This is a genomic window from Bartonella sp. OT172YNZD, assembly GCF_042193725.1.
Lineage (GTDB): Bacteria > Pseudomonadota > Alphaproteobacteria > Rhizobiales > Rhizobiaceae > Bartonella > Bartonella grahamii_A.
Map to the genome: position 1 here is coordinate 1 of NZ_JBHILZ010000007.1, position 57,671 is coordinate 57,671.

Below are 57,671 nucleotides of genomic sequence, written 5' to 3' on the forward strand. Positions count from 1 at the left end.
GATTAAGGACAATAAGTTTTTGTTTTTAAGCGGGGATAACTTACCAGCATTAGCAATCCATAAGCACGACTGTTCCAACTGGGAATTCAGGTTAGAGCCGCGCACGCAATATGGCACGATTGAGGCTTCTTATTTTGATCGCTCAAAAGGGCAGCAATGCCAAGTCAAGCATCATACAGGGTTTAGTGGTCCCGTGCGCCGTCTGCGGACTTGTTACACTTGTGAGGAAGAAGCACGAGCTGCTGCAGCATCAGAATCAGACCGACTTTGCCGTGCTGTGGGCAGTGGTTCTTTAACTCTAGAAGGACGCCCCGAAATCATGGCGGATCAACCTCTTTTATTGCAAGGGTTTCGCGGCGAAATCAATGGTCCATGGAAAGCCGCGACCGTCACCCACTGCTATGAAAAACAAAGCGGATACACCACAGAAATCACCTTTGAGGCACCAAACAACGGAAAGGAAACAGGAGAGAATAGAGGCTGGGCTGGTAGTCCAGCCAACGGGGATAGTTTAGCGACCAACCCGTCCGATGTAAGAGAACTCAACATCGCAGTCACTTCTTATCACTTAAAGCAATGAGAAGATGGCTAATATAGATGAAAGAGTGTTAAAAAATGATGGATACACTTTGTAAAGAAACATTAAAATCTGTTGATCCTATAGAACCAGCTGCCGCTTATGTTGGTGGCAAAATCAAGTTGGCAAAGACCATTATCAAAATCATTGAAGCCATTCCCCATCGCACTTATGCTGAACCTTTTGTTGGAATGGGGGGAATATTCTTCAGGCGGAAATTGATTCCCTTATATGAAGTCATCAATGATCGTTCAGGCAATGTGGTGAATTTTTTTCGGGTTTTGCAACGTCATTATCACCCTTTTATGGATCTGTTGGAGTTTCAGATAAGCAGCTGTGAGGCGTTTCAGCGTTTCGCTTTACAAGATCCAAAGGACGCTTACGGATTTAGAGCGGGCTTTGCGGTTTTTATATCTGAAGCGGTTGAGTTTTGGTGGGCTGTAGGACAGCTCAATGTCGCACCGCTTGAGGGAGCCGTGCATAATCGCCTAGATATGATCAATGATTTATCGGATGAAGGATTGGGATACTTTGATAAAATACGCGAAATCACAAATGTCAAAGAGCACCCAGTGGGTGAGGTTTTGCATGATGAAAATGGCAATGTCCTCTATGCAACAGATAAAAATGGACAGTATATCAAAGACAGCGATGGAGAATATATTACTCTGTATCACTTTTTAAATGCTGAAGATGAGCAGCATTTACAAGCAGGCTCCGATGGCAACAGGCGTATGTTCTATAATGGTATTTTTAACACACCAGATGAAGCAGCCGGTAATGCTGTCCACTTAGCTGATAATGAACATGAACCCCTTTATTTTACATACCACCCACAAGCTGAAGACAGGCTCGTAGAGCTCGGGGTAGCGATTTATGAGTATTTTGGGGGATGGAGTAATTCGACAAAGAAGTTCCAAGATTTTATCTATCGTTATGGCAATGACAAGGCTCGTGTTAGTGCGCATAGCCGGGGTAGTCTGACAGTAGGCAATGGAATGCGTGACTTTGAACAGCATGGCATTTACGGTATAGCAGAAAAAACAGATATCTATCTTTTTGGACCAGCTGATAACTCTCAATCAATAGCGAATGCACTCTATTATGTGAGTGATGGTAAAAAAGATCATATTTACTTACAAAACCATCTACTTGACCCCATTGGTACAGGAATTGGTTACAATCCACCTACTTTTTATAAGGTACCTTTGAAGTTTCCCTATGTATTATTTCCACCAACAATTCCAATAAGAGAGCAAGTGGGAGCGCTACGCGGCTTTAAGCCTAGCACCCATAATTGTTATGGTAATGCGGGGAAAAAATGTCAAGATGCTTATGGAACACCTCATCATGCAACAATTTATGCACCTCATGCAATTTTAGATAATTTAGGTTTAGGTTATTTATGGAGAAAAAAATGAATACACTGTTTAAATTATACTGTTTAAATTATTAAGTGTGATAGTTTTATTAAGTATAGCTGGATGTGACATATCAAATATCGACAAACCTCCTCCAGGATACGTGAATATGTGGGAGAAACCTGGTGCAGATTCTACTGAGGTAGGAAAAGCCTTATTAGAATGTGGAATGCCGAGTCTTATCGATCCTGATTCAGAAAATAGAAAGGTAAGCAATAATGGATGGGCAACAATTCATGCTTGCATGCTCCAAGCGAGATTTCACTATAAATATGATATGGGAGGCTGGTGTGGAAATCATTTTGGTTTCTGATGGAAAACAGTCTCATAAACCTGTTTTATCAGAAAACTCTACGTATCCAAGGGATTATACAGTAACTAATTCGCAAAAGATAGGAGGCTTTCATACACTCTGTGCGGATGTTGGTACGATTTCCGGTCATCCCTTATCCGGTTATCAAGCAGGAGATATATTGCCGAACTCTGTTTTGTGTTTGAATCACCGCCCGCATAGTTCTACCCGAAGGGATGGTCTATGCCCCTTCGTAAGACCTTTGGGTTGATATTTATCTTCAGTCAGGCTCAGGTGAAAATACCCGCTCGGCGTATAATATTCCTATTACGACGAACCGTCTACAAACAGATCACATATCCGATATGCTGCGTGTTAAGAAGGCTTTGCTAAATAATACAGAATTTAACTCTGCAGTGTATGGAAGCAATGAAGGTGGTGGGGTTCAAGGCAAAAAAGCACCTTTACCGAAACATTCTGGAGGTCATAAGAATACGGCAAATATACGGATTATTTCGCATATCGGTTGTGAAGATGGTTGTGGTTATGTTTGGCAATTTGTGAGAGATGTGTGTTTCATGCAAACAGTAACTGGAACCTCACCAAATGTACAGTTTAAAAAAGATATGTATGCATTTGTTGGCTGGTGGAGACTGATCAGATACTACGAATATCACTCCACATCTGCGTGCAATCATTATACGGAATGCCATTTATGAATCGGCTAGCGCCCGTGGCTGTAGTCATCCACAGCATTTTGTTGAGGAGGGGTAGATGATAGATCATCCAGAGCATTTAAATAGCAAGGAAGATTATCTGAATATGCTTGCCTTTGATAAGGCTGAAACAGTAAGAAAGCTAGAGCATCTTTTAGCAATGCCGTTTTATTGGGTTTTTGTTAAAGAGCTTGGAGAGGGAGAAGAGGGGATTGAAGATGACACGCATAAGGTTTGTATAACAACAACTATGCCGTTTGATTCAAATGGTGATTTTGTAGAAAAGCGTTCTCAGTATGAATTACAGGAAAGCGAATATACGCCGCTCTTTCAACTTGGCTTTCGTGTTGAAGAAGTCGAGCAACTGATCAAAGAACATAGTCAATAGAGATCATAAGAAAACATTTTTATCCAGCCTCACTTTTGTAGGGCTTTTTTATGGAGCTTTAGATGAGAAAGATATCGAAAGAAGGATTAGAACTTATCAAACAATGAGAAGGATTGCGTTTAGAGGCTTATAGAGACACGGCATGTGTTTGGACGATTGGTTATGGTCACACCAGTAATGCGGGTCATCCCCTTATCAAAAAAGGCATGTGTATTAGCCAAAAGCAAGTAGAAGAAATCCTTTGTGAAGACTTAAAGCAATTCGAGCAGATGGTAGAGGAATCGGTCACGGTTTCGTTAACGGATTGCCAATTCGCAGCATTGGTCTCGTTTTGCTATAATGTAGGAAAAGCTGCTTTTTGCAAGTCAACATTGTTGAAGAAGCTTAATCAAGGCGATTATGAAACCGTACCTGTTGAATTACAGAAATGGAATAAGGTCGGTGGGAAGCTTCTCGCTGGTTTAGCCAACCGTCGAGCAGCAGAAGCGGGTTTATGGGCAAAAGGGTCTTATGTTTCTTCAAATTATCAAAGGGTAGAAACGAAAACGGCAACAGGTCTTTTCAAGGTAGAAGCACTTGCCCCGATTATAGGGTCTTGTTCTGGTTTTGGAGGCTTGTTAGCAGGCAATGGACCAATCCAATGGGCATTAGTAGGCATAATGGTTTTAGCGGCTGTAACGGGCATAGTGATTGTTGTCAAGCGGTTTCGGGAGCAACGCTTATGATTTTCTGGCTAAAGAAATATTCTCTTATGTTTACAGCGGCTTTAGCCGTTTTTTTTATGGCTTTAGCCAAGGCGTTTCACCTTGGCAAACAAAGCGAACGGCAAAAGCAAACAGAGAAAGCTTTAAAGACAGCAACAACACGGCTTGAGGTTAAAATGAAGTTAATCGAAAAAGTGATGCTGGTGTGCGCACTGAACTTTCTCGTTGGGTGCGCGGCAAATAGGTCTGTTTCTTGTGGTGGCTGGTTGCCCATTTATGTGGTTGGAAAGATGGTCAAGAAACGAAGCACCAAAGATAAAGGTCTTACAGAAACAGAACAACAACTCTTTCTCGAGATGATAGAGACCTATCAAGGCTTAAAAATGATGTCACGCATCATGAAATTGATTGCCTTCATTCTCTTTATGTTTGTAATAGATTTTTCCCGTTTCGTGGACGCTCTAGAGAATAGCTTCTCACACCTCAAAAAGTGGATAACAAAAAGTTAGTGTACGTTTAGTTTTTCATATAATTATTCTTTGAAAAGGTCGGAGTGAGTTCCTGTACGAATAAGATATAATTTATCTCCTTCTATTCTATAAATAAGCAACCAATCTGGTTCTATCATGACACTCCGCCCAATCACCCTTTAGTGGATGATCACAGTAATGTCTAGGTAATGGTTTTTCTTCAATTAGTAGACTCAATAATATACGCAGCTTATTCATATTTTTACCGCGTTTTTCAGCTTTGCGCACGTCACGCTTAAATTGTCCTGAGCGAACAGGTATCAGCATATTAAATGCCTAAGTCCTTAAAAAGGGCATCAGCGTTTTTAAATGTCTCACCTTTACCTTCATCTAATTCCTTTATAGCTTTACGTGTGGCGTTATTGGGTACTTTGATATCGAAAGGTAAGCGGCCTTCTTCAGCTACACGCAAAAATGTCATACGGATGAGATCTGAAGCACTTAAACCCATACGCTCTAGGGTGATCATTGCTTGTTTTTTCATTTCAGTGGGGATACGGGCGCGAACGATAGAGTCAGCTTTCATGGTAAATTTTCCATTCATTAACCTTTATTATAAAGTAGCTACATTGTAGCTCTAAGTCAACTTTTTATAAGTGAGAACACTTTGGATCTCTGGTTTTGCTAAAAAATACCTCGAAAAGAACTCTTGATTCGCAATAATTGAGGAAAATCTTAAAAAGATTTGTTAGAATCAGAAGAAAATATTTCTTCTCTAATAGGACTTTTTATATGGTTACATCCTTTGGTAAAATTTTACGGAAACTTCGTCTTGATCACTCAGAACGCCTTTTAGATATGGCTAAAAAATTAGATATATCTGTAGCATTTTTATCATCTGTAGAAATTGGCAAAAAATCTGTTCCTGTAGGACTGGAGGAAAAGATAATTGAACTCTATGCTTTAGATCAAGAGAAGGCTTTACTCTTAAGAAAAGCAGCTTATGCTTGTCGCAAAAGTTTTACAATCAAGACTTCTGATCCGTTGAGGCGTGAAGCTGTTGGTGAGTTTGTTAGAAATTTAGAGAATTTTTCACAACAAACCTTAGCAGAATTAAAAGACCTTCTTGAGAAAGTTTGTAAAAAAGAGGCGTCCTATAGAGATAGGTTGAAAAATCCTATTCCCTAACTTTTATCTACATATCCCTCACTTAAAAAAACATATGAATTATCAACAGCTTAATAGGAATATAAAGCTATATGGTGGGCGATGAGAGACTCGAACTCCCGACATCCTCGGTGTAAACGAGGCGCTCTACCAACTGAGCTAATCGCCCAATGCAATGATTAGCAATTGAATGGGAACTCTTTAAGGAAAAATTTTTCTAAACGCAAGAATAAAGATGGTATTTGATAATTTTTTTTAAAAACGCATAATCCTTCTTGACATAAACGCATGAACCCCTTACACGACCGCTTGTACCAAATTAAATTGGTTTGAAAAAAATGCGCGGGTGTAGCTCAGTTGGTTAGAGTGCTGGCCTGTCACGCCGGAGGTCGCGGGTTCGAGCCCCGTCACTCGCGCCATTTCATGATTCCTTATGAAATTTCCTTTTTAAAATATCCGTACTATTGAGTAAGGTGGTGGAGTATTTGATTGAGGGATAAATATGTTTTTTCTTTTTATATGGTTTATAAGAATAGGACTTGCGTCTTTCTTTGCTCTGCGTTACCTATGCCGATAAGAAAAGTATCGCTCTGTATGCCTTTGAAGCAGTATAAATAGAGTTAGTAGAGCAATTATTAAATTTGTCTGTTTGGTCTCGCAATATTGAATCATTGTGTTAAACTCAGGCATTTCGTTACGATGGAAGAGGGTTATGGCTTATTTATTGAGCTCTTATTTACCGGTCTTGGTTTTTATTATTGTGTCAGCAATTATTGCTGGAGTTTTGTTAATTACACCTTACATTGTAGCATATCGTTCCCCCGATCCTGAAAAGTTATCGGCTTATGAATGTGGGTTTAATTCATTTAGTGATGCACGCATGAAGTTTGATATTCGTTTCTATTTGGTATCAATTTTATTTATTATTTTTGATCTTGAAGTTGCTTTTCTTTTTCCTTGGGCTGTTTCATTCGAATCAATAGGTATATTTGGCTTTTGGTCGATGATTGTGTTTTTAGCGATTTTGACTATTGGATTTATATATGAATGGAAAAAAGGAGCCCTTGAATGGAATTAAGATCTAATAATTCAACAATAGCTGCTCCAAAAACAAAAGGAATCATTGATCCCAATACTGGTGAGCTGATAGGATCTGACGATAAGTTTTTTCGTGATATTAATGCTGAATTATCAGATAAGGGATTTTTAGTTACCTCGGCAGATGCTTTGATTACTTGGGCACGTACAGGTTCTTTAATGTGGATGAGCTTTGGTTTGGCTTGTTGTGCTATCGAAATGATGCAATGTTCAATGCCTCATTATGATAATGAGCGTTTTGGATATGCACCACGAGCTTCACCCCGTCAATCAGATGTGATGGTGGTAGCAGGTACTCTAACAAATAAGATGGCTCCTGCTTTAAGAAAAGTGTACGATCAGATGCCAGAGCCACGTTATGTGATTTCTATGGGGTCATGTGCAAACGGTGGGGGATATTACCATTATTCCTATTCAGTAGTGCGTGGATGTGATCGTATCGTGCCTGTCGATATATATGTTCCAGGGTGTCCACCTACAGCAGAGGCATTATTATACGGCATATTGTTGCTACAGAAAAAAATCCGTCGTATCGGATCCATAGAGCGATAAAGAGTTTTCTTGTCATGATGGATGAAACTTTGATTGAACTTGCTGCTTATTTGGAAAATAAGTTAAAAAATAAGCTTGAAGAGACTGTCCTTGCTTTTGGTGAATTGACTATTGTGGCACGTCTTGATGCAATTATCGATGTCTTAATGTTTGTTCGTGATGATTCGCGCTGTCAATTTATTAATCTTACAGACATTAGTGGTGTGGATTATCCTTTTCGCGATAAGCGTTTTGATATTTCTTACCAATTGTTATCTCCTCGTGAGAATTTACGCTTACGTGTAAAAGTTCGTACGGATGAAAATACTCCTGTTGCTTCAGCTTGTACGGTTTATCCTGGCGCAGAGTGGTATGAACGTGAAACATATGATATGTATGGGGTTTTATTTTCAGGACATCCGGATTTAAGACGGATTTTAACAGATTATGGATTTGAAGGATATCCTTTACGCAAAGATTTTCCTGTGACAGGATTTGTTGAATGCCGTTATGATAATGAAGCAAAGAGGGTAATTTATGAGCCTGTTGTTTTGCGCCAAGAGATGCGTAATTTTGATTTTCTTTCTCCTTGGGAAGGAGGACAGTATACTTTGCCATGTGATGAAAAAATAGGTGGTGAAAAATAATATTAATTTTGATAAGGCGTTACAGTAGAGTAGTGTATTTTTTTAATAATTAAATATTTTTTAGTATGATAGATTTTTTTGATATTTGATATGAAGTTTTTTTTAAAGCAAGGGGTTGATGGTGGCTGAGGTCAATGTTCGAAACTTTAATATCAATTTTGGTCCGCAGCATCCTGCCGCGCATGGGGTTTTGCGCATGGTTCTGGAGTTGGACGGTGAAGTTGTTGAGCGTGTAGATCCACATATTGGGTTATTGCATCGCGGTACCGAAAAATTAATGGAAACAAAAACTTATCTTCAAGCGGGTCCTTATCTAGATCGTTTGGATTATGTTGCCCCTATGAATCAGGAACATGCTTTTGTTCTTGCTATTGAAAAGTTATTGGATATTAAAGTTCCTAAAAGAGGGCAATTAATACGTGTTTTGTTTTCTGAAATTGGGCGTATTCTTAATCATTTGCTTAATGTAACGACACAGGCAATGGATGTTGGTGCTTTAACACCACCGCTTTGGGGGTTTGAGCAACGTGAAAGATTGATGATTTTTTATGAGCGTGCCTGTGGCGCTCGTCTTCATGCAAATTATTTTCGTCCTGGTGGCGTGCATCAAGATTTACCAGAATCTTTAGTTGAAGATATTGGTGATTTTATTGATCCATTTCTTATTTCTCTCGGGAAACTTGATGCGCTTGTGACCCCAAATCGGATTTTTAAGCAGCGTAATGTGGATATTGGTGTTGTAAGTATTGATGAAGCTTGGGCACGTGGTTTTTCTGGGGTTATGATTCGTGGAGCTGGTGTTCCATGGGATTTGCGTAAAAGTCAGCCTTATGAATGTTACGATGAAATGGAATTCGATATTCCTATAGGTAAAAATAGCGATTGTTATGATCGCTATCTTATTCGTATGGAGGAAATGCGTCAATCAGCGAAAATTATGCGCCAATGTGTGGAGCGTTTACTGAGTACTGAAAAAAATGGGCCGGTTTCGAGCTTGGATCGCAAAATTGTACCACCGAAGCGAAGTGAAATGAAAAGTTCGATGGAAGCACTGATTCACCATTTCAAGCTTTATACGGAAGGTTTTCATACGCCTCCTGGAGAAGTATATGTTGCTGTGGAAGCTCCGAAGGGTGAGTTTGGTGTTTATCTTGTTTCTGATGGAACCAATAAGCCTTATCGTGTCAAGTTGCGTGCTCCTGGGTTTGCTCATCTCCAAGCTATGGATTTTTTAACCAGAGGACATATGCTGGCGGATGCTACAGCTATTTTGGGTTCGATTGATATTGTTTTTGGGGAGGTTGATCGCTAATGTCCGTACGCCGTCTTGCAGATGATGTTTATCAGCCCGCTGAGTTTTCTTTTACAAAAGAAAATCAGATATGGGTAAAAAATACTATAGAGAAATATCCTGTAGGGCGTGAGCAGTCTGCTGTAATTCCATTATTAATGCGTGCTCAAGAGCAAGATGGTTGGGTGACACGTGCTGCGATTGAGCATATTGCTCAGATTCTTTCCATGGCTTATATTCGTGTTTTGGAAGTTGCAACTTTTTACACTCAGTTTCAACTCAAACCCGTGGGAACAAAGGCACATATTCAAGTTTGTGGCACGACCCCTTGTATGTTGCGTGGATCTGGTGAATTAATTAAAGTTTGTCAGAAAAAAATTCATCATGAACCTTTTGCTACCAATCAGGATGGAACCTTATCATGGGAAGAGGTAGAATGTCTTGGTGCTTGTGTGAATGCCCCGATGGTTATGATTTTTAAAGATACCTATGAAGATCTTACAGCTGAGCGTCTTAAAGAAATTATTGATGCATTTGAAGCAGGAAAAGGTTCTGAGATAGCAGTTGGTCCGCAAAGTAGTCGTAAATCGTCGGAACCGATTAGTGGTTTAACTTCTCTTATTGATGATGAGAAAGAAAAAAAGATCTCTTAAGTCTTCACCAAAAAAGGATAAGGAAAGAATGGGAACATAATGAAGTATTTTTCTTGAAAAAATATTTTATTATTCTACCCATGATGGCAACATTTAACGAAAAGTAAGAAGTCTTGAAAAGATATTTAAAAATTGCATTTGAGGAAAAGCGGAAAATGCTATGGGTAATAGAAAAAAAGGTGGGGTATGCTAGCTGATAAAGATCGTATCTTCACCAATCTTTATGGTTTAAAAGACAAATCATTAAGGGCTGCGATGTTGCGTGGGCATTGGAATGGCCTGAAAGAGATGATTGACAAAGGCCGTGATTGGATCATTGATGAGGTAAAAGCATCGGGTTTACGCGGTCGTGGTGGTGCTGGTTTTCCTACCGGAATGAAGTGGTCTTTTATGCCAAAGCAGAATGATGGGCGTCCTCATTATTTGGTTGTCAATGCAGATGAATCTGAACCTGGAACTTGTAAAGACCGTGATATTTTACGTCATGACCCTCATACTTTGATTGAAGGATGTGCAATCGCTACTTTTGCTATGGGAGCGAATGTTGCTTTTATTTATATTCGTGGTGAATATATTCGTGAACGAGAAGCGCTTCAAGCTGCCGTTGATGAATGCTATGATGCAGGTTTACTTGGCAAAAAAACGAAATATGGGCATGCTTGTGATATTGTTATTCATCATGGAGCTGGTGCTTATATTTGTGGTGAAGAAACGGCTCTTCTTGAAAGTCTTGAGGGAAAAAAGGGACAACCTCGGCTTAAACCACCATTCCCTGCCAATATGGGGATTTATGGCTGTCCAACAACAGTAAATAATGTAGAGTCCATTGCCGTTGTTCCAACGATTTTGCGGCGGGGTGCTTCGTGGTTTTCATCAATCGGACGAGCAAATAATGTTGGAACGAAATTATTTATGGTTTCAGGACATGTTAATACACCTTGTACATTTGAAGATGCTCTTGGTGTTTCATTCCGTGAATTAATTGAAAAACACACGGGTGGTGTTCGTGGTGGATGGAATAATCTTTTAGCAGTTATTCCAGGGGGAGCTTCTTGTCCAGTCGTCCGCGGTGAGGATATGATCGATGCGATCATGGATTTTGATGGGATACGAGATGTCGGGTCTTCTTTTGGCACAGGGGGAATGATTGTTATGGATAAATCAACCGATATTATCAAGGCAATTTGGCGTATAGCTGCTTTTTTCAAGCACGAGAGTTGTGGTCAGTGTACACCGTGTCGTGAGGGGACGGGTTGGATGATGCGTCTTTTAGGGCGTATGATTGAAGGAAGAGCGCAAAAACGCGAGATTGATCTTTTGTTTGAAGTGTCTAAGCAGGTTGAAGGACACACTATTTGTGCGCTTGGAGATGCTGCCGCATGGCCTGTACAGGGGTTGATACGTAATTTTCGTCCGGAAATCGAGCGTAGAATTGATGAATACACGCGAAATGTAGTCCAAAGAAAAAATATTGCTTTGGAAGCAGTAGGATAGAAGATTTTTAAAAGAGCAACCGAATGCAAATTTTAAGTGGGTTATCCGCAGGTTGGATGGGTGATGATAAATATCAAAGTTGATGGCAAAGAGATTGAAGTTCCTGATTACTACACGTTGCTTCAAGCTGCTGAGGCGGCTGGGGCAGAAATTCCACGTTTTTGTTTTCATGAATCTTTGTCAATTGCTGGAAATTGTCGTATGTGTTTGGTTGAGGTTAAGGGTGGTCCTCCAAAGCCTCAGGCTTCTTGTGCTATGGGGGTTCGTGATTTACGATTAGGGCCTAATGGTGAAGCACCTGAGATTTTTACCAATACGGCGATGGTAAAAAAAGCACGTGAAGGTGTTATGGAATTTCTTCTCATTAATCATCCTTTGGATTGTCCAGTGTGTGATCAAGGGGGAGAATGCGATCTTCAAGATCAAGCAATGCTTTATGGACGAGATTGTTCTCGTTATACAGAAAATAAACGTGCTGTAGAAGATAAATATATTGGACCTCTTGTCAAAACTGTTATGACACGGTGTATTCATTGTACACGGTGTGTTCGTTTTACAACGGAAGTCGCAGGTATTTCTGAGCTTGGTTTGATCGGTCGTGGTGAAGATGCTGAAATTACGACGTATCTTGAAAAAGCTATGACATCTGAATTACAGGGAAATGTTATTGATCTTTGTCCGGTGGGAGCTTTAACTTCAAAACCTTATGCGTTTCATGCCCGTCCGTGGGAATTGGTAAAAACGGAATCGATTGATGTGATGGATGCGCTTGGTAGTGCTATCCGTATTGATAGCCGCGGCCGTGAAGTTATGCGGATTATGCCGCGTACGAATGAAGATGTAAATGAGGAATGGATCTCTGATAAAACGCGTTTTATTTGGGATGGATTACGGACTCAGCGGCTTGATAAACCATATGTACGCAAAGATGGAAAGCTTCAACCTGTCAGTTGGACAGAAGCTTTTACAAAAATTAAAATGGTGATCTCTAAAATTTTTCCAGAAAAAATTGGAGCCATTGCTGGAGATCTTGCTTCTGTTGAAGAAATGTATGCCCTTAAAGCATTATTGAGCTCTTTGGGATCAACGCTTTTTGATTGTCGTCAAAGAGGGGGGGCTTTATCGCCTGAGTTTGGTCGTTCGAGTTATATTTTTAATCCTACAATTGTGGGTATTGAACAGGCTGATGCACTGCTTATTGTGGGATCTAATCCACGTCATGAAGCGGCTGTTTTAAATGCGCGTATTTTAAAGCGCCAACGGATGGGAAATTTTCCTATTGCATTAATTGGAGAGAAAGTCGATTTACGTTATCCTTATTCTTATCTTGGATCTGGGAGTGATACATTAACGAAACTTATTCGTGGAGAGGATGTTTTTTTTAATGTCTTAAAAGAAGCGAAGAGGCCCCTTATTCTTTTCGGAGAGGGAGCTGTTTTAGGAAATGAGGGTTTATCTGTTTTAAAAAGTCTTGCTAAATTAGCTGATAATATTGGTGCTCTTAGTGAGACATGGAATGGGTTTGGGGTTCTTCATAATGCAGCATCAATTGTTGGAGGGTTGGATATAGGCTTTACTTCTAAGCTTGGGGTTGCAAATATACTTAAAACCTGTGAAGTTTTATTTTTGCTTGGTGCTGATGAAGTAGAATTAGCCAATACAAAAGCTTTTACAGTTTATATTGGTAGCCATGGTGATAATGGTGCACATGCTGCTGATGTTATTTTGCCTGCATCTGCTTACACTGAAAAATCAGGACTTTATGTGAATACAGAAGGACGTGTTCAAATGACAAATCGGGCTGGTTTTGCTCCAGGTGAAGCAAAAGAAGATTGGGCTATTTTGCGTGCTTTATCGGACATTTTAGGACAAAGGCTCCCTTTTGATTCTCTTTCTCAATTAAGACAATGCTTGTTTAATGATTATCCACACCTTTGTGCTGTTAATGATATAGTGCCTTCTGATATAAATGGTCTTAAGGTGCTTGGTTCACAAATGGTTTCTCTAGAGAGTCAAACATTTACTTCTACGGTTAAAGACTTTTATTTAACAAATCCGATAGCACGTGCTTCTGCTGTTATGGCTGAATGTTCATCTCTTGCAAAAAACCGTGCTACGCAAACTGTAAAGTAAGGGCAAAGGAAAAGGAATAATGATGTATGATTTCTTTATGACTTGGCTGTTGCCATTACTCATTATAATCGGAAAAACACTTCTTCTTTTGGTCGTGCTTTTGGTCTTAGTTGCTTATCTTCTTTACGCAGATAGAAAAATTTGGGCAGCGGTACAATTGCGGCGTGGTCCGAATGTTGTTGGTCCGTGGGGATTGTTACAGTCTTTTGCAGATTTAATTAAGTTTGTTGTTAAGGAACCTATTATCCCTGCAGCTGCGAATAAGGGTGTTTTTCTTTTGGCTCCTTTTGTTTCAGCGACACTTGCTTTATCAACTTGGGCTGTTATTCCTGTCAATGAGGGCTGGGAGGTTGCGAAGATTAATGTTGGCTTGCTTTATATCTTAGCCATTTCATCTCTTGAAGTTTATGGTGTTATTATGGGGGGATGGGCATCAAATTCAAAATATCCTTTCTTAGGAGCTCTTCGTTCGGCAGCACAAATGGTTTCTTATGAAGTTTCAATTGGTTTTGTGCTTGTAACTGTCATTTTAATAAGTGGTTCGTTGGATCTCACAACAATTGTTTTTAAACAAACGCACGGGCTTGGTACAACTCTTGGTCTTCCTTTTAATAGCTTTCTCGATTGGAATTGGTTGGTCCTTTTTCCAATGTTTATTATATTTTTTATTTCTGCGCTCGCAGAGACAAACCGTCCTCCATTCGATTTGGTGGAAGCAGAATCTGAACTTGTAGCTGGTCATATGGTAGAATATTCTTCAACGCCTTACATGCTTTTCTTTCTTGGTGAATATGTTGCGATTGTTTTAATGTGCGCATTAACAACCATTCTATTTTTAGGCGGTTGGCTGCCTCCCTTAGATGTTTGGTGGCTTAATTGGGTTCCTGGTATCATTTGGTTTGTTTTAAAAGTCTGTTTTGTATTTTTTTGGTTTGCTATGGTTAAAGCATTTGTTCCACGCTATCGCTATGATCAGCTCATGCGACTTGGTTGGAAGGTTTTTCTTCCTCTCTCACTAGCAATGGTTGTGATAACTGCTGCTTTTTTAAAGTTTACAGATTTCGTTTAAAAGGAGATTTTACGATGTCAGGTTTTATTCAGGCGGCAAAGTCACTTCTTTTATTGGAATTTGTGAGTGCTTTTTTCTTAGCCATGCGTCAATTTTTTTCACCAAAGCCCACGATTAATTATCCTTATGAAAAAGGTTTTGTGTCTCAGCGTTTTCGCGGTGAGCATGCATTGCGTCGCTATCCAAATGGGGAAGAACGGTGTATTGCTTGTAAATTATGTGAAGCAATTTGCCCTGCGCAAGCGATTACAATTGAGGCTGGACCGCGACGTAATGATGGTACGCGTAGAACTGTTCGTTATGATATCGATATGGTTAAGTGTATCTACTGCGGTTTTTGTCAAGAAGCTTGTCCGGTAGAGGCTATTGTTGAAGGTCCAAATTTTGAATTTGCAACAGAAACGCGTGAAGAACTCTATTATGATAAAGAAAAACTTTTAATAAATGGAGATCGTTGGGAGCGAGAAATTGCTCGAAATATATTGATGGATGCGCCTTATCGTTAAGTGTATCGTTAAATGAGGTGTCGGATATTTTTCCGATAAATTGTAATCTGGTATGAAGTTTATACCAATTCTTTGAATAATTAAGGAGAATCCTATGCTAACAGATCTAGCGGCGGCATTTTTCTATTTGTTTGCTTTTATTATGCTAACAAGTGCAGTTATTGTTATTACAGCACGCAATCCAGTGCATTCTGTTTTGTTTTTAATCCTTGCATTTTTTAATGCAGCGGCTTTATTTTTGCTTGCAGGAGCAGAATTTTTAGGGCTTATTCTGCTTGTTGTTTATGTTGGAGCTGTCGCTGTTTTATTTTTATTTGTCGTTATGATGCTTGACGTTGATTTTGCTGAGTTAAAGAGTGAAGCTCTTCGGTATGCTCCTATTGGAGCTCTTATTGGTGTTATTATCGCTGTAGAATTGATTGTTGTTTTTATGAGTAGCTATTTTCCTCCAGTATTGAGAATGCATGTTACGCAACCAATGCCAAATTTAGTGCAGCGAACAAATACACAAGCATTAGGTGATATTCTCTATACGGATTATATTTTCTATTTTCAAATTGCTGGAATGATTTTATTGGTTGCAATGATTGGTGCTATTGTTTTAACACTTCATCATAAATTAGGGGTAAAGCGGCAATCTATTGCTGAGCAGGTTTCTAGAACGGTAGAAAGTGCCATTGAAATCAAACAAGTTGAATCAGGCAAAGGTATATAAGGGAGGCTATGTAGATGTATATTGATATTACACATTATCTCACTGTTTCTGCTTTGATGTTTACAATTGGTATTGCTGGAATTTTTCTCAACAGAAAAAACGTGATTATTATCTTGATGTCCATTGAGCTTATATTGCTTTCAGTTAATCTCAATTTTGTTGCATTTTCAGCATTTCTTCATGATCTCGTTGGTCAGATATTTGCTTTATTTGTCTTAACTGTAGCAGCTGCTGAATCTGCCATTGGTTTAGCAATTCTGGTTGTTTTTTTCCGTAATCGTGGTTCCATTGCGGTTGAAGATGTTAATGTAATGAAAGGCTAACCAGTGATGTATTATACGATTGTCTTTCTTCCGCTTTTGGGCTTTTTAATTGCTGCACTAGGTGGAAAAATGATAGGAGATCGTGCGAGTGAATTGATAACATGTAGCTTTATGGTTGTTGTTGCCATATTATCGTGGATAGCATTTTTCAGTATTGCACTTGGTCATATTCCAGCGGTTGATGTATTGGTATTACATTGGATTACTATTGGTGACTTAAGCTTTAATTGGGCTTTACATGTTGATGCATTAACAGCTGTCATGCTTATTGTTGTGAACAGTGTTTCGGCATTGGTGCATATTTATTCAATTGGTTATATGCACCATGACCCTTCAAGATCTCGTTTTTTTTCTTATCTTTCTTTGTTTACATTTATGATGCTTATGTTGGTCACATCCGATAATTTGATTCAGATGTTTTTTGGATGGGAAGGTGTCGGACTTGCTTCTTATTTACTCATTGGTTTTTGGTTTCAGCGCGATTCTGCTAATAAGGCCGCAATGAAAGCTTTTGTAGTTAACCGTGTTGGAGATTTTGGTTTTCTCTTAGGAATCTTTAGTATTTTTGTTTTATTCCAATCGGTTGATTTTTCCTCTATTTTTGCAAAAGCTGCAAACAATAGCTTTATACAAAATATGACATTTTTAGGTTGGCAATTTGATGGGCAGACGGCAATTACCATTACATGTCTTTTATTATTTATTGGTGCTATGGGAAAGTCAGCACAGTTTCTTTTACATACATGGCTGCCTGATGCAATGGAAGGACCAACCCCTGTATCAGCGCTTATTCATGCCGCTACAATGGTAACGGCTGGTGTTTTTATGGTTGCGCGTATGTCGCCAATTTTTGAACTTTCTTCGACTGCTTTGACCGTGATTATTATTGTTGGAGCAACAACAGCGTTTTTTGCAGCAACTGTGGGGTTGGTGCAGAATGATATTAAACGTATTATTGCTTATTCTACATGCTCTCAACTTGGTTATATGTTTGTGGCATTAGGTGTTGGAGCTTATGGCGCTGCTGTCTTTCATCTTTTTACGCATGCTTTTTTTAAAGCTTTATTATTTCTTGGTGCAGGTTCTGTGATTCATGCTGTATCTGATGAACAAGATATGCGAAAAATGGGTGGGTTACGCAAACATATAAAGGTTACCTATTGGATGATGATGATAGGAACCATTGCATTGACAGGTGTGGGAATTCCAGGAACACTTTTCGGGACTGCAGGTTTTTTTTCAAAAGATGCGATTATAGAGTCTGCTTTTGCATCCCATAATATTGCTTCAGGATATGCTTTTTATCTTCTTGTTTTTGCAGCTTTATTAACAAGTTTCTATTCATGGCGGCTTATCTTTATGACATTCCACGGTAAACCACGGGCAACAGTTGATGTTATGCATCATGTTCATGAATCGCCTCCAGTTATGTTGATTCCACTCTTTATTTTATCTATTGGAGCAATATTTTCTGGTGTCGTTTTCCAACCTTACTTTTTTGGTGACTTGTATAATGCTTTTTGGAAGGGAGCATTATTTACAAGCAACCACAATCACATTCTTCATGATGCTCACCATGTCTTTAATTGGGTAAAATGGTCGCCATTTATAGCGATGGTTCTTGGGTTTATCTTAGCTTATTTATTTTATGTTTCTATTCCATTTCTTCCTAAGAAAATGGTTCGTATTATGCCAGGAGCATATAACTTTCTTTACCAAAAATGGTATTTTGATCAATTATATAACTTTTTGTTTGTTCGTCCTACCTTTAGAATTGGTTCTTTTCTTTGGAAAGTGGGAGACGCTAAGATTATTGATGGTCTAGGTCCTAATGGTATCGCGGCGCGTGTTGTTGATATTACAAATAGAGTTGTTCGAATGCAAACAGGCTATCTTTACCACTATGCATTTGCAATGCTTATCGGCGTTGCATTACTCATTACATGGATGATGATCGGGGGCGTAAACTAATGACCGATTGGCCTATTCTTTCTACGGTTACATTTTTGCCACTTGTTGGTGTGCTTCTGATTTTGTTTATCAAAGATGATAGTGAAGTAGCACGCCATAATATACGTAATGTCGCATTTTTTACGACTCTATTTGTTTTTATTATTTCTTTAATTATTTGGATAGGATTTGATTCTAGCAACCAAAATTTTCAAATGGTTGAAAAATCCAGTTGGTTAAGGGGTGGCATTAGCTATCATATGGGGGTTGATGGTATTTCTATTCTTTTTGTTGTTCTCTCGGCTTTTCTTTTGCCTTTCTGTATTTTAGCAAGTTGGGAGAATGTTAAAGAGAGATTAAAGGCTTATATGATTGCGTTTCTTCTTCTAGAAGTTGCGATTATTGGCGTTTTTTGTGCTCTTGATGCAATGCTATTCTATGTTTTTTTTGAAGGCAGCCTCATTCCAATGTTTATCATTATAGGTGTATGGGGTGGAGCACGCCGTGTTTATGCAAGTATAAAGTTTTTCTTATATACTTTACTTGGTTCAGTGCTTATGCTGGTTGCTCTTATGGTTATGTATTGGGAGGCTGGGACACTTGATATACCAACTTTACTCAATTATCAATTTCCTGCTCATATGCAAATATGGCTATGGCTTGCATTTTTTGCTTCTTTCGCAGTTAAAATGCCAATGTGGCCAGTTCATACATGGCTCCCTGATGCTCACGTAGAAGCACCGACAGCGGGTTCGGTTATTTTAGCTGGTGTCTTACTCAAATTAGGTGGGTATGGTTTTCTTCGTTTTTCTTTGCCTATGTTTCCTATCGCTTCAGCAGATTTTGCACCTTTGATTTTCACATTATCGCTTATCGCTATTATTTATACATCGTTGGTTGCACTTGTTCAAAATGATATCAAAAAACTTATTGCTTATTCTTCAATAGCGCATATGGGGTATGTAACAATGGGCATTTTTGCTGCGAATGAACAAGGGATACAAGGGGCTATTTATCAGATGCTATCCCATGGAATTGTTTCAGCAGCGTTGTTTCTTTGTGTCGGGGTTATCTATGATCGCTTGCATACACGTGAAATTTCAGCGTTTGGTGGTTTAGTAAATAATATGCCTAAATATGCTGTTGTTTTCTTAATTTTCACTATGGCAAATGTTGGTTTGCCTGGAAGCTCAGGATTTTTGGGTGAATTTTTAACCTTAATAGGTGTTTTTCAAGTAAATAAATTGGTTGTTGTTTTAGCAACAACAGGTGTTATCTTATCAGCAGCCTATGCCCTTTATCTTTATCGGCGTGTGGTTTTTGGTTCCTTGGATAAAGAGAATTTAAAAGTATTAATAGATCTTTCTTTAAGAGAAAAATTTATCCTTTATCCAATGGTTATTCTTACAATATTCTTTGGTATCTATCCAATGCCTATTCTTAAAGCAACGGCGTTTTCCGTAGAAACCCTCATCAATAAACTGCACTAGATAAGGGAACAATGTACATGCAAACTGAAATAATAGCGCAATTAGTCTTAATTCTTCCGGAGCTTTTAATTGCATTAGGGGCTGTTGTGCTGCTTATGATTGGTGTTTATTCTAATACGCGTGCTTCTTTAACAGTGACAGGTTTAGCCATGGCACTTCTTGTGGCAACCATTATTATTCTTATAGTTTTTCCGAAAAATGGTTCATTTCAAACCAATGCGCTCATTATCGATTCCTTTGGTCGTTATATGAAAATTTTAATGCTTATTGGTGCACTCTTTTCTCTTATTATGTCTGTTGGTTTTGCCAATGCACAAAAGTTTAATATATTTGAATTTCCAGTGCTTGTTCTTTTAGCAACCCTTGGAATGATGTTTATGATTTCAGCGGGTAATATGCTGTCGCTTTATATGGGGTTAGAACTGCAATCTTTAGCTTTGTATGTTTTAGCAGCGATTAATCGTAATAATGTAAAATCTTCTGAAGCTGGTATAAAATACTTTGTTTTAGGAGCATTATCTTCAGGGTTGCTGCTTTACGGTATTTCTTTGCTTTATGGTTTTACCGGTCAGATTGGTTTTCACGAAATTGCTCTTGCTTTAAAAGATAAAAATTTACAATTGGGGGTCATTTTTGGTATTGTCTTTATTTTAGCTGGTTTGGCTTTCAAAATTTCTGCTGTTCCATTTCATATGTGGACACCTGATGTTTATGAAGGAGCGCCAACACCAATTACAGCATTTTTTGCTGGTGCCCCTAAAGTTGCTGCAATGGCTTTAATCATCCGTATTATTGTGATGACCTTTATTCCTCTAGGGCATATTGATAACGTGATGCCTGCATGGCAACAAATTTTGGTCTTCATGTCACTTGCATCAATGATACTTGGCGCATTTGCAGCAATTGGTCAAAATAATATTAAACGCTTAATGGCTTATTCGTCGATCAGTCATATGGGTTATGCACTTGTTGGTTTATCTGCTGGAGATATGCTAGGAATAAAAAGTGTTATTCTTTATATGACGATTTATCTTGGAATGACGATTGGCTCGTTTGCTTTTATTCTTGGAATGCGGTCTAGAAATGGCAATGTTGAAAATATTTATGATCTTTCAGGGTTAGCAAAGATAAATCCGTTTATGGCTATTGTTATGACAATACAGCTTTTCTCTTTAGCCAGTATACCACCTATGGCTGGTTTTTTTGGGAAGTGGTATACATTTTCTGCTGCTGTCCATGCTGCTCTGACGCCACTTGCAGTCGTTGGAATGATAACGTCTGTCGTTGGAGCTTTTTACTATTTACGAGTCATTAAAATTATGTGGTTTGATAACGCAAAAGCGCATTTTGTTGCTTTATCGAATGAGCTTCAATTTTGTCTCGGTCTTTCTGCATTGTTTATTTTATTTTATATACTTTTTGGGGTTTGGTTCGCTGAATTAGCAGAAAAAGCAGCTGCTGCATTGTTTTAATGAATATGGTTTATATTTTATCAGATTTTGCTCAAGAACAAGGATACACTGTTGAAGCATACGATAGTGTTGATTCAACAAATCTCATTGCGCAACGAAAAGCGCAAACTGGTCATCAAGGTAATCTTTGGATTGTTGCACAAGAACAATCACGGGGAAGAGCAAGAAGAGGGAGGAGTTGGTCTAGTCCAAAAGGGAACCTTTATTCTAGTCTTTTATTAATTGATGATATTGTTTATCAAACTGCAGCTCAACTTGGTTTTGTTGCTGGAGTAAGTGTGGCAGAGGCAATAAAACAATTGATAAAAGATGAAAAGCAAACAAACAATATTGTGAGTTTAAAATGGCCAAATGATATTTTGCTCAGAGGAGCAAAAAGCTCTGGAGTTTTGCTTGAGATTTTAAAATTGTCATCACAACAATATGCATTGATTATCGGTATTGGAATAAATGTGAAATATAATTATGAAGATGCACCTTATCCCACTTCAAGCTTAAAGAATATCGGTTTGCATATTGAATCAGAACAATTATTTACAGTTTTGACGGAGTGTTTTTCTAAAAATTACCTTCTTTGGAAACAACCAAAAGGATGTGAAATAATCCGAAAAAAATGGCTTTTATATTCTGCTCACCTTGGGAAACATGTAAAAGTGGTGAATGATGAAAAAGTCATTGAGGGTATTTTTGATGGTCTTGATAGTGATTTTAACTGCATCATAAAGAAAAAAAATGGTCAGACAGCCATTATGACAGCTGGAGATGTTCATTTTGGTTCGGCTGGCTTCTGTTAATGCAGGTCGTTATTAAAAAATTATTTTACCATCAGATACCTTAATGATTTGGGAGATGTTTATGGTTGCAGCCAATAAGAATGAATTTGTTTTTTTACCTCTGGGAGGTGTAGGTGAAATAGGGATGAATTTAGCTGCTTACGGATTTGGTCCCAAAAATCTTCGTGAATGGCTTCTGGTTGATATGGGGATTAGTTTTGCTGGTTCTGAATTCCCCGGAGTCGATCTTGTTTTGCCTGATATTCGTTTTCTAGAAAGTGAAAAACATAATATACGGGGTCTTGTTTTAACACATGCACACGAAGATCATTATGGGGCCGTTCTTGATTTATGGCCAAAGTTACAAGTTCCAATTTACTGTACGCCTTTTACGGCAGGATTATTGGAAACTAAAAAACAATTAGATTTTGAATCTCAAAAAATTTTACTCAATATTTTTCAAGCTGGTGATTGTTTTCAGGTAGGTTCATTTGCTGTAGAGGCTATAGCTGTTAACCATTCAATACCAGAATCTGTATCTTTAGCAATTACAACCTCTTTGGGGACTGTGATTCATACTGGTGATTGGAAAATTGATCACACTCCTTCACTTGAGGCTGTAACGGATGAAAAAAGATTTCGTGCGTTAGGCAAAAAAGGCATTCTAGCATTACTTTGTGATTCTACAAATGCGTGTCGGGATGGTATATCTCCATCAGAGCAGCAAGTTCAAGCCAGTCTTTCTGAGATTATTTCCAAAGCTGAAGGGCGCGTTGCAATAGCAACGTTTTCTTCTAATATTGGTCGGATACGTTCTATTGCTCTTGCAGCTGAAGCTGCTGGACGTAAAGTGCTTGTCATTGGGCGCTCCCTTAAGCGAAGTATTATGGTTGCACAAGAGCTTGGTTATATGAATGGTTTAGCACCATTTGTAACGGAAGATGATTATGGTTACATCTCGCGAAAAGGTCTTGTTTTAATTGTCACGGGGAGCCAAGGTGAGCCATGTGCTGCTTTGGCTAAACTGTCACGTGATGGAATGAGAAATATTGCACTTTCCGCTGGTGATACCGTTATTTATTCATCACGAAGTATTCCAGGAAACGAAAAAGCGATTATTGAGATACAAAATCGTTTCATTGATTTGGGTATTGAAATTATTACGAATGAAGATGCACTTGTTCATGTTTCAGGTCATCCTCGTCGTTCAGAACTTTTACAGATGTATGATTGGATAAAGCCACAAATACTTGTTCCTGTACATGGGGAAGCAATACATCTTAAGGCTCAGGCAACTTTAGCACGACAAGCGGGTATTAAAATTGTTACGGATATCAGAAATGGACATATGTTACGTTTTGCACCAGAGCCTGTAGAAGTTGTTGATCAAGTTCCTATTGGCCGTATCTATAAGGATGGTTGCTTAATTGGAGATGCAGATGAATTAGGGATCCGTGAACGCCGGAAACTAAGTTATGCTGGTCATGTTACTATTTCTCTCCATATAAATAGTAAGCATAAATTATTAGGGGATATAGGTCTAACAACATGCGGATTACCTGAAAGTAATGGAAAGGGAGAAAGTTTAAAAGATATTCTTTTAGATATTGTAGAAAATACAGTTTATAATATCCCACGCATAAAACAGAAAAATAATGAACTTATTCGAGAGGCAACACGACGTGCAGTGAGGGCGGCTGTTCATGAAATTTGGAAAAAAAAACCTATATGTACAGTTTTTTTACATCGGTCAAAATAAAGAACTTTCATATTACGTTGTTTAAAAAGAGAAGAGCATTTTTATTTTATTGCTAAATAAAAAAATAGAGAATGAAGCACAATAAATTTTTAAATAATAAGATCGTTATATTTGCAAGTATTCAGAATGCGGCTATAGATGAACAGAGGGTGTAATAAATTTTCCGATATGATAGGTCTGATTAGGAGTTAATTATTTTAATGCGTCTTTCTCAATATTTACTTCCACTTTTAAAAGAGAATCCTAAAGAAGCAGAAATTGTTTCTCATCGCTTCATGTTACGGGCTGGAATGATTCGACAACAAACATCAGGGATTTATTCTTGGCTTCCTTTGGGAAAAAAAGTGCTTGATAAAGTTTGTAGAATTATTCGTGAGGAGCAAGAACGTGCGGGTGCAATAGAAATATTGATGCCTACAATTCAATCCGCTGATCTTTGGCGTGAAAGCGGTCGTTATGATGATTATGGTTTCGAAATGCTTCGCATTAAAGATCGTCAAAAGCGTGATTTACTTTATGGTCCAACCAATGAAGAGATGGTAACAGATATTTTTCGCTCATATGTTCGTTCTTATAAAGATCTTCCACTTAATTTGTATCATATTCAATGGAAATTTCGTGATGAAATTCGTCCACGTTTTGGTGTGATGCGGGCACGAGAATTTTTAATGAAAGATGCTTATTCTTTTGATCTTGATTATGAAGGCTCTAAAATATCTTATAATCGTATGTTTGTTGCTTATTTACGCACTTTTTCTCGTCTTGGCTTAAAAGCAATTCCTATGCGTGCAGATACAGGTCCAATAGGGGGGGAACTTAGTCATGAATTTATCATTTTGGCTGAAACGGGAGAGAGCGCTATCTTCTGTGATAAACAATTTCTTGAACTTACAGTTCCTGATAGTTCAATCGATTTTAGTGATAAAGCTCTTTTAGAGGATATTGTTAAACAATGGACATCTTTTTATGCAGCGACGGAAGAAATGCATAATGAAGAGGAGTGGACTAAAGTTTCTGATCATAATCGTCTTTCAGCGCGTGGTATTGAAGTAGGGCATATTTTCCACTTTGGCACGAAATATTCTGCTCCAATGGAAGCAAAAGTTATGGGACAAGATGGAAAAGAGCATGTGGTTTCTATGGGATCTTATGGTATTGGACCTTCGCGTCTTGTTGCGGCCGCTATTGAGGCTTCTCATGATGAAAATGGTATTATTTGGCCAAAGTCGATGGCACCATTTGATTTTGGGATTATCAATATGAAATCCGATGATGAAAAATGTACACAGGCATGTGAGTTTCTCTATCAAGGATTAAAGGATGCTGGTTTTGATCCGTTATTAGATGATAGAAATGAACGTCCTGGATCAAAATTTGCAACAATGGATTTGATTGGTTTACCAACGCAAATCATTGTTGGTCCTAACAGCATTGCACAAAATGAAGTTGAAATTAAAGATCGAAAAACAGGTGTAAAAAAATCTCTAAAGGTTGAAGATGTACTCAGCCAACTTTCTATAATTTAATAGGAAATGTTATGAAGAGGCTGAAAAACAAAAGGTTTTCATCTTATGAGTGGATGATCGCTTTTCGTTATATGATTCCCAATAAAAAACATGCCGTTGCATCTGTTATTTCAATTATTTCTCTTATTGGGATTATGTTGGGAGTATTCGCCCTGGTTGTTGTTATGGCGGTGATGAATGGCTTTCGTACAGAACTTCTCAATCGTATTCTTGGTATGAATGGGCATCTTATTATTCAAACAGTTGATTCTGGTTTTTCTGATTATAAGACTCTTATTTCTTCTTTAGAAACTACAAATGGTGTGAAGTTTGCTTTGCCTGTTATTGAGGGTCAAGCGCTTGTTCAAGGTGAAGTTCAAGGTGGCTCTGGCGCGTTAGTTCGTGGTATGCGCAAACAAGATCTAGAAAAGCTTAAAACAGTCTCTCAAAACATTAAATTAGGATCGATTTCTCGGTTTGATCAAGAAGAAGGTGTTGCAATTGGAAGTGGCTTAGCAGAAAAATTGGGACTTACAGTTGGAAAAGATCTTCGTATTATTACTCCAGATGGTGATGAGACTCCTTTTGGCGTGACCCCACGTGTGAAAGCTTATAAAGTCGTTGCTATTTTTGAAGTTGGTATGTCTGAATATGATTCAATATTTATCTTTATGCCTCTCCATGAAGCACAAATGTTTTTTAATTTGGGAGATAAGGTTCAATCTTTGGAGTTATTTCTAAATGATCCTGATGATGTTGATCAAATAAAACCTGTTGTAGAAAAAGCATTTGATCAACAAGTTTATTTAATTGATTGGCGTACACGCAATCAGGCTTTTTTTTCAGCTTTACAGATTGAACGAAATGTTATGTTTTTCATTCTTTCTCTGATCGTTCTTGTTGCTGCTTTAAATATTATTTCAGGGCTGATTATGCTTGTAAAAGATAAAAGTCATGATATTGCAATTTTACGTACGATGGGGGCTCAACAGAGTGCGATTTTACGTATATTTATCATTACAGGAATGATGATTGGTTTTATTGGAACTATATTAGGTTTAGTTTTAGGTGTTATTGCGACCACGAATATTAATCATATCCAAGACTTTATATCTTGGTTATTTAATGTCGACGTTTTTAATCCTCAACTTTATTTTTTAACAAAATTGCCTGCACAAATTGAGTGGAAGCAGACTATCTTGGTTGCTATGATGGCTTTATTCTTGTCGTTTCTTGCTGCTCTCATTCCGGCATGGCGTGCTGCTAAGCTAGATCCCGTACAAGCTTTGAGGTATGAATAATGACAGCTATTTTAGAGCTTGTAGAGATTGAAAGACGCTTTTTTGAGAGTCATAAGCCGCTCATTGTTTTAGATAAAGCGAATTTTATTCTTAATCGTGGAGAGCTTGTCGCACTTGTTGCACCATCTGGTGCTGGAAAATCAACACTTCTTCATATTGCTGGGTTATTAGAAAAACCAACAGCTGGTGATGTGATGTTACGGGGTGTTTCTTGTGCAAAGCGCTCTGATCGTGAGCGAACAGCTATAAGACGAAATGATATTGGTTTTGTTTATCAATTTCATCATTTACTTCCGGAGTTTACGGCATTAGAAAATGTCATGATACCGCAAATGATAGCAGGATTAAAAAAATCCATAGCAGAAGATCGTGCACGCAAATTATTGACGTATCTGCGTGTTTCTCATCGTGCCAACCATCGTCCCTCAGAGTTATCGGGAGGAGAACAACAACGTGTTGCTATTGCACGTGCAGTAGCAAATGGCCCTTCGGTTCTTTTGGCTGATGAACCTACAGGAAATCTTGATCCAGTAACTTCAGCTTATGTCTTTCAAGCTTTATCTATCCTTGTTCGTCAGTCTGGTCTTTCTGCTCTTATTGCAACACATAATTACGCTTTAGCTAAGCAAATGCATCGTCGAATTACACTTAAAGAACAAAAAATTATAGAACTTCCTTAAAGGAAAGGGACAAATTTTATACGACTAATTGAATAGTTTATATTACTTTATTCAAGGAGATTTTTTATGACAGTTTTTGTCGTTGACAAAAATCAATTAGATGTGCGTCGTCGTCGATTGATTTTTCGTGCATGGCATCGCGGTATTCGTGAAATGGATCTCATTTTTGGACATTACGTCGATGCTCATATTACTGGAATGAATGATAAAACGCTCTCTGAACTTGAGTATATTATGTCTTTTGATGATCGTGATTTACTCACATGGATTACTGGAGAAATTTCGCCACCCTCTGAAGTTGATAGTCCACTTTTTCGTGATATTGCCAATTATCGTACTTGCTTAAGTTATTAATCCCGATGCCTATATTTAAAAAAATTGTTATTCCCAAAAATAATTCTGTTCGTATGATTTTTGATGGAGTTACTGATGGATTTGAAGCCTTTGTGCTTGCTAAATTAAGTTCAGAAATTGCCCAAGGTAAACCGCTCATCTATGTTGTCCGCGACGGAACAAAAATTGTGCATTTACAACAAGTTTTAAATTTTATTGAGCCCAATTTACCCGTACTTCAATTTCCTGCATGGGATTGTTTACCTTATGATCGTGTATCACCAGGAATTGCTGTTATGGCACGTCGACTATCAGCATTGGCACACATAGCAAATTTACGTAAAGATCCACATCCTGCAATTATATTAACAACAGCAAATGCGGTTATGCAAAAGTTACCTCCTCGTGAAATGATAGAAGCTCAGCTTATTCACGCACGTGTTGGACAGCGCAATAACATGGGAAATCTTATTCAATTTCTAGAAACCAATGGTTTTGAACGCGTTACGGTTGTCCGTGATGTTGGTGAATTTGCTGTAAGAGGAGGAATACTTGATATCTTTTCTCCGATGGATATTGAACCTTTACGTCTTGATTTTTTTGGAGATACCCTAGAAAGTATCCGCGTATTTGATCCAGAAAGTCAAAGGACAACAGGCCAAAAAACTGAACTTTTATTACAGGCAATGAGTGAGGTTGTTCTTACGCCAGAACGCATCAGCTGTTTTAAAAGCAATTATATCCGTACATTTGGTGTATCACAAAAAAATAACATGCTTTATGAAGCAATTGCTCAAGGTCGACGTTTTGCCGGTATGGAACATTGGCTTCCATTTTTTTATGAAAACCTTGATAGTTTTTTTGACCATTGTGGCAACTTACCGATAGTTTTTGAGCACCTTATAGAAGAAGTCTTTATTGAGCGCTATCGTCTTATTGAAGACTATTATAACGCGCGCAAAGAGCGCGAAAATGATGAAAAAAATTCTACTTCTTATCATCCAATAGATCCTAGTCTTTTCTATTTAACGCCAGAGCGTGTCTTAAAAGGTGTGCAACAATCTTCACAGCGTATTGATTTTTCGCCTTTTAATATTCCACAAAGTTTGGAACAAACTGTTATTCACACCAATGTTAAACAAGGATATGATTTTGTAAGAGAGCGTAATGCGCAGGAAAAAAATGTTTTTTCAAGTGTTATTGATCATATCGCATCTTTACGCACTGCTGGTAAAAAGGTGCTTTTAGCGTGTTGGAGTGAAGGATCTCTCAATCGTTTGCTACAAGTTCTCGACGAGCATGGATTGAAAAAAATAGATGTTGCAAAATCCTTACAAACTGTCAAAGCAACACCACGAGATCGCGTATTAGCAGCTGTTATCATGATAGAACATGGTTTTGAGGCTGAAGATTTGGCTATTATAGCAGAGCAAGATATCCTTGGCGATCGTTCTATAAGATCGTCAAAGCGGCGTAAGAATAATACAAATTTTATTTCTGAAATTTCTGCTTTAAATTCTGGTGATATTATTGTGCATATTGACCACGGTATTGGTCAATTTGTTGGTCTTAAAACCATCAGAACCACTGGAATTTTACGAGATTGCCTTGAAATTAGATATGCTGGAGGTGATTTACTCTTTTTACCTGTTGAAAATATTGAGCTTCTCTCACGTTATGGCTCAGAAGGAACAGAGGTAACTTTAGATAAATTAGGGGGTGTTGCTTGGCAAGCACGTAAAGCTCGGCTTAGAAAACATTTATTGGAAATGGCAGGGCAATTAATCCGTATAGCTGCAGAGCGTATGACTCGCGCTGCGCCTGCTTTACTTCCACCAGTTGGACCATTTGATGAGTTTGTTGCTTGCTTTCCCTACGAAGAAACGGAAGATCAAATGAATGCAATTGAGGCTGTTTTAGACGATTTAGCCTCAGGCAAGCCGATGGATCGCTTGATATGCGGTGATGTTGGTTTTGGAAAAACTGAAGTAGCCATTCGAAGTGCTTTTGTTGCAGCTTTAAATGGATATCAGGTTGCTGTTGTTGTACCGACGACTTTGCTTTCACGTCAACATTACAAGACATTTATTTCGCGTTTTCAAGGATTACCGGTTAAAATTGGACATGCTTCAAGGCTTGTAAAAGCGAAAGAACTTGCACAAGTAAAAAAAGGTCTTTCAGATGGTACAATCGATATTGTCATTGGAACCCATGCATTATTAAGTGGTGCAGTTAATTTTTCACGGTTAGGCCTTCTTATCATTGATGAGGAGCAGCATTTTGGTGTCAAACACAAAGAGCGTTTAAAAGAACTTAAAAGTGATATTCATGTTCTCACACTTTCAGCAACTCCAATACCACGCACTTTAGGGTTAGCCTTATCGGGAGTACGTGAACTTTCATTGATAACAACACCCCCCATTGATAGAATGGCGGTTCGTACTTTTATTTCACCATTTGATGCACTTGTTATACGAGAGACCCTGCTTCGAGAATATTATCGTGGCGGACAAAGTTTCTATGTTTGTCCTCGTATTTCTGATCTAGCTTTTGTAGAAGAATATCTCAAAACACATGTACCAGAACTGAAATTCGTTGTGGCTCATGGACAAATGCCGGCTGGACAACTTGATGATATCATGAATGCATTTTATGATGGGCAATATGATGTTTTGCTATCGACAACCATTATTGAATCAGGTCTTGATATTCCAACAGCTAATACATTAATTGTGCATCGTTCTGAGATGTTTGGTCTTTCTGCCCTTTATCAGTTACGAGGGAGAGTAGGGCGCTCAAAACAACGTGCTTATGCTCTCTTTACATTTCCTGCTGGTAAAGTTTTAACAGAGTCTGCTGATCGCCGTCTTAAAGTTTTACAATCTCTTGACACCTTGGGAGCCGGTTTTCAATTGGCAAGCCATGACATGGATATCCGCGGTTCAGGCAATTTTTTAGGTGAAGAGCAATCGGGGCATATCAAAGAAGTTGGATTTGAACTCTATCAAAAAATGCTTGAAGAAGCTGTTGCTGAATTAAAAGATGGAGAGCTAAATGAAGATAAGCAATGGTCTCCTCAAATTTCTTTTGGTACAACAGTGATGATACCAGAAAGTTTTGTGCCTGACTTGCCATTACGTATGGGGCTTTATCGTCGTTTAACAGAACTTGATGATTTAGAACAAATTGATGAATTTTCAGCGGAGTTAATTGATCGCTTTGGTCCTTTACCACTTGAAGTTCAACACCTTCTTAAAGTCTTTTATATCAAAACATTGTGTCGAAAAGCGCATGTAGAAAAATTGGATACTGGACCAAAGGGGATTGTTATACAGTTTCGCAATAATTATTTTGCAAATAGTGTTGCTCTTGTTCAGTGGGTTGAAAAACAAGGTTCGATGGCAAAAATTCGACCAGATCAAAGTATCGCTCTTATTCGTGATTGGTCCACAGCGGATGAAAGGTTTGTTGGAGTAACGAATATTATGACACAGCTTGTTGAAATGGCAGAACAACATTCTGTTTAAAAATTTTTTATTGTTTCAGAACTGTTACTCATTTTTGTAAAATTATTCTATAAAACAAAAAGTTATTTATTTTTTATAAGAATAAAATTTAAGTTTATAATAAAAGAACTCCTTACATATTAATTTTACGTTCTTTATTATAATACATATTGATACAATTAAGAAAATAGCTTAAACGGTTTAATCGCAATAAATGAAACGTGCATATTAAGTGTTTTCTCTAAAAAGAAAAAAATTAGGCCAAGATAATATGCTTTCTTCATTACAAAAGTTTCTAACGATAGTTTTTTTACTCCCTGTAATATATGGGCTCACGCTGAGTTATCTTCTGAGTAACAATACTAACATTAAAAAACAAAAGAAAGAATATTAAAGATAGCATACAATTTATTAAAGAAAGTATTTCTCATTCAGATATTTGGAAAAAAATTTTAAAGCAGAATACTGTAAGCGTTTGCAGGAACGGGATAAATTTTTAAAAGAACTGAAAGATCTGAAGGATGAATATTATAATTTTGGTTCGAAATTACAAAATCTATTTGAAAAATAATAAAATTTATCTCTAGGATACATATAGCGAGAGAGTACGAAGTAGGAGAATATGAAGAAAAGCTGAATTATTTAATAAATGGAAAATTATCCTCATAATGAAAGAATTGCTAACAGAAGGCTCTTAATAGCTATGAAAAACAAATATTTGATGATGTAAAAGATAATATTACAGAAGGTGGTCGGATTATGAGAGATTTATCTATATTGTGTAGAACATTGAAATAATTATATAATATAATGCTTCTAGACAAGAGAAAGAATATTATAAATGCGTATGCATTCTTATGTTGAAAAATAGTTAAATTAAAAATTATTGTTTTATTTTTGTAAAAATGTTTTAAAAATAAATAATTAATTTCCTATAACATTATAATTTACTAACTTTATAAAAAATAATTCTATAATAATATCTCATTAAAAAATTACTCATTTAAATACAGAAGAATTAAGATGATTTAATAAATGATATATAAAATAAATTTATTTATATTATATTTTTTATATTAAATGATACTTTTATATTTAAGTGATAAAAGCACATTTTTTGTGTTTTATTTTCATGCATTATTTTTTGCGCTTGTAGATTTTTATTTTTAGCTGATTAATTATTTCAATGACGATACATTTATGTATCATAAAGTACAATAAGAGCTATACTTTATAGCTCTAGGTTAATTTATACAGGAGGATAGAATGACATGTTAAATTCATTTTTACATTAAAATTTAAATGATTAACAATTTGTATATTTGATGTTGTAAAAGATAAAAATGAATTTATAATAATTTATTATTTTAGGAGATTATTTTATTTAAGAAATAACTTAAAATAAATTAATAAAAGCTATATTTTTATTATTTTGTTCAATAGTTTTATCTATAAAGCTAATTCCGCTTGTGATGTACAAGTGTGTAAATTTTATTGATTCAATATAAGAGAGATTTGCGCTATTAGGATCTTTCATATAATATAGAAAAAAGATAATTTGTTATTATAAATGAAATATTTTCAATAGTTATAAATTTTTTCTCTAAGAGAATGTGTTATTTAATTAAAAAAGCAGCACTTCTGTAGTAGCGTATTTTTAAACTAAACTTTTTAGTTAAAAGCTATAGAATATAAAAAATTTATTACAAAAGTGTATCACCATTATTTTGTAAAAAAGGGCAGAAAATTGTCCATTAGCAAAAAGTTTTCTAATTATGCAGAAATTTTAGACAATCAGTGGTTTTAATTCATCAAATGTTTCGATAATACCGTAAATGATTTTTTTGTTTATCACACGAGGCACATAAGAAAACAATAAAATTTATCTGATATTTTACAGCTTCATACATTGCAAAACCTATTGCTAAGGCTCTATAAGCTTAACGTGAAGAGTAATAAATATAAAAAGTTTAATTAGTAAGACTTTTAGAGTAGTATGGGAGTTTATTTTAATTAATATTGCAATATTGATTCGTTTGTGTAATCTTAGTTCAGATGCACAAAGGTGTTTTATGGATAGATTGCATCAAACACCAATGTCATGAAGAGGGGAATTGTATGGGTGTATAAAAATTAGAATGGCTCGTCGTATTTTTTCTCTAAATTTGACTTTTTTTTTTATATTGAATTAAAACTATTAAAATTAAGTATTATTTCATTATAATTTAATAAATTTAAGTTGGAATTATGTTTAATATTTTTTTGAAGTTATTTAAGAGCGCGTTGAAAGGATTAACTTAATCATGTCGCATAAAAATGTTTATTCTGCTGTTTTAGTATTAGTTGGAGCCGCTGCCATTTTTCTTATAGCTGGTATTTCTGCAAATGCGCAAACTTTATCACAAGGTTGGTACAAAGTTTGTAGTAAGCAGCATGATGTTGATATTTGTAATACAATGAATACTGTATTATCAAATACGGGACAACCTTTAACGGCTTTTAATCTTGTTGAAATAAAAGGGAAGCAAAATGAAAAACGTATAGGTATTCAAGTACCTACAGGTCGTTTTTTGCCAGAAGGTGTTCACATTAAAATTGGTAATGACTTTTCTAAAAAAATTCCTTATATTATTTGTAATGGACCAAGTTGTATTGCCAATGATGTCTTAGATGATAAGCTTATAGCAGCTATGAAAAGTGGTACAAAAATGGTTGTAACCACAGTTAATTTCCGTGGTTCAGCTAATCCTATTGAATTTTCTCTTAATGGGTTTACAGCAGCCTATACTGGTCCTGGTATGGAGGAAAAAGATTTCCAACAAGAACAAATAAAGCTGCAGCAAGCCATTCAATCAAAGCAAAAAGAAATTGAAGAGCGTATGCGGGCTGAGCAAGAAAAAGCAAAACAGAAGTAATAAATCCACACCATAGAATTGGTTGAAACGTCTTCTGTAATTGTTTATTTAAACCGCCACAGTTTTCTGTGGCGGTTTTTTTAATCCTTAATTTTTCGAAAGAATTCTGCGTTTCCACCAACCAATACGTTCAGTTTCGGAAGAATCATTAGGCGTTGATGAAATAACAACGGGTTGATTAATTGTTTCTTCAATTTTGGAAGGAGAGGTTTCAACGACTTCCTCTATCTGGACTATAGTTTCTTTCTTTAATATTTTTTGTATTTGTGTTGTCTCTTTAGAAGATGTTTTTTTACGTATTCCACGTGTTGATTTTTTACTATTTTCAAGAGTTTTATCTTTTACCTTATGAATAGACTTGTCTGCTTTTTTTGTTTTAGCTTTACGTACCGAACTGGTTTTAAGTTTTTCTTCAAGAGATTTTTGTTTTGCAACATTTTGATCATTCTCTAAAGAAGGTTGATTTTCTACTTCTTTTGAAGAACGTTTTTTAGATTTAACACTTGTATCAATTTTTTTAGATTCACCCTGTTTTTGTATATCTAGAGCTTGTATATTATTTTTTATTTTTTCAAGTTCAAAAGATTTAGCAGGTGAAACACGACGTTTGCGATGCACTGCTTTAATTTCTGCTAAAGCCTGTTTAGAAAAATCTCCTACTGGTTCTGCGTAAGGAACGCGAATCTGATGAAAACTATTATCTTGATTGCGTCGACCACCACGACGTCCTCGACGGCGTCCTCGATGATAAGAATCATCATTCAAGGTATCTTCTTTTTTATGAACGTTGGAGAGAGAATGATCAGTAATTTCAGCATGACGATTTTTGCGCTGACGCTTTTGGTTTGTTTCAATAGGAGAAAGATTTTCAATAAATTCATTTTTTATGAAAACAGAATCTTCAGTTTCTTTCTTATTGGCATCTTCCAATGAAGATTGAGAAATGCTCTCTGCTATTGAGCCTTTAGAAATAACAAGATGTTGCGTTCCAATACTATCATCTGCTTCAATACTAATATTAAGCTTAAAGCGAGCTTCTAAATTAACAAGAATGTTGCGTTTATGATTTAATACATAAAGCGCTGTTGCTACGGGTGTGCGCACGATAATATTATATTGCGAATTATGAAGAAGATATTCTTCAATTGAGCGCATGACATGTAACGCAATTGATGATTCAGAACGTATATTTCCTGTTCCTGCACAATGTGGGCAGGGCTGTGTTGTACTTTCTAAAACCGATATGCGAATACGTTGACGACTCATTTCTAAAAGGCCGAAGTGTGAAATATGGCCTACTTGAATACGAGCACGATCATTTTTTAAACAATCTTTTAATTTTTTTTCGACCAGCCTCACATTGCGTTCTTCAAGCATATCAATAAAATCAATCACAATTAAACCAGCAAGGTCACGCAAGCGTAATTGACGCGCTACTTCTTCAGCAGCTTCAAGGTTAGTTTGTAAGGCTGTTTTTTCGACAGAGAATTCTTTCGTAGAGCGGCCAGAATTTACGTCAATAGCAACAAGTGCTTCTGTTTGATTAATAACAAGATAACCACCAGATTTTAAAGAAACCTGTGGTTGCAACATTTTATCAAGTTGAATTTCAATATTATTTCTTGCAAAAATGGGTGTAGGATCACGGTAAGGTTGCACAACTTTTGCATGACTTGGCATGAGCATACGCATAAAGTCTTTCGCTTCACGATATCCTTGATCTCCAGAGACAAGAATTTCACTAATGTTCTTATTGTAAAGATCTCGTATAGAACGCTTGATGAGATTGCTTTCTTCATGGACAAGGCATGGCGCCGTTGACTCGAGTGTCAAAGTGCGAATAGTATCCCATAATCGCATAAGATATTCATAATCACGTTTAATTTCAGCTTTTGTTCTATTGGCACCAGCGGTTCGTAAGATAACGCCCATACCTTTTGGAACTGCTAATTCTTTTACGATTTCTTTAAGACGCTTACGGTCTTGTACGTTCGTAATTTTTCGTGAAATACCACCACCACGTGCTGTGTTGGGCATTAGAACAGAGTAACGACCTGCTAGAGATAGATATGTTGTAAGGGCAGCACCTTTATTGCCACGCTCTTCTTTGATGACTTGTACCAACAAAATTTGACGTCGTTTAATGACTTCTTGAATTTTATACTGGCGCCCTTGTTTTCTTTGATAAATTGGGAGCTCTTCACGGATGTCCTCAGCACCGACCATTTCGATCTCATCATAAGAGATATCGGCATTTAATGCTTCTTCTGTATTATCAATTATTGTCACTTCAGATGTGATATCATTTTCGATATCGGCTGCTATGACATTGTTTTTTCGATTTTTTTTTGTTCTTCTGGAGCGTTTTTTATTGTTAGTTGCTTCTTCCGTAAAGGCATCTACAGAATTTTCTCCTACAGCTGCTTTTTCCTCTTCTTCAAGAAGAGCAAGGCGATCAGCAATAGGAATTTGATAATAATCAGGATGAATTTCAGAAAATGTTAAAAAACCATGTCGGTTTCCACCATATTCAACAAAAGCTGCTTGGAGAGAGGGTTCTACACGCGTAATACGTGCGAGATAAATATTCCCCTTGAGCTGTTTTTTATGTTCTGATTCAAAATCAAGTTCTTCAATTTTGTTGCCGTGAACAACAACAACACGTGTTTCCTCCGGATGGGAGGCATCTATAAGCATTTTGTTTGACATAAGTTAATATCCTGAAGGCGACATACACAATTTTATTCAAACGAACGCTATAACTATTCGTAAACATAAAAGGCTGTCTGCCATAAAAGGGAGGTACCAGAAAAACAGGATGGAACACCACGTGCAGAGGCATGACTGCATTTACACCATTTCTCATCATTATCTCCATCTGTTTTTTATGACTCATACTTTTTAAAAGTCTCCGGTAAAATAATCTTTAAAACAGTTCGGATATCCGAACCAACGAATCTTAAGTAATGCAATCCTAATGTTATAACATAGAAATTTTTCATCCATAAAAAAGTCTCAGCGCATGATAGGCAAAAAACCTCTAAAGACAACTTAATATGAGTTACAGATAATTTAGATAACTATTATCAGCTAGGAAGCATAAATATTCTTTTATGTTGATATCATGCGTTTGGCAAGTAACAATGTACATCATGTATAATGATAATATCTTTATGACCTTAATTTCGTTTTTGGGTGTTTATTTAGCTTTTATTGAAAGATAGAGAATAAATTGCTGTATCGTTTTTATATAACCAAGAAAAATTATTACAAATGTAATGTAGAGTACTTTGCTTATGATAAGAGTTTTTTTTACCAAAAAGCTGAAAACAGCGTATGAGGATGTTATTGTGCTTGTCACGTACTTTTTATTATGTTTTTTGCTATTACAAACCAGTGTTCAAGCTGCAGATCCTCTGAGACTTATTAGTTTTCGAACCATTGGTGATAGTGTTTATACGCGTATTATTGCGGTTTTCAATTCAAAGCCAAATGTTCGTTTACAGATTTTAGACAGGCCTGCACGTTTGGTTATCAATTTACCTACGAGTGACTTTTCAATACAAAGTACGCCTTTAAAAAATCAGAATACATTATCCGTTATGCTTTCAGATGTGCGGTATGCTTTTTCTGACATACAGACTTCACGCATTATTTTGACAAGTAAAACGGCTTTTGTGGTTGAAAAAAGTGTCGTAAAAAAATTAAATAATGGTTTATGGCAGTTGCTGATTGATATTCGTAAAAGTACACAAGAAAAATTTGATGAGATATTAAAGAACCAGCAAAGGACCATTTTTGATACAAAAACACAGTTAATTCCAGCATATAGTTTCCGTGTTGTTCTTGATCCTGGTCATGGTGGTATTGATGGTGGTGCACGGGGTGTTACTGGAATCTTAGAAAAAGATGTGACTTTAGACTTTGCGCGTGCTTTGCGAGACGAACTACAAAAGGATTCTCATATTATTGTTGCTTTAACGCGAGATTCCAATATTTTTTTAAGACTGAGTGAAAGAGTTAAAAAAGCACAAGAGTTTGATGCTGATCTTTTTATATCTATTCACGCGGATACGATTGATTTACATTCTCTTCGCGGTGCCACAGTGTATACCATATCAGAAAAAGCCTCTGATGCCATTGCAAAATCTTTAGCTGAAAATGAAAATAAAGTTGATTTGCTCGATGGTTTGCCCGCAGATGAAACGCTCGAAGTTACAGATATTTTGATGGATCTTACACGACGTGAAACACATACATTTTCGGTTAATTTTGCAAATAGTGTTATTTCAAGTTTATTAAAGAATCATATTAACTTGATTAATAACCCACATCGGTATGCTAATTTTCAAGTTTTAAGAGCTTCAGATATACCCTCCGTCTTGATAGAGATAGGTTATTTATCCAATAAAGAGGACGAAAAGTTATTAAATGATCCTCGTTGGAGAAAACAAATGGCAGCCTCTATTGCTCATTCTATTCGTCAATTTGCTGATTATAGGCAGAAAATGATACAGCCTCTTTAAATTTGTAAGAAAATAGAGTATCAATATGGGGTTTTAGTGTACCTTAATATAAATAAAAGATAGAAAACAAATTCTCTTAATCTCAATCTTGTGGTGATATCCACTTGGGGTATTTGAAGTAACCTATTTTTTCTTTGATTAATTCTTAAGAAAGCGATAGCCGTTTTTATGATGATTTTTTTAAGATATCTTCTTCGTTTTTTTGTTGCTATTGGACTTTGCGGAGCAATAACGTGGGGTGTTATAACCAGTGGTCAAGCAAATGCACTCCCTGATTATGAAGTTCTTTCACTTTATGAGCCGCCGGTAATGACCCGCGTCCATGCTTCTGATGGCCGTCTTATGGCAGAGTTTGCAACAAAACATCGCCTCTATTTACCGATTCAATCAATACCAAAGCTTGTTATAAATGCTTTTATTTCGGCTGAAGACAAAAACTTTTATCATCATTTTGGTTTAGATCCTGAAGGACTTTCTCGAGCTTTGATCAATAATATTCGTAATATTGGTTCTGGAAAACGTCCAGAGGGTGCATCAACTATAACACAACAAGTCGCTAAAAACTTCCTTTTAAGTTCAGAAACAACGTTAGAGCGTAAATTTAAGGAAGCTATTTTAGCAATGCGTATTGAAAAAACTTATTCAAAAGATCATATTCTCGAACTTTATCTCAATGAAATTTATCTGGGTCGTGGCACTTATGGTATAGCAGCTGCTTCTTTGACCTATTTCAATAAATCCGTCAATGATCTGACGCTAGAACAATGTGCTTATTTGGCTGCTCTTCCAAAAGGACCAGCAAATTATGATCCATTTAAGAATACACAACGTGCTATTGATCGGCGTAATTGGGTTATAGACCGGATGATTGCAAATGGATATGTAACGCGTAAACAAGGTGAAAAAGCGAAAGCTAAACCTTTAGGAGCGACAATACGTGGGAGTGATAGTTACGTTTTTGCGGCTGATTATTTTACTGAAGAAGTGCGACGTCGTTTAATACATCGCTATGGGGCTAAAACACTTTATGAAGGTGGGCTTTCCATTCGTACAACACTTGATCCGCATTTACAACTTATTGCGCGACGTGCTTTGCACGATGGATTAATTAGATTTGATCATTCGCAAGGATGGCGTGGAGCTTATGCGCATATTGATGAGAAAGGTGATTGGGGGATAGAACTTGCAAATATCACAGGGCTAAGTGATGTTCCTGAATGGCGTTTAGCTGTTGTTCTTTCTACTAATCCCAATAAAGTAGAGATTGGTTTACAGCCACAGCGCGAAGCTTCAGGTATATTATCAAAAAAACAGGAAATTGCTGTTTTATCTGAAGCTGATTCAAAATGGGCACTCCATGTTGTAAAAGAAAATGGTTATCGAAAAACTGTTCAGAGCTTATCTCATGTTCTGCAAGTTGGGGATGTCATTTTTGTTGAAAAATTATCTAATACAAACAACACTTATCGTTTACAACAAATTCCAAAGGTTGAAGGTGCAATTGTTGCTATGGAACCTCATACAGGGCGCGTTCTTGCGATGGTGGGAGGATTTTCTTTTGCTGCATCTGAATTCAATCGTGCAACCCAAGCTTATCGGCAACCTGGGTCTGCTTTTAAGCCTTTTGTTTATGCTGCAGCTCTTGATAACGGGTATACACCAGCATCCGTTGTTTTAGATGGCCCCATTGAAGTTCGTCAATATAATGGTGAAGTTTGGCAACCCAAAAATTATGGTAGTACCTTTGCAGGACCTTCAACGTTGCGTTATGGTATTGAGCGTTCTCGTAATCTTATGACAATACGGCTTGCTAATGATATGGGAATGCCTCTTGTCGCTGAATATGCAGAACGCTTTGGCGTGGTGGATAAATTGCAGCCTTATCTTCCCATGGCTTTAGGAGCTGGCGAAACAACAGTATTACGAATGGTTACAGCTTATTCAGTTATTGCCAATGGGGGACGCTCCATTAAACCTTCTCTGATAGACAGAATTCAAGATCGTTATGGAAAGACAATTTATCGTCATGATGATCGTATTTGTGAAAATTGTAATACGCATTCATGGAATAATCAAAGTGAACCCACATTGATTGATGAGCGAGATCAAGTTCTTGACCCTATGACGGCTTATCAGATTACATCCATGATGGAAGGGGTTGTTCAGCGTGGTACTGCAGCGCGTTTACGTTATCTTAATCGACATATTGCCGCTAAGACAGGGACAACTAATGACTCTAAAGATGTCTGGTTTATGGGATTTACTCCTGACATTGTTGTTGGTATTTTTATCGGCTACGATCAACCTGCTCCGTTAGGATATAATGGAACCGGAAGTTCGTTAGCTGCACCTATTTTTGGTGAGTTTATGACAAATGCTCTTAAAGGGAAGCCAGATGTTCCCTTTAAGATGCCAAAGGGTATGATTTTAATGCCAATTAATCGGAAAACAGGAATGCTTGCGGAAAGAGGAGATCAAGATGTCATTATAGAAGCATTTAAACCAGGGACTGGTCCTGCTGATATATATCAAGTTATTGGGAGTACAAATTCTTTTCAAGAGGGTGTTCCTGCAGTAACTACTTCTCCACAAGTCAATAAAGCCCTTGAAAGTGGGACAGGTGGGCTGTATTAATCAACAAAATCTCCTTTCGCCATGAGTCATGGTTCTTATTTTTTTTACAGTGTCGGTTCTGTAAATAGAATGATAAATCCATGCTATTTCTTCACAGAAGCTATCAAGTTTGTATAAAATTCTAGAGGCATAACCAGAAAGAATGTTAAAAAATACGGTGTTAAATTATGCGAGCAGAAATAGAAATATTAGTTGATGAAATCCAGAAAGCAATTCAATTGCTAAGGGGGCATCTTTGACTGGGATCAATCACTAAAGCGTCTCGAATATCTTAATCAAAAAGCAGAAGATCCGTCATTATGGGATGATGCACAACGAGCACAGGATATGATGCGTGAGCGTCAACGTCTTGATGATTCAATCAATGGTCTTTTATCATTTACAAAAACACTTGAAGAATGCATTGAGCTTATCGCGATGGGCGAAGAAGAAAGTGATGTTGAAATTATCGCTGATGCAGAAAATTCAATACGTAATCTTAAAAATGAGATAGATAAAAGGCAAATTGATGTACTTCTTTCAGGGGAGGCGGATCCGAATGATATCTATCTAGAAGTTCATGCTGGAGCAGGGGGAACAGAAAGCCAAGATTGGGCTTCTATGCTCTTACGTATGTATATGCGCTGGGCTGAACAGCATGAAATGAAGGTTGAAATTTTAGAAATTCATGATGGAGAAGAAGCAGGAATAAAGTCAGCGACGATTCTTGTAAAAGGGCATAATGCTTATGGAATGTTAAAAACAGAATCAGGCGTTCATCGCTTGGTGCGGATTTCTCCATTTGATTCGAATGCAAAGCGCCATACCTCTTTTGCGAGCATTTGGGTTTATCCAGTTATTGATGACAATATTGAAGTTGATGTTTCAGAGGCAGATGTGCGTATTGATACATATCGTGCATCGGGAGCAGGAGGACAACATGTTAACACGACAGATTCCGCTGTTCGCATTACACATATAAAAACGGGTATTGTTGTTCAATGTCAAACAGAGCGTTCTCAACATAAAAATCGCGCTACGGCTTGGTCAATGTTGCGTGCACGACTTTATGAAGAAGAGCTTAAAAAAAGAGAAGAGGAAACCAATGCTGCTGAATCTTCTAAAACAGAAATCGGATGGGGACATCAAATTAGATCTTATGTTCTTCAACCCTATCAACTTGTCAAAGATTTGCGTACAGGAATTGAAAATACGGACCCACAATCCGTACTTAATGGTAATTTAGATGCATTTATAGAGGCTGCACTCGCACGGCGCATTTATAGACAAGACCAAGAAATTGAGGATATTCGTTAATTATATATCCTTCCTTCAAGCCATGTAGATTTTTTTCTTAAGCTGTTCGTTTTATTGATGTTGTGATGTTACTATAGCCCTTGATACTTTAAAGATTCAAAGAAGGATTTTCTTGTTCTTTTCTTCAACCTTTTCTTACATGCCAATCCTGCTTATGATATCGCAAGTAATAGGAAGAAGCTGAGATAAGAAAAATTTGCGATATTCGGAGGATAACTTTTGCTTTTTAAAGTAAATCAAACACTCAATTTACAAGTTACCACTATGATGTAAAAGTGTTGCAGTAGCTAAAACATTTTCAGCATGCCCAGATACGCTTACTTTGCGCCATTCTTCTGCTATTATTCCATTTGCATCAATGAGAAAAGTGCTCCGTTCAACACCCATATATTTGCGTCCATACATGCTTTTCTCAACCCAAACACCATAAGCTTCGAGGGTTGTTTTTTCTTCATCAGAAACCAAGATGACATCAAGTTCATGTTTTACTTTAAATTTATTATGTTTTTTTACATTATCTGGAGAGATTCCAATAACAGCAACACCGATTTCATCAAATTTCATCTTTAATTTTGTGAAATCAAGTGCTTCGCTTGTGCAGCCACTGGTGTCATCTTTTGGATAAAAATATAAAACAACAGGTTTTCCTTTAAAGTCAGAAAGACACAGTGTTTCTCCTCCGTCGCGAGGCAAGTTAAAATCAGGAGCAAGGGCACCTTTCATTGGTTTTGTCATTGTTTTCATCTTTCTTGTGTAACAGGTATAAGATATCAGAGTATACAGAAGAAAAGAACTATTCAACTCTCTAGAATATTATTGTTTTGAAAAGACCTTTATTTTCCTAACAAAACTCGCCCTATCACAACGATTGGATTGGAAGAACAAGATCGACGTGAACAACATAAACAAAACAACAAAAGATTATACTAGTTTCATCACAACATGTTTTTTCTTACCGAAAGAAAGTTTAATGATTCCTTCTGCACTGACATCCTCTTCAATAATAAGATGTGTTTCATCCTCAATAATTTGATCATTTACACGTACACCTCCACCTTGAACGTGTCGGCGTGCCTCACTATTAGATTTAGCAAGTCCTGCTTGTACTAAAAGAGTGAGCAATCCAACACCTTTTTTTAATTCTGAGGCATTAATTTCAACAGTTGGAAGATTTTCTCCCAGAGTTTTTTCTTCAAACGTTTTGCGAGCAGTCTCTGCTGCTGCATTGGCAAGAACACGTCCATGCAACATTGCTGTAACTTCTGTTGCAAGAATTTTTTTTGCTTCGTTAATTTCTGTCCCTTGTAATACAGAAAGTTTAAGAATCTCATCCATTGGCAAAGGGGTATAGAGCTTTAGAAATCGTGTTACATCAGAATCTTCTATATTACGCCAATATTGCCAAAATTGATAAGGTGAAAGCATATCCGCATTCAGCCATACAGCCCCATTCAATGATTTACCCATTTTAGCACCGGAAGAGGTTGTCAGCAATGGTGATGTTAACGCATATAATTGTGGTGTTCCTAAACGATTCCCTAATTCGATTCCGTTAATAATGTTGCCCCATTGATCAGAGCCCCCCATTTGCATACGCAACCCATAACGTTTATAAAGTTCAACAAAGTCATAAGCTTGCAGAATCATATAATTAAACTCTAAGAATGACAAAGAGTGCTCACGCTCAAGTCTGAGTCTGACAGAATCAAATGACAACATACGGTTGACAGAAAAATGTTTTCCTACATCACGCAAAAATTCTAAGTAGTTTAAATTGCATAACCATTCAGCATTATTCACAATACAAGCATCAGTTTCTCGGTTACCGAATGTCAAATAGTTAGCAAATACCTTTTTAATACCATCAATATTTGCAGCAATATCATCTTGTGTCAGAAGGCGTCGCGCTTCATCTTTGAAGGAAGGATCACCGATTAATCCAGTTCCTCCGCCCATTAATGCAATGGGGCGATGGCCCGTTTTTTGTAACCAATAAAGCATCATAATCTGAAGAAGACTTCCAGCATGTAAACTCGATGCTGTTGGATCAAATCCAATATAAGCGCTTACAGTTTCTTTTGAAAAAAGATCATCTAAACCTTTTTCATCTGAAATTTGGTAGATAAAACCACGTTCGCTCATAATGTGTAAAAAATCAGATTTAAAGGCAAACACAGATTCAATTTCCTAATTTTAAAAGTGCATTCAATTCATGTAATAGGTGATTATTATATAATGGAGCGTTATCTATCATAACTGATACAAACATCACAAGAGAAAGAGACATATTAGTAATGTAAAGATAATAATACAGGTATTATTTCCTTTTTACGCTAAAAAAGAGAGTTTTTAGTAATAGAAAAAAGATATTTTGTTATTCTCATTTCTATCCTGAAATAAGATTTAGAAAAGCTTTAAATACAGATTAAAAAATTACTTTGTTATAATCAGAGACCATTTTTGCTGATTTTGTATAAATCTATCGTGTTTTCTTAAGTTAGCGAAAGTATTTCAGGAGGGGGAGCGAGAAGTTCATTGGTGATATGGTTATCCAAATAGTGGGTACATCGCTCAATAAGCTCTTCATGACATCCACTGAAAAAGTGATTAGCCTCTTCCAATATTTCTTGTGTGATGATGATTCCTTTTTGTGTTTTCAATTTATCGACAAGTATTTGAACATCTTTTGGAGGAGCAACTTTATCGATACCACCATGAATGATAAGTCCAGAGGAGGGACAAGGTGCAAGAAATGAAAAATCATAAACATTAGGCTGAGGGGCAACTGAGATAAATCCCTCAATTTCTGGTCGGCGCATTAAAAGCTGCATACCAATCCATGCTCCAAATGAATATCCTGCTACCCAACAATTTTTAGAGTCTGGATGTTGTGTTTGCACCCAATCGAGAGCAGCAGCAGCATCTGAAAGTTCTCCTATTCCATAATCAAATTCACCCTGACTACGACCAATACCACGAAAATTAAAACGTAAAGTTGTAAAGCCACGTTGTTGGAACATATAAAAGAGATCATAGACTATTTTATGATTCATAGTTCCACCAAATTGGGGATGAGGATGCAAAATGATCGCAATGGGTGCATTTTTTTGTTGTGAAGGTTGATAACGCCCTTCGAGCCGACCCGCGGGACCGTTAAAAATAATTTCTGGCATAAAATGCTCCTTAATGCAATAAAAGGCTCTCATTGACCTTGGTCGACTTTTACCATAGAATCTCTTAAATAATTATTAGATATTCTTTTTTTAGTGCGCTTTTCAAGAAAATTGCGCTATTTTTTTAATCAATTCATAAGATTAATGATTGCGATGTAAGATGGTTATAAAACGCCGATATTTTGATCATAACGCAACAACACCGCTCAAAAAAATGGCACGGATGGCGTTACTGGAATCTTTAGAGATATTTGGTAATCCATCATCGGTTCATAAGGAAGGGCGTGCGGCTAAAACTTTGTTGCAAAAGGCACGTCAACAAATCGCTGAAAATCTTAAAACAGATCCAGATCACGTGGTATTTACCTCTGGTGCGAGTGAAGCAGCAATGACTTTGTTAACACCCTTTTACAATATGGGGAATGCAAAAGTTCAATTTTCTCATCTTTACCTTGGAGCAACTGAACATCCCTCTGTTGCAGAAGGAGGGCGTTTTTCTAAAGAATTCATAAGCGTCATTGCTGTTAATCAAGATGGACTCATTCAACAAGATAAATTAATATCACTCTTAACGGTTCATGATAAAACAAAAGGTTTACCTCTTGTTGCTATTCAAGCTGCAAATAGTGAAACGGGTGTTATTCAACCGTTAACAGAAATCGCCGCTATTGTTCGGGATTTAGGAGGCACTCTTATTGTTGATTTGACACAATATATAGATAAAAATTTCGTGGATATTAATCAGCTAGGAGGAGACTTTTTTATACTGTCTGCACATAAAGTTGGTGGTCCTAAAGGAATCGGTGCTTTTGTTTCATGTAGTAATATTCTCATGCCACATCCTCTTATTATTGGGGGAGGACAAGAAAGAGGTCTCCGCGGAGGAACAGAAGCATTGCCCCTTATTGCTGCTTTTGGAGCAGCAATGGCTGATTGTTTCACACAGGAGGAAATAAAACAGTTAATATATTTACGCAATAAATTAGAAGATGGACTACAAAAAATAAGTAAAAATGTTGAAATTTTTGGCAAAAAAGTTCAACGTTTGCCAAATACAACTTACTTTACCGTGAAAAATATAAAAGCTGAAACGATGCAAATTGCTTTTGATTTAGAAGGGTTTTCTATATCATCCGGCTCTGCTTGTTCTTCGGGAAAAGTAAAACAAAGCAAAGTATTGGAGGCAATGGGGTATCATGTTCCAAATGGTGCTATTCGCATTTCGCTAGGGCGTGACACAACTTCTGAAGATATTGATGATTTTCTGTCGTTTTTTTCTCAAATTATAAGCAGAAAAAAAGGGTAAGATTTATCATCAGAAAGTTATAAAATTAGAATTATTTTAAATAATAGAATAAGTTTGATTGAAATTTTTGCACTTTACCTATAGCCTAGGAAATAACTTGCTTACTTTAATCTCGTAAAAAAATAAGACTTTTAGTTACCGGTTTTTGACGCCAAAAAATGGAGAAAATTTATGCCGGCAGTACAAGAAACAATACGCCAAGTACGTGAAATAGATGTTGACCAATATAGATATGGTTTTGAAACCAATATTGAAACAGATAAAGCTCCAAAAGGCTTAAATGAAGATATAATCAAATTTATTTCTGCTAAAAAACATGAGCCTGAATGGATGATAACATGGCGCTTAAAAGCTTACCGCCGTTGGCTGACAATGCAAGAGCCTCATTGGGCGCGTCTTGAATATCCTAAATTTGATTTTCAGGAGCTTTATTATTATGCTGCTCCAAAAAATCATACAGGACCAAAATCTTTGGATGAAGTGGATCCTGAGTTATTAGCAACGTACGAAAAACTTGGCATTCCCCTTAAAGAACAAGAGATTTTGGCAGGAGTAAGAAAACAGTCTGATCCCTCTACTTTTGATGACAGTATGTCTGTATCGGGACAGGTGGCTGTTGATGCAGTCTTTGATTCTGTTTCTGTTGTAACAACATTCAAAAAAGAGCTGGCACGTGCTGGTGTGATTTTTTGTTCTATTTCAGAGGCGATTATTGAACATTCTGAACTTATAAAAGAATATTTAGGAACAGTTGTACCTGTAAGTGATAATTATTATGCGGCCTTAAATGCTGCTGTCTTTACAGATGGTTCATTTGTTTATATTCCCAAAGGGGTTCGTTGTCCTATGGAGCTTTCAACTTATTTTAGGATTAATGAACGTAACACTGGCCAATTTGAACGAACATTGATTATCGCCGCTGAAGATTCTTATGTTTCTTATCTTGAAGGGTGTACAGCACCCCAACGTGATGAAAACCAACTTCATGCTGCTGTTGTTGAGCTTATTGCCCTTAAAAATGCAGAGATTAAATATTCTACAGTACAAAACTGGTATCCTGGCGATAAAGATGGAAAGGGTGGTATTTATAATTTTGTGACGAAGCGTGGAGATTGTCGAGGTGATAACTCTAAAATTTCATGGACACAAGTTGAGACTGGTTCTGCGATTACTTGGAAATATCCATCCTGCTTACTCCGTGGTGATAATACGCGTGGAGAATTTTATTCTATTGCTGTTGCAAACGGTCATCAACAAATTGATTCCGGTACAAAAATGATTCATTTGGGAAAAAATACATCCAGTCGTATTATTTCCAAAGGCATTTCTGCAGGTTTTTCAAATAACACTTATCGAGGACAAGTCACAGCACATCGAAAAGCACAAAATGCGCGTAACTTTACGCAATGTGATAGTTTGTTAATCGGGAATGATTGTGGTGCGCATACAGTTCCTTATATTGAAGCAAAAAATGCAACAGCTCATTTTGAACATGAAGCCACAACATCAAAAATTTCTGATGACCAACTTTTTTATGTCATGCAACGAGGAATTCCCGAAGAAGAAGCTATCGCATTAATTGTAAATGGTTTTGTAAAAGAGGTCATTCAAAAACTTCCCATGGAGTTTGCTGTCGAAGCACAAAAGCTTATTGGTATTAGCCTTGAAGGTAGTGTTGGGTAATTTTATTTAATTAGATAAATAGAAGATTTGATGTAAAAAGGCTGTAACAGTAGCAAATAATGCTAAAAATGACCTCTATGGTAATTACAAAAGTAGGTGGATGCTAAGGTAAAATAATACGCATTGGTATCTGAAAAAACAGCCAAAACAGGATTAAATTATGTTAGAGATAAAAAATTTGCACGCCCGTATTGCTGAGACCGATACAGAAGTTATTCGTGGTTTAAACTTGACAGTTCAAGATGGAGAAGTTGCCGCTATCATGGGACAAAATGGAGCTGGAAAATCAACTTTGTCTTATTTGATTGCTGGTCATGATGATTATGAAATAACAGAAGGAGAGATTCTCTATAATGGACAATCACTTTTAGAAATGGATCCAGCAGAACGTGCTGCATATGGTGTTTTTCTTGCATTTCAATATCCAATGGAAATACCAGGGGTAGCAACAATGGAATTTTTAAAAGTTGCGATGAATTCTCAACGCAAAGCGCGAGGTGACGAAGAACTTAAAATTCCTGAATTTATAAAATGTGTTAAAGAAGTTTCAGCCAAACTTGAAATAGATATGGATATGCTAAAGCGTCCATTAAATGTAGGTTTTTCAGGTGGAGAAAAAAAACGCGCTGAAATTTTACAAATGGCACTTCTTGAACCTACACTTTGCATTTTAGATGAAACGGATTCTGGTTTAGATATTGATGCACTAAAAATTGTTGCAGATGGTGTTAATAAACTTCGGGATTCAAAACGTTCATTTTTGGTGATTACCCATTATCAACGGCTGCTTAATTATATTATTCCTGATACGGTACATGTTCTTTATAAAGGACAAATTATCAAAAGCGGTGATAAATCCTTAGCGCTTTATTTAGAGCAAAATGGGTATGCTGATCTTATTAGAGAAGCGGTTTGAGGTTATTAAATATGAATGCACAGCAAAACTTGTTAACGGTTGAAGAAAATATACTCAGTAATTTCAATCAGTATGTAAAACGCTTACCTGGTGATAAAGCTGTACAGGAAATCCGCAAGAAAACTATTGAGCAGTTTCAAACGACACGGCTTCCTTCCCGTAAAATCGAAAGTTGGCATTATACCAATCTGCGTACCTTACTGAAGTCTATTAGCAATTTTTCAAAAGTTCAAGACAATCAATTGGTTGATGCATTGCTTTCAGAAAGTGCTGTTTTTTCCATAAACAATGGAAAAACATCGATAGAGTCAAAGGTAGATAATATTACAGTAAAACGCCTTTCAGACGCATTAGAAGATAATTCTGTACAGATAAATCAAAACATTTCTGATGAAGATTTTATTGGACAGTTAAATACAGCTTTTGTGACAGATGGTTGGCTTTTTCACATCCCTGAAAATACAAAGTTAAATATCCCCATTGAATTACAAAATATACAAATGAGGGGACAATCTCATATTTTTTCGGATATAAAAGTTGATAAAAATAGTCAAGTTATGTTTATTGAACATCAGGTTGGCAATGATAAAGATACCTTTGTCAGTTCAATATTTTCATTAAATGTTGCTGCTGATAGTGATGTTACGTGGATTCTCATTCGCAATCGTGATTTTAATTCTACACAATTTGGTCGATTTTGTGCTGTTCTTGATCAAAGAGCGAAGTTATCACTTTATGTCATTAATATAGGGAGCCAATTAAATCGCCAAGAAATCGATATTGAATTACAGGGAGAAGAATCTGATTTTCAATTACGCGTCATAAATTTATTGTCAGGACAAACACATAGTGATCTTACAATGACTGTTCGTCACATGGAAGAAAAATCAACATCAACCGAAATTATACGCAATGTGGTTACAGATAAGGCTGTTGGTGTTTTCCAAGGAATAATACGTGTTTCTCAAAAAGCGCAAAAAACAGATGCACGCATGGCTTGTAATAGCCTTATTCTTTCAGATGATGCAGAATTTAATGCAAAGCCTGAACTGGAGATTTTTGCCGATGATGTTGCATGTGGTCATGGTGCAACAGTTGCTAATATTAATCATGATTATCTTTTTTATCTTATGACACGTGGTATCCCATTTAAAACGGCGCGTGCACTTTTGATTAAAGGATTTATCTCTGAGCTCATTGATGACATCAAGCAAGATAATATTCAAATTGTTTTGGAGAATATCATTAGTAAATGGCTTGAAAAAAATATTTAAGGTAGAAAAAATGGAAAATAACGTACAAACATTTACTTATAATGTCGAAGAAATTCGGCGTGATTTTCCTATTTTGCACCATCAAGTTTATGGAAAGCGATTAGCATATCTTGATAGTAGTGCTTCTGCCCAAAAACCAATGTCTGTACTCAATGCAATGAATAATTATTATCACTATAGTTATGCTAATGTACATAGGGGAATGTATTTTTTAGCCAATATAGCAACACAATCATATGAAAATTCTCGTGAAACCGTTCGTGTTTTTCTAAATGCTCAAAAAACTGAAGAAATTGTTTTTACGAAAAATGCAACAGAAGCTATTAATACTGTTGCTTATGGTTGGGCTATGCCCAAACTCAAGGAAGGTGATGAGATTGTTCTAACGATCATGGAACATCATTCAAATATTATTCCTTGGCATTTTCTCCGTGAACAAAAAGGTGTTAAACTTATTTTTGTTCCTGTCGATGAAAATGGTGTTCTGCACATTGAAGATTTCCAAAAGGCTTTAAGCGAAAAAACGCGGCTTGTTGCTATAACGCATATGTCCAATATATTAGGAACTGTGCCTCCTGTTAAAGAGATTATTAAACTAGCACATCAAAATTCTATTCCGGTTCTTGTTGATGGTTCTCAAGGAGCAGTACATTTAACCGTTGATGTGCAAGATCTCGATTGTGATTGGTATGTCTTTACAGGTCATAAGCTTTATGGTCCCACCGGTATTGGTGTTCTGTATGGTAAGGAAGATAGATTAGAAGAAATGCGTCCTTTTCAAGGGGGAGGGGAAATGATCGAGGAGGTAACAACCGATAAGGTTTTTTATAATGCGCCTCCTTACCGTTTTGAAGCAGGAACTCCTCCTATTGTTGAAGCTATTGGATTAACTGCGGCTATTGATTATATACAAGAGAAAGGTCGTAGTACGATTCATGCCCATGAGAGGTCCCTTTTAGCTTATGCGCAGGAAAAACTTAAAATGGTTGAATCATTGCGTATTTATGGTCATTCTCCCAATAAAGGAGCTATTATATCATTTACAATTGAAGGGATTCACGCCCATGATATCGCTATGTTTATTGATAGAAAAGGAGTTGCAATACGCGCGGGAACCCATTGTGCACAGCCTTTATTACAGCGCTTTGGTCTAACATCTATTTGTCGTGCATCGTTAGCCATGTATAACACTCAAGAAGATGTAGATCAATTAGTAGAAGCATTGAAAGAAACAAGGACATTTTTTAATGGTTGAATCAATTGAAGAGCGTCATTCTACAGAATCTGTTGAAACTGTAAGCAAAAATAAAAAATCTTATATATCAGCAATTCCAGCAGATGAAATTGATCGTATGACGAATGATATTATTGCTGCTCTCAAAACAGTTTATGACCCAGAGATTCCTGCTGATATTTATGAGCTCGGACTGATCTATCGTATTGATATTGAAGATGATCGTTCAGTAAAAATTGAAATGACTCTTACAGCACCGGGATGTCCTGTTGCTGGTGAAATGCCGGGGTGGGTAGAAAATGCAGTCAGTGCAATTGAAGGGGTTTCGTATGTTGAAGTCACTATGACTTTTGATCCACCATGGACACCTGATTGTATGTCAGAAGAAGCTCAAATTGCTGTCGGATGGTACTAACAATACTGTTCGTGAATGCATCGTTTTTCTCAAACATTTGGATTTAAAAACGATTACATGCATCATAATAAACCAAAATTAGAACTTAACTGGATTGGAAAAGAAAAATACCCCAAACTAAAACCCGATATCTTATTAGAAGATCTTGAGAAATCTTATCATGCCTCAAATCAAATATCCTTTCAGGATATTTTTGATAATAAACTTATTTTTGGTGATAATTTGCTCGCACTCAAAGCACTTGAGCAAGAATATACGGGCAAGATAAAATGTATCTATATCGATCCGCCTTATGATACAGGAATGCTTTTGAACATTATGAAGATGGTTTAGAGCATTCCATATGGCTAAGTCTTATGAGAGACAGGCTAGAATTGTTACATCATTTACTGGCGGATGATGGAAGTATCTGAATTTCCATTGATGATGATAAAACGGATAAAATTTTTGGTCTCCAAAATTTCATCAACAATATTATTTGGCAAAAGAAATATGCTCCACAAAATGATACAAAATGGCTTTCTGATAACCATGATTTTTAATGGTTTATGCCAAAAACAAAACGATTTGGCGCCCTAATTTACTTCCTCGTTTAAGCAATATGGATGCCCGCTATAAAAATCCTGATAATGATTCCCGCGGTTCTTGGAAATCTGGAGACTTATCCGTAAAAAGAGTAACGCTTAAGGATATTTATGAAATCATCATACCTTCTGGACATAAAGTGATGTCCCCTAATGGTAGAAGTTGGGCTATGAGTGAAAAAAATTCTCTGCATTATTAAAAAAATAATCGCATTTTGTTTGGTCCAACAGGAAACAATGTTCCTTCTCTGAAGCGTTTTTATCATAAGTAAAAAATGGTACGGTTTCAATGACAATTTGGCCCTATACAGAAGAAGATGCAAAAAGAGAGGTTAAAGTCTTTAATTCTGATAATGTCTTTCCAACTCCTAAACCTGAGCGTCTAATGGAACGCATCATTCAAATTGCAACTAGTCCTGGTGATCTTGTACTAGATTCTTTTGCTGGTTTCTGGCACAACTGGTGCAGTTGCTCACAAAATAGGCCGCAAGTGAATTATGATTGAACTTGGTGAATAAGTGTCATACCTATATTATCCCTCGTTTAAAACAAGTCATTGATAGAACTGATCAAGGGAGAATTTCTAAAAGTGTAAATTGGCAAGGTGGCGGTGGATTCTGTTATTATCGCCTTGCACCTTCTCTGTTGCAAAAAGATCCATGAGAACAATGGATTATTAGTTGCGAATATAATGCTGCGACGCTTTCAACAGATTATATTTATGTCACAACAAATGCTTTAACCCATGAACAACTCCGTATTATGAGTGAAGAGGTAGGTTCTCATCGTACGTTGCTGATTTGTTGTACCGCCTTTGATACGAAATCAGCATCATTTGAGAATCTGACACTCACTAAAATCCCCCGTGCAGTATTAGAAAAATGTGAATGGGGAAGGAATGATTACAGTTTAAATATAGCCAATCTTGAACCAATGATTGTAGTCAAAGAAAGCAACAAAGATAAAGATATTGCACAAAAAGAATTAGATCTGTTTAAATAATATATAAAAAGCGGAGTTTTTCATGAACACTGTTGAAAAAAGGATTTCTGCTCGTTTATCGTTGCGTGATCCTCAACGTGAGTCTTTAAATATTTTGGTAAAAATCTTAGAAAATATAGAGCTTTCTAAATTTGAACGGAACTTTTCTTCTTTTTGTTTTGCTTTAGCAAAGGGTGTGGGAAAAACGCGTCTTATGGGTTCTTTTATCAGCTATTTTTATTTAACAGGTCGCAATCGCCATTTTTTTGTTTTAGCTCCAAATTTAACTATTTATGAAAAATTGAAACAGGATTTTAGTTCCCAAAGCCCAAAGTATGTCTTTAGTGAAATAAGTGAATTCATTGCAAATAGACCTGTTATTATTACAGGTGACGATTATGAAAGTGGTAAAGGTATTCGCGTTGATGATTACCACTTGTCAAGGACAAAAGCGTTTGTTTGAGAATAGGGATACAGTCTTTATCAATATTTTTAATATTTCTAAAATTAATACAAAAGATAACAAAAAAGGTGCATTAAAATCTAGTATTCCACGAATTAAGCACTTGCAAGAAACGATTGGCGAAAGTTATTTTGATTATCTCGCAAATCTTCCTAATTTAGTTTTGTTAATGGATGAAGTACACACGTTATCGTGCTTCTGCTAGTGCGACGGCAATTAATGAGTTAAAACCTGTTTTAGGAATAGAGCTTACAGCGACACCAAAAACAATAGCGGCAAAACCTGTATAAAAATATTGCTTACAGTTCTTCACTTGCAGAGGCTATGAGGGATGGTTTTGTAAAAGAGCCTGCTGTTGTTACACGTAAAGATTTTCAACCTCAAAATTATACATCTGAGAAATTAAAACATATCAAATTATAAGATGCAATTCATGCCCATGAAAATATGCCAAAGATTATAACAAAAAGTTCGTTAAGCCTTTTATTTTAGTTGTCGCTCAAGATACAAATCATGCACAAAAACTACGGAATTTATTGGAATCAGATGCTTTTTTTCAAGTCCCTATAAGAGAAAAGTTTTAAAGATTCACACAAAACAGTCGTATATAGAAGAAGATCAAAATATTAAAAAGCTCATTGCAATTGAAGATTCTCATGAACCAACAGAAATTGTTATTCACGTTAATAAATAAAGGATGGGTGAGATGTTACGAATTTATACTATTGTACCGTTGCGTACATCGGCTTCAGAAATTTTAACAGAGCAAACAATTGCACGTGGATTGCGTTTGCCTTATGGGTATAGAACAGGCGTGGAAGCTATTGATCGTTTAACAATTATTGCACATGATCGCTTTCAAGATATTATTAATTGTGCAAACGATCCAAACTCAATTATAAAACAGCATATTGAGATTGGAACAGGGAGGGAATACATCCTCTGAAAAGACAGATATAGTGACGGTTCTAAGTCAAGTAGAAGCTTTATTTATACAAACGATGGTAACACATAATTCCGATATAAATGAAGCATCTGATTTACAAGGTATCATGTTACGTAACACAGATTCCCCTACATTAACATCTGAGGAGCAAGAAATTGTTCAATGGATATTTAAAATTACCCAGAAAAATGCCGTCAAAAATAAAAGCATTCAACGGTAATAATCACTTCCTTTAATAGTGATGCAGCTCTTATCCAGCAATTTTTTGCTGAAATAGAAGCAAAACGCCCTCAGTTACAAAAGCGTTATTCAGAAATTAAAACCATTGAAGGATGACCGCGGCAATATTATTTTACTAAACAAACAGATAGTGCTGAAATTGATGCAGTAGAGGATAATGCAAAGAGTAGAACAGAAGATGGCTCTGTTAAAGAGCATAATCTTTATCCGTTATTATCTAAATTTAACGTATTAATGGAAATGTTCTCGTAATAAACATGGTGCAGGCGGGAATAAATGACTTTATCCAGATCTCATAGGAATACAAGATTTAAGCAGGGAATGGAATTCGTGAAATCAAAGATTGTGTTTTGCAATATTTTGATAAAAAAGCGAAGCTTTGGTCTTTTGAAGTAAAAATTCTCATCAATCGTTCAAATTTACGAAAAGTATTTTTTCAAATAGTTAGTAATTCTTCATGGGTTAATTTGAGTTATTTAATTGCTAGTGAAATTGAAGGGGTTGATACATTAAAAGAGCTCCGAATGCTTTCAAGTTTGCATGGAATTGGATTTATAAGACTTAAAAAGGAAAACTCTTCCGAGAGCGAGATCTTGATTCCTGCCAAAGAACGTAGTGATGTTGACTGGGATACTGCTAATAGATTAGTGGAGAGAAACAAAGATTTTCTTGATTATATTAAGCTCATTGGTCAATTTTATCAAACCGGCGAGATGCATCCACTAAATTGGGATATATGTATCCATGAGGGGTATTTAAAAAAAGACTCTATTGTTTAAAAGCCTTTTTTACAGTAATAAAAAATTACTCTAACTATTTTATTTGACTTATTATATTGATATAATATATTGATTTATAATGATAATTAGTTTTTTAAACTTAAATGAGGAGGATGAATATCCTAGCATTCAATCCCTTCAAACCATCTTATATTGATATTGTATCAATCAAAATTGTTTACGTGCACACTCATGAGTGAGGTTGAGTAGAGGAAGAGTAAAAATTCTGTTTTAGACTCGTTCTACTTTATGCGTGGGGCGTAATTCCATTAGGTATTAGAATTAATGATTATAATTTATTAAAAATTTTCTATTGTAGAGAAAGAAATTCAACTTTTTTGCTTTTTTTACATCAAGCATTGAAAATATTACTTCCTCCTATTGAAGTCTTCTTACGGAGAATTTATACTACTATTTCTTTAATTGCTATTCGTTTTGATTATTATTAAGCTTTTTGTTATCCGAATTAAACATTCAAAAAAAACATTAATTTTATAAAATATTCACACAGTTTACTCATTTTCTTGAAATAGATTTAAAAAATAAATTGCTCTCAGATCTTATGGTAAAGGGAGAGTGTACCGTCACAGTTTGCCACAATACTCTCTTTATTTTTCAATAATACCGCACGCCAAACGCGCACCACCTCCGCCAAGCGGTAATGGTTTATCTGATTGATTATCTGCCCCTAAATGAATGACTAAAGAGTGCCCTTTAATTTCAGAGATTTTTTTAATCGTGGAGAAAGAACGCTCATCATGGCATATCCTTGCTTATCAACATAAAGTGCTGGTAAATCACCAAGATGACCATTGATATTATAAGGTCCGAAATGTTTTCCGGTATGTTCCGGATCATAATGTCCACCTGCGCTTCCACCAATTATGCCATCTTTTGTATCACATGAAGGATTTACATGTACATGAAAACCATGCATCCCTTCTGATAAATTAGGGATGAAAATCAAACCGTATGTGTTTTCTTCAATTTTAATGCTACCAATAGCCTTTTTGGAATTATTATCTTCTAATTTAAAATATTTACTTGTGTTGATAGTGCTAATGCAGAATTTTTATGAATTAAAAATGCCATAAAAATTAATAATAATAATATTTTCATAAAATACCTTTATAATTATATTTAAATAAATTATTATCTATAAAAATAATTATTAATTAAATTATATATATGTTATCTGAAGATAACTCTTATTTTTTGATCTATAAAAAATGTAGCTTTCATAGACTAATAATTATATCTCGCTTACAATTCTTCAAGAGATGCTTTAAAAAATCTACTTTTTGAGGTGTAATAAGGAATTAAGCAAGAAATTTTGATAAGT

General features: G+C 36.5%; 50 protein-coding genes, 2 tRNA genes and 8 pseudogenes. 52 read left to right on the top strand and 8 right to left on the bottom strand.

The features are described 5' to 3' along the window. From ACFIJS_RS04005 to ACFIJS_RS04050, 10 genes and pseudogenes are all read left to right on the top strand, one after another. Window positions 1-580, top strand: a pseudogene (locus ACFIJS_RS04005) (hypothetical protein); the annotation flags it as partial. Between the two features lie 38 nt (window positions 581-618). Beyond that, window positions 619-1,015: pseudogene (locus ACFIJS_RS04010) on the top strand (DNA adenine methylase); the annotation flags it as partial. Between the two features lie 38 nt (window positions 1,016-1,053). After that, complete coding sequence (locus ACFIJS_RS04015) at window positions 1,054-1,998, top strand: hypothetical protein (protein WP_375650184.1); 945 nt, start codon at window positions 1,054-1,056, stop codon at window positions 1,996-1,998. Between the two features lie 13 nt (window positions 1,999-2,011). Then, a pseudogene (locus ACFIJS_RS04020) lies at window positions 2,012-2,290 on the top strand (hypothetical protein); the annotation flags it as partial. Between the two features lie 4 nt (window positions 2,291-2,294). After that, on the top strand, window positions 2,295-2,561 hold the full coding sequence (locus tag ACFIJS_RS04025) for a hypothetical protein (RefSeq protein ID WP_375650324.1): 267 nt from the start codon (window positions 2,295-2,297) through the stop codon (window positions 2,559-2,561). A gap of 94 nt (window positions 2,562-2,655) precedes the next feature. Further along, window positions 2,656-3,009, top strand: a complete 354-nt coding sequence (locus ACFIJS_RS04030) for a hypothetical protein (protein WP_375650186.1) — start codon at window positions 2,656-2,658, stop codon at window positions 3,007-3,009. 55 nt (window positions 3,010-3,064) lie between these two features. After that, a complete protein-coding gene (locus ACFIJS_RS04035; protein ID WP_375650188.1) occupies window positions 3,065-3,394 on the top strand; it encodes a hypothetical protein in 330 nt (109 codons plus the stop codon). A 113-nt stretch (window positions 3,395-3,507) separates the two neighbouring features. Then, window positions 3,508-4,119, top strand: coding sequence for a lysozyme (locus ACFIJS_RS04040; RefSeq protein WP_375650191.1), 612 nt, complete (start codon window positions 3,508-3,510; stop codon window positions 4,117-4,119). Further along, window positions 4,116-4,342 (top strand): annotated as a pseudogene (locus tag ACFIJS_RS04045) (hypothetical protein). Before ACFIJS_RS04040 ends, ACFIJS_RS04045 begins: the two are co-directional and overlap by 4 nt. Window positions 4,343-4,376: 34 nt before the next feature. Continuing rightward, entirely contained in the window at window positions 4,377-4,607 is a 231-nt protein-coding gene (locus ACFIJS_RS04050; protein WP_375650326.1) for a hypothetical protein, read from the top strand. Between the two features lie 23 nt (window positions 4,608-4,630). On the opposite strand, the pseudogene ACFIJS_RS04055 reads toward ACFIJS_RS04050, so the two are convergent. Then, window positions 4,631-4,895: pseudogene (locus ACFIJS_RS04055) on the bottom strand (type II toxin-antitoxin system YafQ family toxin). A 1-nt stretch (window position 4,896) separates the two neighbouring features. Then, the gene (locus ACFIJS_RS04060) at window positions 4,897-5,154 is read right to left on the bottom strand and encodes a type II toxin-antitoxin system RelB/DinJ family antitoxin (RefSeq protein ID WP_375650193.1); all 258 of its coding nucleotides are present in this window, start codon (window positions 5,152-5,154) and stop codon (window positions 4,897-4,899) included. Window positions 5,155-5,360: 206 nt separating this feature from the next. Between ACFIJS_RS04060 and ACFIJS_RS04065 the strand changes: the two genes are divergently transcribed. Then, window positions 5,361-5,756: an XRE family transcriptional regulator gene (locus ACFIJS_RS04065; protein WP_375650195.1), complete on the top strand. Its 396-nt coding sequence runs from the start codon at window positions 5,361-5,363 to the stop codon at window positions 5,754-5,756. Between the two features lie 72 nt (window positions 5,757-5,828). Here the strand turns inward: ACFIJS_RS04065 and ACFIJS_RS04070 are convergent. After that, a tRNA-Val gene (locus ACFIJS_RS04070) sits at window positions 5,829-5,904 on the bottom strand. Window positions 5,905-6,077: 173 nt separating this feature from the next. On the opposite strand from ACFIJS_RS04070, the gene ACFIJS_RS04075 reads away from it, so the two are divergent. The 23 genes and pseudogenes from ACFIJS_RS04075 (at window position 6,078) to ACFIJS_RS04185 (ending at window position 33,879) form a co-directional block, all read left to right on the top strand. Beyond that, window positions 6,078-6,154: transfer RNA gene (locus tag ACFIJS_RS04075), tRNA-Asp, on the top strand. A 293-nt stretch (window positions 6,155-6,447) separates the two neighbouring features. Then, window positions 6,448-6,813, top strand: a complete 366-nt coding sequence (locus ACFIJS_RS04080; RefSeq protein WP_375650198.1) for an NADH-quinone oxidoreductase subunit A — start codon at window positions 6,448-6,450, stop codon at window positions 6,811-6,813. Next, on the top strand, window positions 6,804-7,385 hold the full coding sequence (locus tag ACFIJS_RS04085; RefSeq protein WP_375650200.1) for a NuoB/complex I 20 kDa subunit family protein: 582 nt from the start codon (window positions 6,804-6,806) through the stop codon (window positions 7,383-7,385). The genes ACFIJS_RS04080 and ACFIJS_RS04085 overlap by 10 nt, the downstream gene beginning before the upstream one ends. A 17-nt stretch (window positions 7,386-7,402) precedes the next feature. Next, on the top strand, window positions 7,403-8,011 hold the full coding sequence (locus ACFIJS_RS04090) for an NADH-quinone oxidoreductase subunit C (RefSeq protein WP_375650327.1): 609 nt from the start codon (window positions 7,403-7,405) through the stop codon (window positions 8,009-8,011). Between the two features lie 121 nt (window positions 8,012-8,132). Then, window positions 8,133-9,323 carry an NADH-quinone oxidoreductase subunit D gene (locus ACFIJS_RS04095; protein ID WP_375623698.1) on the top strand — a complete coding sequence of 397 codons (1,191 nt, stop codon included), beginning with the start codon at window positions 8,133-8,135 and terminating at the stop codon, window positions 9,321-9,323. Next, window positions 9,323-9,995 (top strand): annotated as a pseudogene (nuoE, locus tag ACFIJS_RS04100) (NADH-quinone oxidoreductase subunit NuoE). Before ACFIJS_RS04095 ends, nuoE begins: the two are co-directional and overlap by 1 nt. A gap of 146 nt (window positions 9,996-10,141) precedes the next feature. Then, window positions 10,142-11,449: an NADH-quinone oxidoreductase subunit NuoF gene (gene nuoF / locus ACFIJS_RS04105; protein ID WP_375650202.1), complete on the top strand. Its 1,308-nt coding sequence runs from the start codon at window positions 10,142-10,144 to the stop codon at window positions 11,447-11,449. A gap of 63 nt (window positions 11,450-11,512) precedes the next feature. Next, the gene (gene nuoG, locus ACFIJS_RS04110; protein ID WP_375650329.1) at window positions 11,513-13,582 is read left to right on the top strand and encodes an NADH-quinone oxidoreductase subunit NuoG; all 2,070 of its coding nucleotides are present in this window, start codon (window positions 11,513-11,515) and stop codon (window positions 13,580-13,582) included. A 22-nt stretch (window positions 13,583-13,604) separates the two neighbouring features. After that, window positions 13,605-14,651 carry an NADH-quinone oxidoreductase subunit NuoH gene (nuoH, locus tag ACFIJS_RS04115; protein ID WP_375644200.1) on the top strand — a complete coding sequence of 349 codons (1,047 nt, stop codon included), beginning with the start codon at window positions 13,605-13,607 and terminating at the stop codon, window positions 14,649-14,651. A gap of 14 nt (window positions 14,652-14,665) precedes the next feature. Then, complete coding sequence (gene nuoI / locus ACFIJS_RS04120; protein WP_375650204.1) at window positions 14,666-15,157, top strand: NADH-quinone oxidoreductase subunit NuoI; 492 nt, start codon at window positions 14,666-14,668, stop codon at window positions 15,155-15,157. A 94-nt stretch (window positions 15,158-15,251) separates the two neighbouring features. Next, the gene (locus ACFIJS_RS04125) at window positions 15,252-15,872 is read left to right on the top strand and encodes an NADH-quinone oxidoreductase subunit J (protein WP_375650206.1); all 621 of its coding nucleotides are present in this window, start codon (window positions 15,252-15,254) and stop codon (window positions 15,870-15,872) included. A 14-nt stretch (window positions 15,873-15,886) separates the two neighbouring features. After that, window positions 15,887-16,195, top strand: coding sequence for an NADH-quinone oxidoreductase subunit NuoK (gene nuoK, locus ACFIJS_RS04130; RefSeq protein WP_375650208.1), 309 nt, complete (start codon window positions 15,887-15,889; stop codon window positions 16,193-16,195). Window positions 16,196-16,201: 6 nt separating this feature from the next. Then, window positions 16,202-18,166 (top strand): NADH-quinone oxidoreductase subunit L, encoded by a 1,965-nt coding sequence (gene nuoL, locus ACFIJS_RS04135; protein WP_375650331.1) that lies wholly within the window; start codon window positions 16,202-16,204, stop codon window positions 18,164-18,166. Next, complete coding sequence (locus ACFIJS_RS04140) at window positions 18,166-19,635, top strand: NADH-quinone oxidoreductase subunit M (RefSeq protein ID WP_375650332.1); 1,470 nt, start codon at window positions 18,166-18,168, stop codon at window positions 19,633-19,635. The genes nuoL and ACFIJS_RS04140 overlap by 1 nt, the downstream gene beginning before the upstream one ends. A gap of 17 nt (window positions 19,636-19,652) precedes the next feature. Continuing rightward, window positions 19,653-21,107: an NADH-quinone oxidoreductase subunit NuoN gene (gene nuoN, locus ACFIJS_RS04145; RefSeq protein ID WP_375650210.1), complete on the top strand. Its 1,455-nt coding sequence runs from the start codon at window positions 19,653-19,655 to the stop codon at window positions 21,105-21,107. Next, window positions 21,107-21,917, top strand: a pseudogene (locus ACFIJS_RS04150) (biotin--[acetyl-CoA-carboxylase] ligase). The gene nuoN and the pseudogene ACFIJS_RS04150 overlap by 1 nt, the downstream one beginning before the upstream one ends. 45 nt (window positions 21,918-21,962) lie before the next feature. Continuing rightward, entirely contained in the window at window positions 21,963-23,639 is a 1,677-nt protein-coding gene (locus ACFIJS_RS04155) for a ribonuclease J (RefSeq protein ID WP_375650213.1), read from the top strand. Window positions 23,640-23,839: 200 nt separating this feature from the next. Then, window positions 23,840-25,165, top strand: coding sequence for a proline--tRNA ligase (gene proS / locus ACFIJS_RS04160; protein WP_375650215.1), 1,326 nt, complete (start codon window positions 23,840-23,842; stop codon window positions 25,163-25,165). Between the two features lie 11 nt (window positions 25,166-25,176). Further along, window positions 25,177-26,445, top strand: coding sequence for a lipoprotein-releasing ABC transporter permease subunit (locus ACFIJS_RS04165; protein ID WP_375650217.1), 1,269 nt, complete (start codon window positions 25,177-25,179; stop codon window positions 26,443-26,445). After that, window positions 26,445-27,125: an ABC transporter ATP-binding protein gene (locus tag ACFIJS_RS04170; RefSeq protein ID WP_375650220.1), complete on the top strand. Its 681-nt coding sequence runs from the start codon at window positions 26,445-26,447 to the stop codon at window positions 27,123-27,125. The genes ACFIJS_RS04165 and ACFIJS_RS04170 overlap by 1 nt, the downstream gene beginning before the upstream one ends. Window positions 27,126-27,191: 66 nt before the next feature. After that, complete coding sequence (locus ACFIJS_RS04175) at window positions 27,192-27,479, top strand: succinate dehydrogenase assembly factor 2 (RefSeq protein ID WP_375641998.1); 288 nt, start codon at window positions 27,192-27,194, stop codon at window positions 27,477-27,479. A gap of 5 nt (window positions 27,480-27,484) precedes the next feature. Next, window positions 27,485-30,985: a transcription-repair coupling factor gene (gene mfd / locus ACFIJS_RS04180; RefSeq protein ID WP_375650223.1), complete on the top strand. Its 3,501-nt coding sequence runs from the start codon at window positions 27,485-27,487 to the stop codon at window positions 30,983-30,985. A gap of 2,282 nt (window positions 30,986-33,267) precedes the next feature. After that, window positions 33,268-33,879, top strand: coding sequence for an invasion associated locus B family protein (locus tag ACFIJS_RS04185; RefSeq protein WP_375650225.1), 612 nt, complete (start codon window positions 33,268-33,270; stop codon window positions 33,877-33,879). An 87-nt stretch (window positions 33,880-33,966) separates the two neighbouring features. Here the strand turns inward: ACFIJS_RS04185 and ACFIJS_RS04190 are convergent, their stop codons facing one another. After that, complete coding sequence (locus ACFIJS_RS04190) at window positions 33,967-36,588, bottom strand: ribonuclease E/G (protein WP_375650228.1); 2,622 nt, start codon at window positions 36,586-36,588, stop codon at window positions 33,967-33,969. A 587-nt stretch (window positions 36,589-37,175) separates the two neighbouring features. On the opposite strand from ACFIJS_RS04190, the gene ACFIJS_RS04195 reads away from it, so the two are divergent. The 3 genes from ACFIJS_RS04195 to prfB all read left to right on the top strand — a co-directional run bounded on the left by ACFIJS_RS04195 (window position 37,176) and on the right by prfB (window position 42,335). Further along, window positions 37,176-38,405, top strand: a complete 1,230-nt coding sequence (locus ACFIJS_RS04195; RefSeq protein WP_375650230.1) for an N-acetylmuramoyl-L-alanine amidase — start codon at window positions 37,176-37,178, stop codon at window positions 38,403-38,405. A 168-nt stretch (window positions 38,406-38,573) separates the two neighbouring features. Next, window positions 38,574-41,039, top strand: coding sequence for a penicillin-binding protein 1A (locus tag ACFIJS_RS04200; RefSeq protein WP_375650232.1), 2,466 nt, complete (start codon window positions 38,574-38,576; stop codon window positions 41,037-41,039). A gap of 167 nt (window positions 41,040-41,206) precedes the next feature. Further along, window positions 41,207-42,335, top strand: a protein-coding gene (prfB, locus tag ACFIJS_RS04205) for a peptide chain release factor 2 (RefSeq protein WP_375650235.1) whose coding sequence is annotated in 2 segments (ribosomal slippage) — window positions 41,207-41,275 and window positions 41,277-42,335 — 1,128 coding nt in all. Because the reading frame shifts where the segments join, the coding sequence is not laid out codon by codon here. 249 nt (window positions 42,336-42,584) lie between these two features. Here the strand turns inward: prfB and ACFIJS_RS04210 are convergent. From ACFIJS_RS04210 to ACFIJS_RS04220, 3 genes are all read right to left on the bottom strand, one after another. Then, complete coding sequence (locus ACFIJS_RS04210) at window positions 42,585-43,070, bottom strand: peroxiredoxin (RefSeq protein WP_375650236.1); 486 nt, start codon at window positions 43,068-43,070, stop codon at window positions 42,585-42,587. Window positions 43,071-43,256: 186 nt separating this feature from the next. After that, window positions 43,257-44,510 carry a tyrosine--tRNA ligase gene (gene tyrS, locus ACFIJS_RS04215; protein WP_375650238.1) on the bottom strand — a complete coding sequence of 418 codons (1,254 nt, stop codon included), beginning with the start codon at window positions 44,508-44,510 and terminating at the stop codon, window positions 43,257-43,259. A gap of 317 nt (window positions 44,511-44,827) precedes the next feature. After that, a complete protein-coding gene (locus ACFIJS_RS04220; RefSeq protein WP_375623583.1) occupies window positions 44,828-45,508 on the bottom strand; it encodes an alpha/beta hydrolase in 681 nt (226 codons plus the stop codon). Window positions 45,509-45,668: 160 nt separating this feature from the next. Here ACFIJS_RS04220 and ACFIJS_RS04225 point away from each other — a divergent pair, with 160 nt between their 5' ends. The 15 genes from ACFIJS_RS04225 to ACFIJS_RS04295 all read left to right on the top strand — a co-directional run bounded on the left by ACFIJS_RS04225 (window position 45,669) and on the right by ACFIJS_RS04295 (window position 56,329). After that, the gene (locus tag ACFIJS_RS04225) at window positions 45,669-46,814 is read left to right on the top strand and encodes a cysteine desulfurase family protein (protein ID WP_375650241.1); all 1,146 of its coding nucleotides are present in this window, start codon (window positions 45,669-45,671) and stop codon (window positions 46,812-46,814) included. Window positions 46,815-46,985: 171 nt separating this feature from the next. Then, the gene (gene sufB / locus ACFIJS_RS04230; protein WP_375650243.1) at window positions 46,986-48,497 is read left to right on the top strand and encodes a Fe-S cluster assembly protein SufB; all 1,512 of its coding nucleotides are present in this window, start codon (window positions 46,986-46,988) and stop codon (window positions 48,495-48,497) included. A gap of 160 nt (window positions 48,498-48,657) precedes the next feature. After that, window positions 48,658-49,413 (top strand): Fe-S cluster assembly ATPase SufC, encoded by a 756-nt coding sequence (sufC, locus tag ACFIJS_RS04235; protein WP_375650244.1) that lies wholly within the window; start codon window positions 48,658-48,660, stop codon window positions 49,411-49,413. Between the two features lie 11 nt (window positions 49,414-49,424). Then, window positions 49,425-50,687 carry a Fe-S cluster assembly protein SufD gene (gene sufD / locus ACFIJS_RS04240; protein ID WP_375650246.1) on the top strand — a complete coding sequence of 421 codons (1,263 nt, stop codon included), beginning with the start codon at window positions 49,425-49,427 and terminating at the stop codon, window positions 50,685-50,687. A gap of 10 nt (window positions 50,688-50,697) precedes the next feature. Continuing rightward, a complete protein-coding gene (locus tag ACFIJS_RS04245) occupies window positions 50,698-51,942 on the top strand; it encodes a cysteine desulfurase (protein WP_375650247.1) in 1,245 nt (414 codons plus the stop codon). Then, on the top strand, window positions 51,935-52,336 hold the full coding sequence (locus ACFIJS_RS04250) for an SUF system Fe-S cluster assembly protein (RefSeq protein WP_375650248.1): 402 nt from the start codon (window positions 51,935-51,937) through the stop codon (window positions 52,334-52,336). Before ACFIJS_RS04245 ends, ACFIJS_RS04250 begins: the two co-directional genes overlap by 8 nt. A gap of 15 nt (window positions 52,337-52,351) precedes the next feature. Next, window positions 52,352-52,669 (top strand): hypothetical protein, encoded by a 318-nt coding sequence (locus ACFIJS_RS04255; protein WP_375650249.1) that lies wholly within the window; start codon window positions 52,352-52,354, stop codon window positions 52,667-52,669. Between the two features lie 208 nt (window positions 52,670-52,877). Beyond that, complete coding sequence (locus ACFIJS_RS04260; RefSeq protein WP_375650251.1) at window positions 52,878-53,120, top strand: hypothetical protein; 243 nt, start codon at window positions 52,878-52,880, stop codon at window positions 53,118-53,120. Between the two features lie 89 nt (window positions 53,121-53,209). Continuing rightward, entirely contained in the window at window positions 53,210-53,425 is a 216-nt protein-coding gene (locus ACFIJS_RS04265) for a DNA methyltransferase (RefSeq protein ID WP_375650252.1), read from the top strand. After that, window positions 53,422-53,583 carry a hypothetical protein gene (locus ACFIJS_RS04270; RefSeq protein ID WP_375650253.1) on the top strand — a complete coding sequence of 54 codons (162 nt, stop codon included), beginning with the start codon at window positions 53,422-53,424 and terminating at the stop codon, window positions 53,581-53,583. The genes ACFIJS_RS04265 and ACFIJS_RS04270 overlap by 4 nt, the downstream gene beginning before the upstream one ends. A 99-nt stretch (window positions 53,584-53,682) precedes the next feature. Next, window positions 53,683-53,922: a hypothetical protein gene (locus ACFIJS_RS04275; protein WP_375650254.1), complete on the top strand. Its 240-nt coding sequence runs from the start codon at window positions 53,683-53,685 to the stop codon at window positions 53,920-53,922. Between the two features lie 22 nt (window positions 53,923-53,944). Beyond that, window positions 53,945-54,364, top strand: a complete 420-nt coding sequence (locus tag ACFIJS_RS04280; RefSeq protein ID WP_375650255.1) for a DEAD/DEAH box helicase family protein — start codon at window positions 53,945-53,947, stop codon at window positions 54,362-54,364. 706 nt (window positions 54,365-55,070) lie between these two features. Continuing rightward, on the top strand, window positions 55,071-55,310 hold the full coding sequence (locus tag ACFIJS_RS04285) for a hypothetical protein (RefSeq protein WP_375650257.1): 240 nt from the start codon (window positions 55,071-55,073) through the stop codon (window positions 55,308-55,310). 13 nt (window positions 55,311-55,323) lie between these two features. Continuing rightward, a complete protein-coding gene (locus tag ACFIJS_RS04290) occupies window positions 55,324-55,530 on the top strand; it encodes a hypothetical protein (RefSeq protein WP_375650258.1) in 207 nt (68 codons plus the stop codon). A gap of 370 nt (window positions 55,531-55,900) precedes the next feature. Next, the gene (locus ACFIJS_RS04295) at window positions 55,901-56,329 is read left to right on the top strand and encodes a hypothetical protein (protein ID WP_375650259.1); all 429 of its coding nucleotides are present in this window, start codon (window positions 55,901-55,903) and stop codon (window positions 56,327-56,329) included. A gap of 608 nt (window positions 56,330-56,937) precedes the next feature. On the opposite strand, the pseudogene ACFIJS_RS04300 reads toward ACFIJS_RS04295, so the two are convergent. Further along, a pseudogene (locus tag ACFIJS_RS04300) lies at window positions 56,938-57,448 on the bottom strand (superoxide dismutase family protein). Between the last annotated feature and the right edge of the window lie 223 nt (window positions 57,449-57,671).

Excerpts from the sequence above, each read along its gene's own strand:
- proS (WP_375650215.1), top strand. The coding sequence starts at position 23,840 with ATGCGTCTTTCTCAATATTTACTTCCACTTTTAAAAGAGAATCCTAAA.
- ACFIJS_RS04265 (WP_375650252.1), top strand. The coding sequence starts at position 53,210 with ATGACAATTTGGCCCTATACAGAAGAAGATGCAAAAAGAGAGGTTAAA.
- sufC (WP_375650244.1), top strand. The coding sequence starts at position 48,658 with ATGTTAGAGATAAAAAATTTGCACGCCCGTATTGCTGAGACCGATACA.
- nuoH (WP_375644200.1), top strand. The coding sequence starts at position 13,605 with ATGTATGATTTCTTTATGACTTGGCTGTTGCCATTACTCATTATAATC.
- nuoI (WP_375650204.1), top strand. The coding sequence starts at position 14,666 with ATGTCAGGTTTTATTCAGGCGGCAAAGTCACTTCTTTTATTGGAATTT.
- ACFIJS_RS04030 (WP_375650186.1), top strand. The coding sequence starts at position 2,656 with ATGCTGCGTGTTAAGAAGGCTTTGCTAAATAATACAGAATTTAACTCT.
- nuoL (WP_375650331.1), top strand. The coding sequence starts at position 16,202 with ATGTATTATACGATTGTCTTTCTTCCGCTTTTGGGCTTTTTAATTGCT.
- nuoN (WP_375650210.1), top strand. The coding sequence starts at position 19,653 with ATGCAAACTGAAATAATAGCGCAATTAGTCTTAATTCTTCCGGAGCTT.
- ACFIJS_RS04155 (WP_375650213.1), top strand. The coding sequence starts at position 21,963 with ATGGTTGCAGCCAATAAGAATGAATTTGTTTTTTTACCTCTGGGAGGT.
- ACFIJS_RS04065 (WP_375650195.1), top strand. The coding sequence starts at position 5,361 with ATGGTTACATCCTTTGGTAAAATTTTACGGAAACTTCGTCTTGATCAC.
- ACFIJS_RS04035 (WP_375650188.1), top strand. The coding sequence starts at position 3,065 with ATGATAGATCATCCAGAGCATTTAAATAGCAAGGAAGATTATCTGAAT.
- ACFIJS_RS04225 (WP_375650241.1), top strand. The coding sequence starts at position 45,669 with ATGGTTATAAAACGCCGATATTTTGATCATAACGCAACAACACCGCTC.
- ACFIJS_RS04195 (WP_375650230.1), top strand. The coding sequence starts at position 37,176 with ATGATAAGAGTTTTTTTTACCAAAAAGCTGAAAACAGCGTATGAGGAT.
- nuoF (WP_375650202.1), top strand. The coding sequence starts at position 10,142 with ATGCTAGCTGATAAAGATCGTATCTTCACCAATCTTTATGGTTTAAAA.
- ACFIJS_RS04165 (WP_375650217.1), top strand. The coding sequence starts at position 25,177 with ATGAAGAGGCTGAAAAACAAAAGGTTTTCATCTTATGAGTGGATGATC.
- ACFIJS_RS04125 (WP_375650206.1), top strand. The coding sequence starts at position 15,252 with ATGCTAACAGATCTAGCGGCGGCATTTTTCTATTTGTTTGCTTTTATT.
- ACFIJS_RS04185 (WP_375650225.1), top strand. The coding sequence starts at position 33,268 with ATGTCGCATAAAAATGTTTATTCTGCTGTTTTAGTATTAGTTGGAGCC.
- nuoK (WP_375650208.1), top strand. The coding sequence starts at position 15,887 with ATGTATATTGATATTACACATTATCTCACTGTTTCTGCTTTGATGTTT.
- ACFIJS_RS04175 (WP_375641998.1), top strand. The coding sequence starts at position 27,192 with ATGACAGTTTTTGTCGTTGACAAAAATCAATTAGATGTGCGTCGTCGT.
- ACFIJS_RS04245 (WP_375650247.1), top strand. The coding sequence starts at position 50,698 with ATGGAAAATAACGTACAAACATTTACTTATAATGTCGAAGAAATTCGG.
- ACFIJS_RS04210 (WP_375650236.1), bottom strand. The coding sequence starts at position 43,070 with ATGACAAAACCAATGAAAGGTGCCCTTGCTCCTGATTTTAACTTGCCT.
- ACFIJS_RS04220 (WP_375623583.1), bottom strand. The coding sequence starts at position 45,508 with ATGCCAGAAATTATTTTTAACGGTCCCGCGGGTCGGCTCGAAGGGCGT.
- sufD (WP_375650246.1), top strand. The coding sequence starts at position 49,425 with ATGAATGCACAGCAAAACTTGTTAACGGTTGAAGAAAATATACTCAGT.
- ACFIJS_RS04285 (WP_375650257.1), top strand. The coding sequence starts at position 55,071 with ATGTTACGAATTTATACTATTGTACCGTTGCGTACATCGGCTTCAGAA.
- ACFIJS_RS04170 (WP_375650220.1), top strand. The coding sequence starts at position 26,445 with ATGACAGCTATTTTAGAGCTTGTAGAGATTGAAAGACGCTTTTTTGAG.
- nuoG (WP_375650329.1), top strand. The coding sequence starts at position 11,513 with ATGATAAATATCAAAGTTGATGGCAAAGAGATTGAAGTTCCTGATTAC.
- ACFIJS_RS04085 (WP_375650200.1), top strand. The coding sequence starts at position 6,804 with ATGGAATTAAGATCTAATAATTCAACAATAGCTGCTCCAAAAACAAAA.
- ACFIJS_RS04250 (WP_375650248.1), top strand. The coding sequence starts at position 51,935 with ATGGTTGAATCAATTGAAGAGCGTCATTCTACAGAATCTGTTGAAACT.
- ACFIJS_RS04140 (WP_375650332.1), top strand. The coding sequence starts at position 18,166 with ATGACCGATTGGCCTATTCTTTCTACGGTTACATTTTTGCCACTTGTT.
- ACFIJS_RS04280 (WP_375650255.1), top strand. The coding sequence starts at position 53,945 with ATGAACACTGTTGAAAAAAGGATTTCTGCTCGTTTATCGTTGCGTGAT.
- sufB (WP_375650243.1), top strand. The coding sequence starts at position 46,986 with ATGCCGGCAGTACAAGAAACAATACGCCAAGTACGTGAAATAGATGTT.
- ACFIJS_RS04080 (WP_375650198.1), top strand. The coding sequence starts at position 6,448 with ATGGCTTATTTATTGAGCTCTTATTTACCGGTCTTGGTTTTTATTATT.
- ACFIJS_RS04260 (WP_375650251.1), top strand. The coding sequence starts at position 52,878 with ATGGTTTATGCCAAAAACAAAACGATTTGGCGCCCTAATTTACTTCCT.
- mfd (WP_375650223.1), top strand. The coding sequence starts at position 27,485 with ATGCCTATATTTAAAAAAATTGTTATTCCCAAAAATAATTCTGTTCGT.
- ACFIJS_RS04090 (WP_375650327.1), top strand. The coding sequence starts at position 7,403 with ATGGATGAAACTTTGATTGAACTTGCTGCTTATTTGGAAAATAAGTTA.
- ACFIJS_RS04060 (WP_375650193.1), bottom strand. The coding sequence starts at position 5,154 with ATGAAAGCTGACTCTATCGTTCGCGCCCGTATCCCCACTGAAATGAAA.
- ACFIJS_RS04190 (WP_375650228.1), bottom strand. The coding sequence starts at position 36,588 with ATGTCAAACAAAATGCTTATAGATGCCTCCCATCCGGAGGAAACACGT.
- ACFIJS_RS04275 (WP_375650254.1), top strand. The coding sequence starts at position 53,683 with ATGAGTGAAGAGGTAGGTTCTCATCGTACGTTGCTGATTTGTTGTACC.
- ACFIJS_RS04200 (WP_375650232.1), top strand. The coding sequence starts at position 38,574 with ATGATGATTTTTTTAAGATATCTTCTTCGTTTTTTTGTTGCTATTGGA.
- ACFIJS_RS04255 (WP_375650249.1), top strand. The coding sequence starts at position 52,352 with ATGCATCGTTTTTCTCAAACATTTGGATTTAAAAACGATTACATGCAT.